Here is a 57,038-nt window from a genome sequence, read left to right on the forward strand (position 1 = left end):
CAGAAGCCGGAGACCGATCCGTACGGTCCGACGCAGTCGTACGGCCAGCAGGGGCAGCCGGAATACGGTCAGCCGCAGTACGGCCAGCAATATGGTCAGCCGCAGTACGGCCAGCAGGCGCCCTACGGCCAACAGCAGCAGCCCTATTACGGACAGTCCAGCCCGTACGGCTATCCGAAAACGCCCGCCGGTCCGCCGCCGAACAACTACTTGGTGTGGGCGATCTTGTCGACCGTGCTGTGTTGTTTGCCGTTGGGGATCGTCTCGGTGGTGTTCTCGACGCAGGTCAATTCGAAGTGGTCCCTGGGCGATGTGCAGGGCGCCCATGAATCCGCCCGTAAGGCGAAGTTGTGGGCCATCGCCTCGGCAATCGTTTCGCTGGTAGTGGGCGTGCTCTACGTCGGCATCCTGCTCATCATCGCCACCAACTCTTCCTCCAGCTCGACCTACTGAACCCGAAGGAATCGACAATGTCTCAGGACTACCCGCAGGACAACAACCAGGGCTACGACCCGAAGCAGGCCTACGACCAGCAGCAGGGTTACGACCAGCAGCAGGGTTACGACCAGCAGCAGGGTTACGACCCGATGCAGCAGCCGCAGGAGAACTACGGCTCCGGCCCGCAGAACGACAGCTTCTTCATCAACACGATGGGCACCGAGCAGGGCCCGGTCAGCTACGGCCAGTTGCAGCAGATGGCCTCCGCCGGTCAGCTCAAGCCGGAGACCCTGGTGCGTTCCGCCAGCGGCGGCAACCCGTTCCAGGCCAAGCAGGTTCCCGGCGTCTTCTCCGACAAGGAGTGGATGATGGCGCTGATCCTGTCGCTGGTGCTGGGTGGGCTCGGTGTCGACCGCTTCTACCTCGGCTACACCGGCCTCGGGGTGCTGAAGCTGATCACCCTCGGCGGCTGTGGCATCTGGTCGCTCATTGACCTCATTCTGATCGCCATGCGCAAGCTGCCCGACGCCGACGGTCGGGCCCTGAGCTGACCGTTACCGCGGCGCGCGCGCCCGCCCCGGCCCTCATGCAGGCTGCCGGGGCGGGCGTCCTGCTGTCCGCAGCACTCTGGTTGCGACCCGGCGCGGTGATGCACGGACCCACGACCTGCCCCTTCCTCCTGCTCACCGGTTTGCCCTGCCCGACCTGCGGAATGACTCGCGCCTGGACTTTGATCGGTCACGGCCGCTTCACCGAAGCGATGACGTTCAACCCGCTGACCCCGCTGGTGATGGCGCTCGCCGCCCTGTGGTGCGTCGCCGCCGGGGTCGCCTGGGCGCGCGGGGAGTCGCCGCCGCGATGGTTGCGGCGCGTGGCGTTCCCAGTGGCGGCCATCATTGTTGGCGTCTACGGCGTCATCCGGATCGTGCTGGTGGCGACCGGCCGCTGGCAGTGGGTGGGTTAGCCGCGAAAGTGGTTGCTATCGCGACCAAAAACGTTGACTACGGGTGTGGTTGGGCGCGGACCGGAAGTTCCTGAGTGTCGACGCCGACCACCGATTTCTCATCAGGTTTGGCGGGCAGCACGTGGTCGACGTAGTCCTTGGCAGCGACCTCGATGGTGACGTCGTGTTGGGCCCGTTCAGACATGTACCAACGGTGTTCGAGCACCTCGTGGAACAGCTCGGCCGGCTCGAGTTTGGCGCGCATCGCCGGGGGCACCGACCGGGTGATCGGCTCGTAGATCCGGGTCAGCCAGTCGTGGGCCACCACGTCTTCGTCATCGTTCTGCCGGTCCTGGCTGGCGCGGAAGGAGTCGAGGTCGTTCAGCAGGCGGCGCGCCTGATTGTCCTCGACCTCCAGACCGGTCAGGCGCAGCATGCGCCGACTGTGGTGGCCGGCGTCGACCACCTTCGGCTGAATCGAAACGCTGGTGCCGTCGAAGTCGGTGGTGATGTCGAGTTCGCCGACATCGAAACCGAGCTCGTTGAGGGTTCGGATGCGCTCCTCGACTCGCCACCGTTGGTCCATCTGGAAACTCTCGAGCTCCGTCAGCGCGCCCCACAGGTCGTCGTAGCGGCGCAGGATCTGCTCGGACAACTCGACAGGATCCAGTTCTTCGTCCAGGTAGCCGCCGGCCTGCAGGTCCATCAGTTCGCCGGCGATGTTCACTCGCGCAATATCGAGGTCGTGATCGCGTTGGCCGCGGCTGAGTTCGTTGCGAAGTTCACCGGTCTCGGCGTCGACCAGGTAGGCGGCGAACGAGCCCGCATTCCGTTTGAACAGGGTGTTCGACAACGACACATCACCCCACCAGAACCCCACGAGGTGCAGGCGTACGAGCAGGATCGCCAGCGCATCCACCAAGCGGGTGACCGACTCCTCGCTCAATGTCTGACTCAGCATCGCGCGATAGGGCAACGAGAATTGCAGGTGGCGGGTCAGCAGGCAGGCGTCCAGCGGGGTGCCGTCGGCGGCGGTCCGGCCGCTGACGACCCCGACGGCCTCGACGCAGGGCTGGTCGAGGCGGCGCAGCGCGCGCAGCATGTCGTATTCGCGGCGGGCGATGTCAGCCTTGATTTCCTTGACCGCGATGATCCGGCCCTCGAGGCGTACGAAGCGCACGACGTGGCGCGAAATGCCGCGCGGCAGCGCCGCGAGCAAGTCGTCCGGCCACTCTTCCAGTGGGGTCGACCACGGCAGATCCAACAGTGCCGGCCACGGGCGTCCCGCGGTGATGTCGAGTGCCATTCCTTCATCGTGGCAGAACTGCGGCGGTCTCCCAAGGTCTTCACACGACGACGCCGCCGCCCAGTTGGGCGACGGCGTCGTGGGCGGTGTTGCGTCAGTCGTTGATCCGGTCGCCCGAGGTGACGTCGAACAGGTGGATGTGTTCCTGCTTCGGGGTGAAGTGGATGGTCTCACCCTTCATCGGAACGTTGCGGCCGTCGACGCGTGCGACGATCGGCCGGTCGGTGGCCGACGGGTTGGTTCCGGCGAGGTGGCCGTAGATGTAGGCGTCAGCGCCGAGTTCCTCGACGACGTCGACCTCGACACCCAGACCCTCGTTGGTGCTCGACGGAACAAGATCCTCCGGGCGAACGCCGACGGTCACCTTGCTGCCCGAAGACTTGGCCAGCGTGTCGCGGTCGATCGGGTGGATCGCGCTACCGAACTTCACGCCGTCGTCAACGACGTCCATGTCGACCAGGTTCATCGACGGCGAGCCGATGAAGCCGGCGACGAACACGTTGTCCGGGTGGTCGTACATCCGCCGCGGGGTGTCGACCTGCTGCAAGAGACCGTCCTTGAGGACCGCAACGCGGTCACCCATCGTCATGGCCTCGACCTGGTCGTGGGTCACGTAGACGGTGGTGGTGCCCAGTCGGCGCTGCAACGAGGCGATCTGGGTGCGGGTCTGCACGCGCAGCTTCGCGTCCAGGTTCGACAACGGCTCATCCATCAAGAAGACCTGGGGGGAGCGGACGATCGCACGACCCATGGCGACGCGCTGCCGCTGACCACCCGAGAGTGCCTTCGGCTTGCGGTCGAGGTATTGCTCGAGGTCCAGGATCTTCGCGGCCTCGGCGACACGCTTCTTGATCTCGTCCTTGGAGATACCGGCGATCTTGAGGGCGAAGCCCATGTTGTCGCCGACGGTCATGTGCGGGTAGAGCGCGTAGTTCTGGAAGACCATGGCGACGTCGCGGTCCTTGGGGGACAGGTTCGTGACGTCTTTGTCACCGATCAGGATTCTGCCGGAGTTGACCTCTTCGAGCCCGGCGAGCATCCGCAGCGAGGTGGACTTTCCGCAGCCGGACGGGCCGACCAACACCAGGAACTCGCCGTCGGCGATGTCGATGTTCAGCGAGTCGACGCTGGGGGTAGTGGCGCCCGGGTAAACACGGGTTGCCTTGTCAAAAGTGACCGTAGCCATGGTGAATCTCCTCCACCGGCAGGAACGTGCCGGACGATCCGTTGTAAAGGGGGTGAACAGCAGGACGACAGCAGGTTGCTGTTGCCCACGTCACATCATGCCCCACCGCGCGCTCGGTTGAGAACGTCTCCCCAGCCCGTTAGATGACGTTCCTGTCACGGAGCTTGCAAGTTCTTGCATAATCTGTGGCGGGACTGTCATAGTGGCGAACATCACAGTTGGGGTCATCGTCGATCCCGAACCCAAGGAGACACTTTGATGAAGCGCACCCTCACCGTCGCCCTGGCCGGCTCGGCCCTGGTCCTGTCCGGTTGTGGTGGTGGCTCGAGCAACAGTTCGAGCTCGACCAACACGTCGTCCACCTCAGGTGCGACCGGCAGCAGCACCTCCGCGTCGACCTCGGCCGCTGCCGCAACGACCCTGAGCACCGACAAGCCGCAGCGCGACGCCAACGCCGACCTGGTCATCTGGGCCGACGGCACCACCGCTCCGGTCGTCCAGAAGCTGGCCGACCAGTTCGCCACCAAGAACGGCGTCAAGGTGTCGGTGCAGATCGCCACCGACGTGCGTGGGCAGTTCAACACCGCGTTCAAGGCCAACCAGGCGCCCGACGTCATCATCGGCGCCCACGACTGGATGGGTGAGCTCGTCGCCAACGGCTCGATCGCCCCGCTCCAGGTTCCCGCCGCCGTGAAGGCCGGCTTCAACAAGAACGCCGTCGCGGCCACCGAGTTCAACGGCCAGACCTACGCCGTTCCCTACGGCGTGGAGAACCTCGCGCTGGTGCGCAACACAGCGCTGGCGCCGACCGCGCCGAAGACCCTCGATGACCTGATCAAGGACGGCACCGCCTGTGTGACCGCCAAGAAGTGCTCGGTCATTCTGAGCAACCAGGTGGGCAAGAAGGGCAACGCCTACAACGCCTACCCGTTCCTCTCGGCGTTCGGTGGTGGCTACTTCGGCACCAAGGCCAACGGCGACTACGACCCGAACAAGCTGACCGTCGACTCGCCCCAGTCGCTCAAGGGCGCCGAGCTGCTCGCGAAGCTGGGCAAGGACAAGGTCCTGTCGACCAACATCGACGACACCAACTCCGACACCCTGTTCGCCTCGGGCAAGACCGCCTTCGAGATCACCGGCCCGTGGTCGATCCCGGCGTTCAAGAAGGCCGGCATCAAGTACTCCGTCGACCCGCTGCCCACCGTCACCGGTGGCGGCGCGATGGTGCCCTTCCTCGGTGTCCAGCAGTTCTACGTTTCGTCCAAGGCCAAGAACGCCACGGTCGCCCAGCAGTTCGTCACGAACTTCATGACGACCAAGGACGCTCAGGTTGCGATGTTCCAGGTTGGCCAGCGTCCGCCGGCACTGACCGCTGCGTACGACCAGGTCGTCGGCACCGATGCCGACGTCAAGGCGTGGGCCGCTGCGGGCAAGGACGGCAAGCTCATGCCGAACATCCCGGCGATGAACGCTGTATGGGGTCCGCTGGGCCAGGCCGAGGCCGACGTGGTCTCGGGCAAGTCCCAGCCGGGCGCTCGGTTCAAGCAGGCCGCGACCGAGATCGCGACCGCGATCAAATCCGGTTCCTGATCCGCAAAAGTTGATCGCGCACAAGCGCTGATCACCGATGGTGGGTCCCGAGACCGGGACCCACCATCGGCCGCCGGCGGCAGGATCGGCCGCGTCGTACCCCCGTTTCGTCCGCTCCCTCGGAGGCTGCCTTGCCGACAACGTCGTCGACCCCCGATCTGGATTCGACCGTCACTTCGAACCCGATCAGCCTGCAAACGTCCACCCCCTGGTGGGCCCACACGATCAAGTGGGGGCTGATCGCGGCCACCGTGCTGCTGTGTGTGTACGTCTCCACCAAGCTCGCCGACCAGGGCTACACCGCGTGGGTCGTTGTCGTCGCGTTCATGGCGCTGATCGTGCTGGCGGTCTACGGCACCAAACGTGCGGTTCCGCTGAAATACCTGCTGCCCGGTCTCGTACTGCTGCTCGGTCTGCAGGTCTGGCCGATCGTCTACACCGCGGCGACTGCGTTCACCAACTACGGGCAGGGTCACATCGCCTCCAAAGAGGACGCGACGGCGCAAGACATCGCCTACTCGGTCAAGCAGGTTGCCGGCTCCAAGCCGTACGGTCTGGCCGTCGCGGTCAAACAGGGCGAACCGCTGACCACCGGACCCCTGCTGTTCCTGCTGACCGACCCCCAGGGCAAGAACTTCGTCGGCGATGCCAACGGACTCAAGCCGCTGACCGGCGATGTCAAGGTCGAGCTGGGCTCGATCAGTTCTGCGCCGGGCTACACCATCTTGAATTTGAAGCAGGCAAACCAGCGCAGCAAGGAGCTGAACCAGCTCGCGGTGCCCACGGCCAACGGTGGCGGCATCAAGGCCAGCGGCATCTCGCTGGCATTCGAGGGCCGTCCCACCCTGGTGTGGGACAAGAAGGCCAACACGATGACCGATTCCGACACCAAGAAGGTCTACGTCGTCAAGAACGCCGAGTGGGTCCCGAAGGACGGCAAGGGTGACTCGCTGCCGGTGGGGTGGAAGGAAAACGTCGGTTTCAAGAACTTCCAGACCGTCATCAACGACCCGACCTATCGGACCGGCTTCCTGAAGACCTTCGTCTGGAACGTCTTGTTCGCCGCCGGTTCGGTGATCAGCACCTTCTTGATGGGCATGCTGCTCGCGCTCCTGCTCAACGATGCGCGGATCAAGGGGCGCAGCTTTTATCGATCGCTGTTGATCCTTCCCTACGCGATCCCGGTGTTCGTTTCTGCGCTGGTCTGGGCCTCGATGTTCAACCAGCAGTTCGGGCTGATCAACAACCTGACCGGGCTGAACATCGACTGGTTCGGAACCACCTGGGGCGCGCGCACGGCGGTATTGCTCACCAACCTCTGGCTTGGTTTCCCCTACATGTTCATCGTCTGCACCGGCGCGTTGCAGTCGATTCCGGGCGATGTACTGGAAGCGGCGAAGATCGACGGCGCGGGCCCGATCCGAACCCTGCGGTCGATCATCATGCCGCTGCTGCTGGTGGCCGTCGGGCCGCTGCTGATCGCATCGTTCGCGTTCAACTTCAACAACTTCGGACTGATCTATCTGCTCACCGGTGGTGGGCCGTTCAACTCCGGCAACGCGCAATTCGGGTCGACCGACTTGCTGATCAACCTCGCCTACCGGTTCGCGATCAACGGGTCGCGCCCCGACTACGGCCTCGCGTCGGCGCTGGCGATCATCATCTTCTTCATCGTCGCGCTCATCAACATTCCCGGATTCATGCGCTCAAAGGCCCTTGAGGAGGTCAACTGATGACTGCGATCCCCGGCTCCGGTGGAATCATCCCGCCGGCGGAAGGCGTTGAACCCGAAGCGTTCGCCGACGCCCCCAAGGCTCCGCGTCGCGCAGGCGGCTTCGGCAAAGTGTGGTGGCGTCACGCGCTGGCCTTGCTGGCGCTGTTCTTCGCGATCTTCCCGATCCTGTTCGTGCTGTCCGCCGCCTTGAACCCGTCAGGGTCGCTGTCGACCACCACGCTCATTCCGCGCGGAGCGACCTTCGACAACTTCCGTACGTTGTTGAACGACCCGTCGCGTCCGTTCGGCCACTGGTACAAGAACTCGCTGTTCATCGGCCTGGTGGCGGCCTTCGCCTCGACCTTCATCGGCGCGCTCGCGGCGTATGTCTTCTCCCGGATGCGGTTCCGCGGGCGCCGCGCAGGGCTGATGGCGTTGCTGCTGCTGCAGATGTTCCCGGCCCTGCTGGCCTTCGTCGGTCTCTACATCACCTTCGCCAAGGTCGGCGAGATCATGTCGCCGTTCGGGTTGAACACCGCCGGCGGCCTGATCCTGGTCTACCTGGGTGGCGCGATGGGCGGCAACGTGTGGCTCTTCAAGGGCTACTTCGACACCATCCCTAAGGAGCTCGACGAGGCGGCGCTGGTCGATGGCGCCTCGCACGCCCGCATCTTCTTCACGATGACGCTGCGTCTGGTCATGCCGATCCTCGTCACGGTCTTCATGACCGCGTTCGTGGGCGTCTTCGGCGAGTTCATGCTGGCCAGCATCTTCCTGACCGACGCCAACTCCCAGACCCTCGCCGTCGGGCTCTACCAAATGACCCAGGGCAACACGAAGAACGCGTTGTTCGGTGAGTTCGCGGCCGGCGCGTTGCTGTCGGCGTTGCCGGTTGCGGTGCTCTACCTGGTGTTCCAGCGTCAGCTGGTTGGTGGGTTGACGCAGGGCTCGGTCAAGTAGTGCGAGCTGGCTACGAGCCCATCGAACGGCAGGCGCGATGGCCAAACTGACCGAGATCGCGGCGCATGCCGGGGTCAGCGAGGCCACGGTCAGCCGAGTGTTGAACGACAAGGGCAATGTGTCGGAGACGACGCGTGCCTCTGTCCTGACCTCGGTCGACGTCCTCGGCTACGACCGGCCAGCCAAGCTGCGCCGGCGGACCGTGGGGATGATCGGGATCGTCGTCCCGGAACTGACCAACCCGGTGTTCCCTGTCATGGCGCAGGCGCTCCAATCCCGGTTCGCCGCCAACGGCTACGCCTCGGTGATCTGCACCCAAGCTCCCGGGGGAACCCAGGAGGAGGACTACGTCGAGCTGCTCCAGGAGCGCGGCGTCGCCGGCCTGGTGTTCGTCAGCGGTCGCCACGCCGACCTGAGCGCCGACACCGCGATGTATCAGGAACTGGTCGATCGCGGCCTTCCGCTCGTGACGATCAACGGGCCGCGCGACGAGCTCCTGGTGCCGTCGATCGCGACCAACGAACAGGCCGCCGTACGAATGGCGTTGGGTCATTTGCGTCAGCTCGGCCACGAACGCATCGGGTTGGCGACCGGCCAGTCCCGGTATGTCCCGAGTCGCTCCAAGCTCGCCGCATTCCGCGACCAGATCACCGAAGCCGGGCTGACGTCATACGTCGAGCAGACCTGGTTCTCTCTCGAGGGTGGCGAACTCGCCGGCCGCCGGCTGGTCGATCGTGGCGTGACGGCGGTGATCTGCGGGTCCGACCTGATGGCGTTGGGCGTCGTACGAGGCGCGGAGCAAGCTGGACTGGTGGTGCCGACCGACCTTTCGGTGATCGGCTACGACGGGTCGTTCCTGGCCCAATACGCCTCGCCGGCGCTGACGACTGTGCGGCAGAACATCGAAGGAATCACCGAAGCGACCGTTAACGCGCTCACCGAGCAGATCACCAGCCACCGCACCCCACCCGGTGAACTGCTGTTCGACCCGGAGCTGGTGGTGCGCGCGTCCACCGGGCCCGCAGCGACCGGTTCCTGATCCGCCACTGTGGCGCGGCTGTGCGATCGGTACAGCTTTCCCACTTAACGTGGGGGTATGAACGGCGACCCGCAGGACCCCACCCAGACGACGACCGGCACCCATCGGCTGCCTGTCGCGCGGGGGCGGCTGCCGCGGGCGGCCGACCCGACGGAGGTCGTTCCGCAGCAGGTCCGGCTCGGTCCGTACGTGTTGTTGGAGCAGTTGGGCGAGGGCGGCATGGGTGTCGTCCACCTCGCAAAGGCACCCAACGGTGACGATGTCGCGATCAAGGTGCTGCGCTCCCACGTCGCCTACGACTCCAAGGCCCGAGACCGGCTGCGCCGCGAGGTCGAGACCCTCTCCCGGGTGCGTGCGCCGGGGATCGCCCAGGTCGTCGACGCCGACGTCGACGGGGACCACCCCTATCTGGTCACCCAATATGTTCCGGGGCCGCCGCTCGACGAGGTCATCGACGGGCGCGGGCCGTTGGACCCTCGCCAACTTGCCGCGCTCGGTCGCGGACTGGCCGAGGCCCTGCGCGCCATCCACCGCTCCGGGGTCGTCCACCGCGATGTGAAGCCGGGCAATGTGTTGATGGTCGGTGACGAACCGGTGCTGATCGACTTCGGCATCGCCCACATCGCCGACGAATCCCGCCTGACCCAGACCGGCTTGGTGATGGGCACCCCCGGCTACTTGTCACCGGAAATCATCGACGGCGCCGACGTCGGGGCCGCCACTGACTGGTGGGGATGGGCGGCAACGCTGGCCTACGCGGCCTCAGGCCGAGCCCCGTTCGGGAAGGGCCCGATGCCGGTCGTGCTCGACCGCGTGGCTCGCGGACAGGCCGACCTCAGTGGGGTCGACTCACGGATCCGGCCGTTGCTCGGCGCCGCCCTCTCGCCCGAGCCTGGCGATCGGCCGACCTCGGCGGAGATCCTGCAGGAGCTCGACGTGTTTGCCCGCGGCGGCACCACCGGTGCCATCGTGCAGCGCCGGGTGCCCCACCCCGCCACCACACCCTTGCACCGCAAGGCCGTACCCGTACGCCCACAGCAGCCGCCGACCGACCACCTCGCCGCTCCGGCGCAGCCAGGATGGGATCAGGGTGTTGTCGGTCGTCCGCGCGACCCACGGATCGGGCAGCCGGCCCGCAGCTGGACGTTGCTCTGCCTCGCTTTGGCCGGCGCTGGATTGGCCACGATCCTGCCGATCGTGGCCTGGGTGATGGCGTTGGGTTGGGTCTTCGCCGCGCGGTGGAACGACAAGACGATTACCTCGATGGTGTTGCGGCAGTACGCCGCTGGCAAGCGCCGCTCGGACACCGCGATCGCGTGGGCGCTGTCGCCCTGGCACGCCGTCGTGGCGGCCTTCTCGACTCTGTTGGTCGTCATTGTTCCGGCGTTCCTGGGCGCAGTCGCGGGGGTACTGACCGCCATCGCCGAGGCCGTGGGCGGGCTGACCGCGTCGGTTTATGACCGGCCACTGGCCATCGGTGTCGGCACCCTCGTCGCGCTGTGGGCATCGTGGTGGGGTCCCGGAGGCACCGCCACCCGGCGCGGGTCGCGCACCCTCGTACGAGCTATTTCGCCGAACCGGCAGATTGCGACAGGACTGGTCATCGGGTTGGCAGCGGTCGCCGTGTTGACCGCGCTGTTGGCGTTCTCCCACCTGGACTCGCCGCTGAACTGGTGGCCGTATTCCAGCGGCAACCAGGTGCCCGGAAGTGATCTGATTCCGAGCATGCCGTCGGGCTGGTGACCAAATCTTTGTTGAACAGTTGTCCACAGGGGGTTGGCCGCCCCCTCGTTCACCGGTAACGTATCGGCAGCCTCACCGGAAGCCGACACACCGATTTCCGGATAACTTCACACATTCCGTCAAATCGTTTGTGTCCAGATGCCGAGCCTCAGGACACAACCCGCAACCGCGGGTGAGGGCGGGGGACCCACTACTGACCCACCGTGGTCTTGGGGTGAAGCCGGAACCAACCGGCCGGACACCTTTCCGTCCGAACCCGACAGCTAACCCCGCAGGCATCGTCTGGAAAGGACACCCCCTTGGCATACACCCCCCGACATTCAGCTGTCCGACAGTCCATTGCGGGCCGCCGCGTTGCCGGCGTGATGATGCTCTCCGCCGCAACCGTCGGCACCGGGGCCGCCACAGCGCACTCAAGCGCCGACGCGACCACCGTCATCAAGACCGCGACCCCGTGGAACGTCTGGGACCGCGTCGCCACCTGCGAGTCGACCAACAACTGGTCGATCAACACCGGCAACAGCTTCTACGGCGGTCTGCAGTTCACCCGCTCGACCTGGACCGAGTTCGGCGGCGGCCGCTACGCCGCCCGCGCCGACCTCGCCTCCCGTGAGCAGCAGATCCTCATCGCCCAGAACGTGCTGCGGGTGCAGGGTCCGGGCGCTTGGCCGGTCTGCTCCAAGCGTGCCGGTCTGACCGTGGCCAACGGCCTCGCGGTGCAGATCGGTGGCGGTGGCAGCAGCACCCCGCCGCCCACCACGACCCAGCCGCCGACCACCACCCAGCCGCCGTCGCGTAGCACCACCCGTGGTCTGGCCGTTGACGGTGTCTTCGGTCCGAACACCACCCGCGCGGTGCAGAAGTGGGTCGGCACAGCGCAGGATGGTGCTTTCGGTCCGATCACCACCCGTGCGCTGCAGCGCAAGGTCGGGGCCTACCAGGACGGTTGGATCGGTCGCTACGCCGTGGCCAAGATCCAGACCGTGGTCGGCGCTCCGCACAACAACGCGAGCTACCTCGACCCGACGACGGTGAAGTACCTCCAGCGTTACCTCAACGCTCACGTGATGTAAGTCCGGCAAATCTTTACCGGCTCTCGCGGCTGAAACCCCCGGCGCAATCGCCGGGGGTTTCACGCATTCCGGGTGGTCAACGTGGGAGGCGAACTCGGTGGCTGCGTCGCAGCCGGCGTTTGGTGAGCGTCTCCGGGCGGCGCAAGCGGCCAGGCAGAGAGCCGAGGGTGACCCCGGAAGCGATCGACAGACCCACCAGCACCGCGCCGAACAGCGTGGAACCGCCCCGGGTCGGGTCGCTCTTGTAGGCCACCAACTCAAAGACGCCGCGGTAGACCAGCAGACCCGGCAGCAGCGGCACGATCGCCGACGTCGCCAGGGCCAATGACGGCACCCGTTGGCGGATGCCGAACAGGGTCGCGAGCGCACCGATCACCAGGGCCGCGAACATTGCCGCCCACTGCGCCGAGATGTTGTGGTCGACCAGCGTGGAGTTCACTACCCAGGCGAGCATCGACACAATGGTGGCGATGACGACCGTACGAGGGCCTGCGTAGGCAGAGACCGCGAATGCGAAGGTGATCGCTCCCGCACAAAGGACGCCGACGGCCGGGTTGCTGGAGAACTGCAGGCTCGGGGTGATCTGCATGTCGACACCGAGTTGTTCGGCGAGCGCCAGGACCCCGAGAACCCCCGCCACGATGCCGCCGGACAGCAGCAACACTTCGAACGTTCGACCGGCAGCGGTGATGTAGAACCCGTCGATGGTGTCTTGCGCCGCACCCACCGCGGCGAGCCCGGCCAGCAGCGCGACCACCCCCGAGGCCACCACGACGGAGGGTTTCATCTCCTTGAACGCATCGATCCCCAAGTTGTTGGCGAGCAGGTTGATGATCACCGCCGCGAGGGTGGGCAGAGCGGCGCCCGCGGCCTGGGCGAAGAACGCCGGCACGTTAGCGCGAGTCAGTTGGCGCACCAGCAGGTGTACGCCGGTCGTGGTGAATGCGGACAGCAGGATGAGTGGCCATTCCCCGGCCAGCAGGGCGGCAATCGCCGCGCCCATCACCGCGGAGGCGAACAACAAGATGGCCCGCGAATAGGGGTGCGGCATGTCGATGATCGAGTCGAGCCGCTCGTGGGCGGAGCCGAGCTCAAGATCACCGGTCTCTGCCTCTCGTACGAGGCGCTGCAGCTGCTCGAGGCGGGTGAAGTCCTGCTGCATCACCGCCGCGATGCGCATCACCGTGATCGGGTCGCGCTGCACTCCGCGGTGGTGGGAGATGGTGATCGAGGAGTAGGTGATGTCGACGTGGATCGACCGGACGCCGTACGCGTGGGTAAGGCGGAGTACCGCGGCGGTGACGTCGGCGGCGGAGGCACCCGTCGAGAGCATGGCTTCACCGACGCGCAGTCCCAGGTCGATGACCAGACGGACCAGGTTGTCTTCCGGGCCGCCCTCCTGGCCGCGCAGGCCGATCGGCACGGTGGGCCGGCCACCAGCGATGGCTCGCCGCGCTCGGGCGGAGAACTGACGGGGCTGCTGAGGATTGATCGGGAGCGGGCGGCGACCACCGGGGTCGGGGAACTGCTGATCGGTCACCGGCCAACTCTCCCATCGCGAACTGTGTCGCGTTCACCGGGCACGCACAGCGCAGATACATTTCCAGCGTGATCGATGCTTACCTCACCGGCCTGCTGACCGGGCTCGGCCTGATCGTGGCGATCGGAGCCCAGAACGCGTTCGTATTGCGGCAAGGCGTCCATCGTGAACACGTAGGCGTTGTGGTGGTCATCTGCGCGGTCAGCGACGCGGTGTTGATTGCGCTCGGTGTCGCAGGCGTCGGCGCGGTGGTGGCCAGTCACCCGACCGTGTTGACTGTTCTGAAGTGGCTCGGCGCCGCGTACCTGGTCTGGTTCGCCATCGGCGCGTTCCGCTCGGCGCTGCACCCCAGCGGTCTGGAAACCGGTGTCGAGCGCAAGTCGCTCACGGTTCGCTCCGTCGCGCTCACGGCGCTCGCGTTGACCTATCTCAACCCACACGTCTACCTCGACACCGTGCTGATGCTCGGCAACTTGGCCAACCAGCACGGCCACAGCGGGCGATGGTGGTTCGCCGGCGGCGCCGCAACGGGGAGCGTTTTGTGGTTCAGCGGGCTTGGCTTCGGTGCGCGCGCTGTCGCGCCGTGGATGGCGCGGCCAGGGGTGTGGCGGGCGCTCGACGTGGTGATCGGCTGCGCGATGCTGCTGGTGGCGACCCTGCTGGTTCTCGGCTGAGTTCTCCACAAGCGCCCGCTCGCGCGGCCCACGGCGGGCGCCGAACTGGCACAGTCAGGGCGTGCCGTACGCCGTCGCCCTCGCCGCCCTGACCGGGCTGGTGGTGGGCGTGCTCGTGCGGCGCCACCTAGCGGGCGGGCTCCATCGCCGGCCGGCAGACCTTGCTGTCGTTCCTCGATTTCGTTGGGTGCCAGTGGCGTTCGCCGTTGCCCTACCGGTGGTGGTGTGGCGAGTCGCGACCCTGACCTGGTGGGCTGTTCCGGCGTACGCAGTTTTAACCGTCGTCGCGGTGGCGCTCGCGGCTGTCGACAGCGATGTCCATCGCTTGCCGGATCGGCTCACCCTCGGATCGATGCCGGTGGTTGCCGCGCTGCTCATGGTGGGCTCCGCGGCAACCGGGCAGTGGACGCGGCTGGCTGTCGCGGCGGTCAGCGGCCTGGCGGTCGGTGGCCTGTTCCTGTTGCTGGCACTGGCAGCGCCCTCGGGCCTGGGTCTCGGCGACGTGAAACTCGCTGCCCTGCTCGGGGGAGCGCTCGGCTGGTTGGGCGCGCTCACCGTGGTCGCCTGGCTCTTCCAAGGATTCCTGTTCGGCGGACTCTGGGCTCTGCTGCTGGTGGTGACCCGTCGGGCGACACGACACACGCACATCGCCTTTGGCCCACCGCTGTTGCTGGGCGCAGTCACGGGCATTCTGACCGGGTGAGCACTACGGGTAAGATCGTGCCTCGGCCCCAGGGCCACTGCCGGTGTAGCTCAGTTGGTAGAGCGCCTCATTTGTAATGAGGATGTCGCGGGTTCGACTCCTGTCTCCGGCTCCACAGCCTTACCCCTCATAGGGCTTCGGCTCGGCGAGCACCTGATTCAGCGCTTCGGTGCTTGAGGGATGGGTCCAGATGCCGTTCAGCAACTGCGGGGTCCGGTGAATCAGGCGTGGCCCTTGAATCAGGCGTGGCCCTCGAGCAGGGTCGCCTTGCCCCAACCGATCACGAGTAGGTCGACGGACAGCGGCGATTCAGGCATCGGATCTCCCAGGAGCCGGTGGTGACCAGCATGTCGTGTGGTTCTGGCAACGCCCTGCGCGGGACGCCGTCCGGCTATCGTGACCTGCGTGTCGTCGATGATTCGAGTTGGAGCTGCCGGCGCGGTCGTCACCGGCGCCGGCCGCGGTCTCGGCAAACAGATCGCCCGACTGCTGGTTGAGCGCGGCCACCTGGTGTTGGTCACCGACATCGATGCCGCCGCGGCCGCCACGACGGCTGCGGAACTGGGGGAGAACGCGTTTGCCCGGGCGCTCGACGTACGCGATGCAGCCGCGGTTGAGGCGGCGCGGGACGAGACTGTGCAGCGCGCCGGCCGCCTCGACGTTTGGGTGAACAACGCCGGTGTTCTGATCACCGGCCCCGCGTGGGAACAGACGGCCGAAGCGCGGCGAACGATGATCGAGATCAATGCGCTCGGCACGATCAACGGCACAGTCGCCGCGATCGAGGCGATGCGTGATCGCGGCGGTCACATCGTGAACATCGTGTCGCTGGCCGGCTTGAGCGCTGTGCCCGGCGAGGCGGTTTATGCGGCGTCGAAGCATGCGGCGATCGGCTTCAGCCTCAGCACTTTGTCGGATCTGCGCCTGGCCGGCATCCGCAACATCGACATCTCCTGTGTCTGCCCGGACGGCATCTGGACCCCGATGCTCCATGACAAGCTCGGCGACCCGGCCTCTGCCTTGTCGTTCTCCGGCAAGCTGCTGCAGCCCGAGGAGGTTGTGGCGGTCGTGGCGAAGGTCCTCGACAAGCCGCGTCCGGTGACCAGCGTTCCGCGCTGGCGAGGAGCCCAGGTTCGTTTTGGCGACACGTTTCCGCGCATCGCGTTGGCCGCCATCCCGTCGGTGGTTCGCCAGGGGCGGCGCGTGCAGCGCAAGATGTTGAAGCGAGGCGGGTCGACCGATGGCTCGAGCGCGGCGCCGACCGACGGCTCGAGCGCAGGAGAACTGCTCACCACAGACGGTAATTCCACTCACGCCTGATCGAGGCTGCGACGAAGCTCTGGGCGCTGGTCGCCGCAGCGGTCGCGCTGTTCGGTGCAGGGGCCGGTGAGCTGGCGCGCCCGCGCCGGCCGTTTGGTTGAGGGGTCAGTGCGTGACGAACTGGCCGGCGGGTGACTCGATCGTCGCTTCGACACCCCGCAGCCAGGTCCGGCGCGCGCGGCCGGTGAGCCGGAGCCCGTCGTACGCGGAGATTTTGTTGCGGTGTTCCAGTTCCGCGACCACGACAGTCCAGGCGTCGTCGGGGGCAAAGGTGACCAGGTCGGCGCTGTTGCCGGTCTCGATCAGGCCTTTCCCGCGCATCCCGACGATCTGAGCTGGGCGGGTGCACATCCAGCGCACGACGTCGGCGATCTCGAACCCGCGCTCCCGGGCCGCCGTCCAGACTGCGGTGAACGCCACTTGGATCGAGGAGATCCCACCCCACGCGGTGGCGAAATCGCCGACCTCCACCTGCTTGAGTTCGGCGGTGCTCGGCGAGTGGTCGCTGACAACACAGTCGATGGTTTCGTCACGCAGCGCCTCCCAAAGGAGGTCCTGGTTGGCCTGGGAGCGGATCGGTGGGCAGCACTTATGCGCCGTCGAACCGTCGTGGATCGTCTCGGCGGCGAACGACAGGTAATGCGGGCAGGTTTCGACGGTGAGCGGCAGTCCCTCGGCTTTGGCCGCGCGAATCTCGGGCAGCGCCTCGGCTGAGGAGAGGTGCAGGATGTGGGCGCGAGCGCCGGTGGCTCGGACCGCATCGATCACCGTCCGGATCGCGCTGACCTCCGATTCATCCGGGCGTGAGGCGAGGAAATTGCGGTAGGCCCGCCCGCCGATCTGTGGTGCTGACAACAACACAGAGGGGTCCTCGGCGTGGATGATCATCAGCGAGCCAAGCCGGGCGACCTCGGTGAGGTGTTCGGTCAACTGATCCGCGTCGAGCGGGGGAAACTCCGGAACACCCGAGTCGGCCAGGAAGCACTTGAAGCCGAAGACGCCGGCGTCATGCAGCGGCTGCAGTTCGGCCACGTTGCCCGGGATCGCGCCGCCCCAGAAGCCCATGTCGACGAAGCAGTTTCCTTGCGCGGCAGCCTTCTTCGCTTCGAGCGCGAGAAGATTTACGGTCGGCGGCAGGCTGTTCAGGGGCATGTCGACCAAGGTGGTGTAGCCCCCACGCAGCGCGGCCCTGGTCGCCGTTGCGAACCCCTCCCACTCAGCGCGACCAGGGTCGTTGATGTGCACGTGGGTATCGACCAGTCCGGGCAGCAGGATCTCGTCGCTGGGCACCTGCACCTGCGCGGTTCCGGTCCACAAGGCATCGCCGGCGACCTGCGCGATCAACCCATCGCGTACGCCGATCACCGCCGGTCGCAGCGCGCCGTCGACCAGCGCCCGCTCCGCGCGGATGACGAGGTCGAACTGGTTGTTGTTCAAGGCGATTCCTATCGGGTCAGGTCCACCAGGTGGTCCACGGTGATGCCGGCTGAAGCCTCAATCTCGGCCGGATCGATCGCGCCGCAGTGCGCACCGCGCAGCAACGCCGTCGCCAGCATCCGAGCCGTGGCCGGTTCATCCATCACATCACCCGCCGTGCGGTTCAGGTAGGCCGACAGGCGGGCGCAGGCGGTGGGCATCGCGCGCCGGAAGAACAGCATGTTCGCCAGGAAGCGGGTCGGCAGGTGACCAGGGTGCATGTCCCAGCCCTGGTAGATCCCGCGGACCAACGATCGCTCGACGAGTCCGGCATGGAGCCGCCAGGTTGCGTGGGCCTGGTCTCGGTCGCCGAACGCCACGACGTTGGTCGATCCGTCGCTCATGCGGACCCCGGTTTGGGCGGCGCTGACCTGCATCACGTTCTTCGCGTGGTCGGCTACCGGGTGGTCGAGCGCCTGAAAAGGCGCCGCGATGCCGAGGCCGGCGCTGTAGTCGAAGGTGCCGTAATGCAGCGAGGTCACCCGGCCGCGACCGGCGCGAATCATCGGGGCGAGCGGCGCCAACCCGGAGCCGGCCATGATCGCCTGCGCCGTCTCGACCTGGATCTCGAAGCCGAGTGATCCGTGGGGCAGGCCGAGCGCCTGTTCGATGGTGTCGCAGGCATGGACCATCGCGTCGACCTGGGCGACGGAGGTCACCTTGGGCAGGGTGAGGGTCAGTCCGTCGCCGATGTTGTTGCGTACGGAGTCGACGAATGACGCGAGCGTGCGCAGCCCTCGTTCGCGAGTCGGCGCCTCGAACGCCTTGAACCGGATACCCCACCAGGTAGGACGTTCGGGTCGGGTGAGCAACTGGCGGATCGCCTCGGTCGCCGCGGCGACGTGGGCATCCTCGGTCTCGTCGGGGCGGCGGCCGTAGCCGTCCTCGAAATCGATGCGCAGGTCTTGGATCGGGCCGTCCTGCAATACCTTTTGCAACCGCCCGTAGACCTGCTCGACCTCGGCGATCGGCGCGCCCACAGCATCGGCGAGGGTCGTGGTGTCAGGCGCAAAGTCCTCGAGCAGCTGCAGCGCCCGGTCGCCCCACTCGCGGGTGGTCTCGGCCGTGAAGACGTCGCCGGGAACGTAGACCGTGTGAATCGGCCCGCGGTCGGTCCGGTCGCCGGGGTAATGCTCCGCGAGATCGTGATCGGCGGCGGCGAGCTGCTCGTCGAGGCGCCGGGCGAGGTCGGGGACGAACGAGGGTGTGGTCATCCGGACTCCTGTGTCGTGACGTTCTGCTTCGTGGAGGATATGTTCCGTATGTCGGAATAGGAACCCCGATCTCAACAAGGAGCAACCATGGCGGAACCACGGGCAGGCGTGCAGTCGGTCGGCCGCGCGCTGGAGATTCTCGAACTGGTCGAAGCGGCCGGTGGAGACCTCGCCCTGGTGGAGTTGAGCGCGGCGTCGGGCCTTCCGGCACCCACCATTCACCGTCTCGTACGAACCCTGGTCGACCGTTCGTACCTTCGCCAGTTGCCCAACCGGCGCTATGCGCTCGGCGCGCGGTTGATTCCGCTGGGCAACACCGCCCGTACGGTGTTCGGGGCTTCGTCTGGCCCTCACCTCGCGGCCGTGGTCGAGGAACTTGGCGAGACCGTGAACCTCGCGACGCTCGACGGCGACATGGTCGTTTATGTCGCCCAGGTGCCGTCGCCACATGCGATGCGGATGTTCACCGAGCTCGGCCGCCACGTGCATCCGCACTGTCGTGCCGCCGGAAAAGTGTTGCTCTCCGGCCTGAGCGATCAGGAGGTGCGCGACCTGCTGGTCCGAACCGGGATGCCGGCCCGCACCTCTCGCACGATCACCGACCCGGAGGTGCTGATCGCGCAGTTGGCGCGGGTGCGCGCCGACGCCGTCGCCACCGAGATCGAGGAGATGGAGGTCGGCGTGCAGTGTGTCTCGGTTCCGGTTCCCACCACCGTCAGTCCACTGGCGATCTCGATCTCCGCGCCCACGGCGCGAATGAGCGACCACCTGCGGGACCGGGGAACCACCCTGCTGCGCGCCGCGGCCCGACGGATCGCCGACGACATCGCCGGAGCGCGGTCACCGAGCGAATCAGCGTGAAACCCTTGACCCTCGCGAGAGTGTGCGACAGAGTTCGCTATACGAAATAGCGATTCCGCATTGCGGAACACTGGCCAAGGAAGTGAGGGCCGGCCGATGACGACCGACCACGAGATCGAAACCAGGCACCCCGTCGACACCCCGATGCGGCCGGGCCCATCGCTGCTCTACGGCCTGCAACACGTTCTGTCGATGTACGCCGGCGTCGTCGCTGTTCCGCTGGTGATGGGTGGGGCCCTTCACCTGAGCGCGGGCGACCAGTTCTACCTCGTCTCCGCGGCGCTGTTCGCTGCCGGCATCGCCACGCTGTTGCAGACGATCGGCTTCTGGCGGATCGGCGCGCGTCAGCCGATCGTGCAGGGCACCTCGTTCGTCGCGGTGTCGAGCATGCTCGCGATCGCCGGAAAACATCAGGGTCACGACGGACTTCAGATCATTTATGGCGCCCTGATCGTCGCGGGTATTGCCGGATTCCTGCTCGCTCCGGTGTTCACCCAGCTGCTGCGCTTCTTCCCTGATGTCGTGACGGGCTCGTTGATCACGATGATCGGTTTGACCCTGGTTCCGGTCGGCGTCGACTGGGCAGCCGGCGGTGTCGGGTCGAAGACCTATGGCGACCCGAAGAACTGGCTGCTGGCATTCATCACCCTCGCGTTGGTGGTGTTGATCTACCGCTTCCTGCCCGGCTTCTTCGGCCGCATCGCGATCATCCTCGGGATGGTGCTCGGCACCCTGGTGGCGATCCCGCTGGGCATGACCGACTTCTCCGGCTTCGGCGACGCGCGCTGGGTGCAGGTGCCAACCCCGTTCCACTTCGGCGCCCCGCAGTTCGACATCGGCGCGATTCTGGCGCTGGTCATCTGCATGCTGGTGATCATGGTGGAGGCGACGGCCGACATCCTTGCCCTTGGTGAGGTGACGGAGAAGCCGGCAGATCGCCGTACGGTGACCAACGGCTTGCGCGCTGACACCGCCGGAACCGCGTTTGCCGGCGTGTTCAATGGCTTCTCGCTCAGCGCCTTCGCGCAGAACGTCGGGCTGGTGGCGGTCACCGGTATTCGCAGCCGGTGGGTGGTCGCCTATGGCGGCGGGATTCTGATCGTCCTGGGTCTGCTGCCCAAGCTCGGCGCGATCGTCGGTGCAGTGCCCTCGCCGGTTCTCGGTGGAGCCGGGATCGTGCTGTTCGGAACCGTGTCAGCCAGCGGGATCCGGACCCTGAAGACGGTCGACTTCAGCGGCAACGCGAACATCGTGATCGTCGCGGTCTCGCTGTCGGCCGGACTGCTGCCGGTCGTACGCCCGGCGGCTTACGCCAAGTTCCCCGAGTGGTTCCAGACCATCTTCGGTTCCGGCATCACCGCGGCCGCAGTCTTCGCGGTGTTGTTGAACGTCCTGTTCAACATCGTCGGTCGCCACGGTCAGGAAGGGCCCGTCTTCGCCCACTCACCGGGCATCGGAGCCATTTCTGACGAAGACGAGGAGCGCCTTTACCAGCGCCGCAGCAGCGTCGACTGAGTCAGTCTCAGTAGTACAACCGCAGCGCCAGCGGACTGATCCCGATCGTCACCGGAAGGGTGGCGATCGGGTCTCCGTCTGCGTAGACCGGCATCGGCCGGCTGCCATAACTGCGCGCGTCGACGGTGAGCGACGTGGCCTGCCACGAGTCGACCATCGGCAGCCTGACGTGGTTGCCGCCGCGCTCGAGCAGCGCCGATCCGGCCAGCCCGACGAACGATCGTCCGCGGGTGATGACGACCTCGAGCAGCCCATCGGACAGATCGGCGCCTGGGGTTGCAGTCAGCCCGCCGCCATGCCGCCCGGAATTGCCGATATTGAGGCTCCAACCGTCGGTCTCGAGTTGGCGGTGGCCGTCGGGTCCCTCGCTGGTGATCCGGAACGAGATCGGCTTCATCGTCAACGCCGTACGGATGCCGGCGGCGGTGTAGACCACCGCGCCGCGGAATCGGCGGATCGCGTTGGCTCGCTCATTGGCGACCGCGTTGAAGCCGACGGTGAGGGTGCCGATGAAGATCCGGTCATCCACGGTGCCGACATCGACGCGGTGTTCGGTGGCTGTCGACAGTGCCCGGGTCACCGCGAGGGTGTCGCGAGGTAGGCCAAGCCCGCGGACGAAGTCGTTGCCGCGGCCGGCCGGCAAGGGAGTCAGCAGAGCGCCGGAGTGTACGCAGCCCTCAGCCACCCGGGCGATCATCCCGTCGCCGCCCAGCGGCAGCAGCAGATCGGTCGGCCCGGCGGCCGCGCCGAGTTCGGTGGCGTGTTCGGCGCTCTGCGTGGCGACGCAGGTGGGGTCGAAGCCGAGGCTGCGCAAGATGGCCACGACGGTGTCGGCGCGGCTGCTGGCGCTGCCGCCACCGGCCGCCGGGTTCACCAAAACGGTTGCGCGGCCCGAGAGTTCGGTCATGGAGCTGACTCCGTGGAGGTTGGGATCAGAACACCGGGGTTCATCACGTTGTGCGGGTCGAGTTCATTCTTCACTGCCCGCAGGATGCGGACACCGGTCTGGCCGATCTCGGCTGCGAGATACCTGCGGTGGTCGCGACCGACCGCGTGGTGGTGGGTGATGGTGCCACCGGCGGTGACGATGGCCTGACTGGCGGCGGTTTTGGCGGCCATCCACTGGGCAAACGGGTCGGCCGCTTCGCGCGCCACGAAGGTGAAGTAGAGCGAGGCGCCCGACTCGTAGACGTGGGAGATGTGGCATTGCACGACCCCCGGGGTGCCCTGGGCTTCCAGTGCGCTTTCGATCGCGCCACCCACCGCGGCTTTGAGGGCGTTCAGGTTCGACCAGTGGGTCGCGGTCTCCAGCGTCTCTACGAAGACCCTGCGGCCGAGCAATTCGTCGCGCAAATAGGGCGACCCGAAGCGGCCGTGTTCCCACCCGCGGGCGATCTTGCCGGGCAAGGTGACTGCGCCGGCCGATTTGAGGATGCGCTTCGCCTGCTTCATCCGGGCTCGCGCGCTGTCTTCGTCCTGGTCGTCCCAGAGCAGGATCGCCAGACATGGCTCGGCCAGGTGGCGCGCCCGCAGGTAGCGCGAAAGTGTGGACCCCGCGCGTCCGGCGAGCGCGAGGGAGATCTCCGTCTCGGTGGCGTCGGAGACGCGGGTGACGTCGGGCTGCGCGTCATGACCGAGTTGCTGCACCATCGCGCGCAGCGCTCCCGCCGCAGTGGGGAAGTCAGGGAAGGCGACAGCGAGATGGTGAACCACCTTGCGAACAGGGCGGATTCGCAGCGTGGCCTCGGTGATGACGCCGAAGGCGCCTTCGCTGCCGACCATCACGTCGCGCAGCGCGGGACCGGCTGCCGATGCCGGTGACTGCGCGCCGAACGCGACATCGCCGATCGGGGTGGCGACGCGTACGCCTTCGACCATGTCGTCGATCCGGCCGTATCCGCTGGAAGACTGGCCGGCGCTGCGGGTGGCGACAAAGCCGCCGATCGTGGCCTGCTGGTAACTCTGCGGGAAGTGTCCGAGGGTGAATCCACGCTCGTGCAAGGCGTTCTCGGCGGCGGGCGCCATGGTTCCGGCGCGGAAGGTGGCCGTGTGGTCGGTCTCGTCGAGATCGATCAAACCTGCCAGCCGGCGCAGGTCGAGGCTGATGATCGGGCGATCGTCGGCCTCCGGCGTGAGGCCGCCGACGACGCTGGTTCCGCCGCCGAAGGGAACGACCGCCAGGCCGTGGTCAACAGCGAGGCGCAGCAGGGCGGCCACCTGGTCGTGGTCGGCAGGAAAAGCGACGGCATCGGGGGCGTAGCCGAGCCGGCCCGTCCGGGCGCGCAACAGATCGACATAGCTCTTGCCGCCGGCGTGTTCGACCCGAGCGAGACGCTCGGTGGAGAGGTGATCGTCGCCGAGCAGCGCGGTCAGGGCCGCGGTCGCGTCGCTGCCTAGGCGAGAGTCGGGCAGCGTGACGTCGATCAGGGCCACCGGCGGGCGGGTGGAATCCAGATCGGCGCCCAGCAGACCAGCCAGCATGCGGCGGGCACTGGCTGGCAACGGCTTCGCCTGAGCGGGGTCGCCCCAGCCCCACCAGACCGATCTGCTGACGTTCTGCAACGTGACATCCATGCGTGACAGTGTGACACAAGATGTAACATCGAACCATGAGTCAGCTGAATGAGTCGGTCGATGACGCGCTGTGGCGCGCGGTGCGGGCGGAGATCGTTGCCTACGGCGTTTCCCGGGCCACCGTGACCTCGATCGCCGAACGGGCAGGCGTCTCCCGGATGACCGTCTACCGGCGCGCGGGTGGCATCCAACAGCTTGTTCTTGACGCGTTGGCTCACGAACTCGGTTCTGTGGCAACGACGGTCGACGTCTCCGGAGTCGACGACCCGGCCGCTGCTGTCGCCGACGTTGCCTGCGAGGTGATCGAACGGTTGCGCGCATCGGAGTTGCTCGGCGCCCTTCGTCGCCACGATCCTGATCTGTTGTTGCCCTACCTGGGTGGCCACTTCGGACGCGGTCAGCGCAGCCTCACCGCCATGCTTGCCCTCGGGCTTGAGCAGGCGCGAAGCCGGGCGGTCGAGCTCGGCGAACCGCTACGTGATGTGGTGTCCACGCAGTTGCAGGCGCGCTTCCTGATGCAGTCGCTGCAGACGTTTGTTCTCGCTCCCGACGACGAGGCGCTCCCGCCCGCGGTTGTTCACACCGAGGTTCGCCACCTCCTAGAGTCCTACTTGCGCCGATGATCCAGCCAGGAATTCTGAACGCCGCCACGCGACGAACCGCGTTGCAGGAGTTGCGAACTGAGACCTTCGACCTGATCGTGATCGGCGGGGGAGTGACCGGCGCTGGGGTGGCGTTGGACGCTGCCTCGCGCGGGCTTCGTACGGCGTTGGTTGAGCAAGTCGACCTCGCGGCGGGAACCTCGCGCTGGAGTTCGAAGCTGGCCCATGGCGGGTTGCGCTACATCGCCCAGGGGCGGCTCGGCATCGCCGTCGAGAGCGCTCGCGAGCGGCAGCTGTTGATGACCACCATCGCCCCACACTTGGTGCGCCCAGCCAGCAATGTGCTGCCGCTCACCGCAGATGTTTCTGCGTTCGCCGGGGTGGCTGCTCAGGCCGGGATCGGGGTCGCGGACCTGCTGCGGCGCGCGGCGCACACCTCCGCGGGACAGTTGCCGCCGCCGCGTCGGGTCGGAGCCGAACGCGCTCACGCGCTGGCCCCCGCCGTACGAACTGATGGGCTGCGCGGCGCAATCACCTTCTGGGACGGGCAGTTCGAGGACGACGCGCGGTTTGTGGTCGCCCTCGCACGCACCGCGGCCGCGCAGGGTGCCCGCATCGCCACCCATGCCTCCGCCGAGATCGTTGACGATCACACGCTGCGGTTGACCGATCACCTCGGCGGCGAGGAGTTCGTTGCCCGCGCTCAGGTCGTCGTGAACGCCACCGGTGTCTGGGCCGATCAGCTCGACGACCGGATTCGGCTGCGGCCCAGCCGCGGCACCCACCTCGTTGTCGAGAGCGCGTGCTTGGCGAACCAGACCTCGATCGTGAATCTGCCCGTGCCCGGGAAATTCGGCCGCTATGTCTTCACCATCCCGGCGCCGGACGGGCTGACCTACATCGGCCTCACCGATGAGGATGCTCCTGGCGCTGATGGGCACGCGCCGGAGGTCCCCGAGAAGGACGTCGCGTTCCTGCTCGGCGTCGTCAATCGGCGACTCGCGCAACCACTCTCAGCGAGCGATGTGGTCGGCAGCTTTGCCGGGCTGCGCCCTTTGGTCGACGGCCACGGCGCGTCAAGCGACGTCTCGCGCGCGCACCTGCTGGTCGATGAGCCGGGCCGCCCGCTGGTCATCGTGGGCGGGAAGTTCACCACCTATCGGCTGATGGCCCAGCAGACCGTCGATGCCGCGGCTCGCCGCATGCCGAGCAACGTCCGTCCCGGGCTGACACACCTGCTGCCACTGATCGGCGCGGCATCGGCGACTGCCCTCGCTGGCCTTGCGGCCCCGGCGCGACTGGTCCGTCGTTATGGCAAGGAGGCGCTCGCCGTGACGGCGCTCGTCGCGCAGCGACCCGAGCTGGCCGATCGCGTCGTGCCCGAATCGGCGACCACCCGCGCGGAACTGGTCCACGCCATCCGCGCCGAGGGCGCGCTGACCGTCGAGGACCTGATCGAGCGCCGCAGCCGCCTCACCCTGCGTGCGGCCGCGCGAGGGCCGGCGGAGCAGGTGGCCGCCGAACTACTCGCGACCGAATCGGTCGAAGGGCCAACCCTGTTCGATCGAACCTGACCGGCCGGGTTCGATCAACCACTCGGTTCCGAACCACGCCGCGAACACCTCCGGTGGCAGGCCGAGCATCATCCCGATGTCGGAGGTCTGGCTGGAGTGAGCCTGCATCGCGGCCCGCTTCTGTGTCAGGAATTCCGACACATCGACCTGCCAATGGATTTCGCTTTGCGGGGTTCCGAACGGGTTGCCGTCGTCCATCCCCTGGTCGGGGTCGAAATCGAGTTCCTCACCGGCTGCCCGAGCCGCTGCGTTGAACTCGCGCATCTGGTCGCGGCTCATCGTCGATTCGAACAGCACGGGGCGACGCGAGGCAAGGTCGGCCGCGCGGTGGGCAACCTGGTGGGCCTTCACGTGATCGGGGTGGCCGTAGCCGCCATGCCAGTCGTAGGTGATGAGGGCGTCGGCGTCTTCTTCGTCAAGGAGGATCGCGAGGCGCCGAGCGGCCTCGTCGAGGTCAGCCTGGTGGAAATTGGCCGGGTCGTTGTTCTGCTCCCAGCCGGTCATTCCCGAATCGCTGTAGCCCAGCCAGCCGATCCGCGCGGTGCCGAGCGCTTGCGCGGAGCCCGCGGCCTCCGTACGCCGTCGGTCGACGACGCTCTCTCCGGGCGCGAGGTCTGCGGCCGCCTCGCCGTGGTCGCCGTTGGTGCCGTAGACCACGACCACCCGGTGGCCCTCTCGCGCAGCGCGCGCCATCATGCCGGCGGTCTGGGACGCCTCGTCATCGGGGTGGGCGTGGAAAAAGACGAAGTTGCTCACCGGCCCATCGTGGCAGGGCAGAAGTGCCCATGGTCAACGGGTCCGGACCAGAGCAGACTCGGAAGTGCAGGGGGCTTTATCCACAGCACATCTGTCATGTCGCGACGCGATTGTCGCGGCGGGCGACACTGAACCACCGGTCGGCCGGGGGCCGACCGTCTTATCTCTATCGGGGGAAACATCATGTCCGCAGACCTTTCACGTCGCGTTGTCCTGCTCGGCGGGGGCGCCGCCATGGCGGCCGCATCGATTCCGTTTGTCGCCAGCCGGGCCGAGGCCACCACGGTGCCCTTTCCAGGGCGCCTCCAACTTGGCTCTCGCGGCGCAGCCGTGACGACCTTGCAGGCCGCGCTTGGCGGTGCGGGTCTCTGGTTGGGAAGTTACGACGGCAGCTTCGGACCGATGACTCAGCAAGCCGTTCTTGCGATCCAGAAGGTGCACGGTCTCGCGCGCACCGGCGCGGTCGACGAAACCACTTGGAACTCAGCAATGCTGCGTGTTCGGCCGACACCGCGGTATCCCTCATCGGTCGGTCTCGAAGTCGATCTGAATCGGCAATTGCTGATGGTGGTCGGCGGCGGCCTCGCCCAGATGACGATCAACACCAGCACCGGCAGCGGCGCCTATTTCTATTCCGGCGGCCGGCGACTGCGCGCGATCACTCCGACCGGCACCTTCAAGATCTACCGTAAGTCGACCAATGAGGGTTCCAGCGGTTGGGTGAACGGCACCCTCGGCGCGATGTATCGGCCGCGCTTCTTCACCACGGTGGGCCACGCTATCCACGGTTCAACGAGCATCCCGGCCTACCCGGCCTCGCATGGTTGCTGTCGCGTCAGCGTGCAGGCGCAGGACAAGATGCTCTCGACGAACGAGGTGGGCATCGGTCGTTACGTGCGGATCTACTGACGCCGCGACAACCGTTAGCGCTCGCCGCGCAGGTGGCGTGAGATCACGAGTCGCTGGATTTGGTTGGTGCCCTCGAAGATCTGGGTGATCTTCGCCTCGCGGAAGTAGCGTTCCACGGGGAAGTCTTGGGTATAACCGGCCCCACCGAAGACCTGCACTGCGTCAGTCGTGACCCGCATCGCGGCGTCGGTGGCCACCAGTTTGGCTACCGCCGCCGCCTTGCTGAACGGGCGGCCGGCGTCTTTGAGGCGGGCGGCATGCAGATAGGTCGCCCGCGCTGAGCTGACCGCCGCTTCCATGTCGGCCAGTAGGAAGGCGAGGCCCTGGTTATCGGCGATCGGCCGTCCGAACTGCACCCGGCCCTGGGCGTACGAGATCGAGTCGTCGAGGGCGGCCTGAGCCAGTCCGGTAGCGGCAGCGGCGATTCCAAGTCGTCCGGCATCCAGCGCGCTGAGCGCAATGGTCATGCCTTGGCCCCGCTGGCCGAGCAGCGCGTCGGCCGGCAGGTCGACGTCGTAGATCACCTCGGCCACCGGGTCGCCATGCAGTCCCATCTTGCGTTCCGGGCTGCCGAAACTGAGCCCGTCGATGTCAGCAGGAACATGGAAGCAGGAGAGTCCGCGGCCGCCGGTGTCGTCCGTACGGGCGAATGTTGTGTAGTAGTCGGCATGCGCGGCGTGCGAGATCCACGCCTTGGTGCCGCGCAGCGACCAACCGTCATCGGTCGCGGTCGCGCGGGTGCGCATGCTGGCGATGTCGCTGCCGGCTTCCCGTTCGGACAGTCCGTAGGCGCCGAGTCGGCCGCCACCGAGCATGCCGGGCAGGAGGGCTTCACGCTGCGCGTCGCTGCCGAAGGTCGCGACCGGGTAGGCCGACAGGGAGTGCACGCTGACGCCGATGGCCACCGACATCCACGCCTGGGCGAGCTCCTCGACGACCTGGAGATAGACCTCGTAGGGCTGCCCGAACCCGCCGTACTGCTCGGGGTAAGGCAGCGCGAGCAAGCCAGCAGCACCGAGGGTGCGGAACACTTCGCGCGGCGGGGTGGCGCTCGCCTCTGCCTCAGCGGCGCGTGGTCGAAGCTCCTTGTCGGCGAGGTCTCGAGCCAGCGCGAGCAGATCGTGTGCGTCGTCGGAGGGCAGGAGGCGGTCGACGGGCATGGGAAAAGGATACTGAGCCGTTTGGCGGGTGTGACGCGGGCCACCCCCGGTTGGATTTCCGCAATATTTCCTGTCGATCATGGAGATCGCCGAAAAAACTTCACTCGGAGGTGAATCATGGGCGCATTCCCGAAGGTCCTGGTCGACCAAGCCCACAGCAGCGCCTGGTCATTGGACCGGGCCACCGCAGAGCGGATGAATCCCGCCAACCCGGCCGACGCGAGCCTGCAACTGGCCGCCGATGCGCTGCGCGCGCGCGGATTCGAGGTTGCTGCCCACCGCAAGGGCGAGTTCGACGCGGCGGCGCTTGTTGACGCCGACGTCCTGGTCATCGATCACCCGGCTGAAGCGCGCTCCGAGCGGGTCACCGGCGATCTGCCACCGGTGCTCACCGTCGCCGAGATCGACGCCGTCACCGAGTTCGTACGCGCCGGTGGTGGCCTGGTGGTTTTCGCCGAATGTGAGCAGGACACCTACGGCAACAACGTCAACGACCTGTTGGCCCGGTTCGGCCTCTCGGTCACCAGCACCCTGGTCCACGAGTCCGCCGACGGCGGCCGGCGCCACCATTCCAACGCCACCTGGGTCCTCGCGGAGATCGGCGACGGCCATGGCCAGGGCATCCTCGCGGGCGTCGACGAGCTGTGCTTCTACCGCGCTGGTGTCATCGACACCTCTGCCAACGCTGATGCGCAGGTCCTCGCCCGCACCAGCGCGAGCGCGGATCCGGCTGGGCAGCCGTTGGCGGTTGCCACGACGTACGGCGCCGGTCGTGTGGTCGTCTTCGCCGACTCCGACCTGGTCGGCGACGACTCGATCGACGAGTTGGACCACCGCCGCCTCTGGACCAACGTGGTCACCTGGGCGTCGGCTGGGTCACCAGCATCGCGCGCGGTTGCGCCGATCGCAGCCGGGTCGTCGACCGCGACCCTTCCGGAATGGCTGCGGCTGAAGGATGCGGTGCTGGAGCTGCGGGCGATGCAGGCCAAGGACGGTTCGATCGACGGCTCGACCCAGGACCACGCGCGCGCTCGCGAACTGGTCGAGACGATGATCGCGGCCATCGCCGATCTTGCGCCGCGCTTCTCGCACGACGCCGATTACCTCGCGGCACTCCCCACCGACCTTCGTCGCTGGGTCGAGGGTGGCTTCGAGGTTCCCGATTTCCTTGACTCCCTGCTGCTGTTCCGTCCCGACCAGCACAGGGTCGACGGGATCGAACACCTTGTCCTCTTCCCGATGTACACCCAGAACGGCAACCCCGATCGCGTCTTCGAAGCGTTGTTGATCAGCGTGCCGTGGCCGCAGTGGCTGGCCGAGGTCGAGCAGGCCTACGTCAACCCGGCGTTCGTGCCGGTCAACTTCGTGGACTTCACTCCCGGCTACGACACCAACTCGGCGGTGCTGTTCCCCGAGACCGTCGCCGTACGCGAGGTGCCGAAGTTCCACTGGGGCGCGATCTTCTGCGACCGCGAAGCCGCCCGTTTCCGCCGGGTGACCGAGTCGGCCGCTGACCTGTTGCGCCTGCAGTTGCCGCCGGACGCCGAGCGCCTGGTCGCCTCGCAGGACCTCGCGCAGTCGACGTTTGCGATGTGGGATCTCATCCACGACCGCACCCACAGTCACGGGGACCTGCCGTTCGACCCGTTCATGATCAAGCAGCGGATGCCCTTCTGGATGTACGCGCTCGAGGAGTTGCGCTGCGACCTGACCACCTTCCGTGAGGCGGTGAAGCTCGAGCAGGAGGGCCAGCCATATGCCCGCTCGGTGCAATTGGCGATCCTGTTCGATCGGCTGTTCCGCTTCCCGATCACCGGTGACCGGGTGCGCAACTATGACGGCCTCGGCGGTCAGCTGATGTTCGCCTACCTGCACAAGAACGACGCCTTGCGGTGGACCGACAACAAGCTGTCGTTCGATTGGCGGCGGGTGCCGGAAGTCGTGGTCGAGCTCTGCGAGAAGGTCGAGGTGCTCTATCGCAGCGGCATCGACCGCTCGCGCGTTGCCCACTGGCTGGCGGCGTACGAATTCGTCACCACCTACGTTCAACCGCACCCCGCGTCGACCTGGGCCAAGGGCGCGCAGGCGCTCCCGCTGGACGGGCCGGTCAAGGGGCTGACCGATCTGGTGCAGCCGGACGAGTTCCCGCTGAACGTCTTCTATGAGGCGCTGCGCAAGAAGCTCACCGGCGTCATCGAGTCGACCCGCGGCATGCAGGCAGCATGAGCGCGCGCCGGGTAGTCATTGTCACCGGTGCCGCTGGCGACCTCGGGCGGGCGGTGACCGATCTGCTGGTCGCGCGCGGCTCGACCGTGGTGGCCGTCGGTCGATCCCTGGACCGACTGGGTGAGGCAACCGATCGCTATCTGCCGGTCGAGCTCGACCTGCTGGATGAATCGGCAACCTTGGCCTTCGGTCACGAAGTTGCCGAGGAACACGGCCGCGTCGACGGACTGTTCCACCTGGTCGGTGGCTGGCGGGGCGGCAAGGGGATCGTCGAATCGGATCTGGCCGACTGGGACTTCCTGCACGACAACATCATCCGCACCCTGCAACACGCAACGCGAGCCTTGCACGATCCGCTGGTCGCCTCAGGGGGGCGACTAGCGATCGTCTCCTCGACCGGGGTGGCGAAGCCGACAGCGAAGAACGCGGCGTACGTCGCAGCCAAGGCAGCCGCGGAGGCCTGGACCCTCGCGGTGGCCGACTCGTTCAAGGGGTCCGACGCGGCGGCGGTGATCCTGCGGGTGATGGCGCTCGGCGACCGCAAGGGGTTCACCCCGTTGGCCACGGTGGCCACCGAGCTCGCCGGGCTCTGGGACGAACCGGTGGCGGAGTTGAACGGCCGGATAGTCGCACTTCCGACTGCAGTTCCCGCGTGACGCGGGTCGCGTAGCCCGGAAACTCGCGGAATGTTGCTGAAGGGCGAGGTGAACTGCAGTCCGAAATGCGGTGTTGAGAGGATGGCCCGGTGAGCGAACTTAACCCCCTGCACGACCCGACCGACCGCGGCTTCGCCAGCGACAACTACTCCGGCATCCACCCGGAGGTGCTCGCCGCGATCGTCCGCGCAAACGGGGGACACCAGACCTCCTACGGCGACGACGTCTACACCGAGCACCTCCAGCAGGTGTTCGCCGAACACTTCGGTGCGGGCGTCGAGGCCTACCCCGTCTTCAACGGAACTGGCGCGAATGTCGTTGCGCTGCAGTCGGTCACCGAGCGGTGGGAGTCGGTGGTCTGCACCGCGAGCGCCCACATCCACATCGACGAGTGCGCGGCCCCCGAGCGAATGGGTGGGTTGAAGCTGATGACGGTGCCGACTCCCGACGGCAAGCTCACCCCCGAGTTGCTCGACACCGTGTCGGTGCGCAAGGGCGACGAGCACCACGCGCAGCCCCGCGTCGTGTCGATCACCCAGACCACTGAGCTCGGCACCGCCTACACGGTCGAGGAGATCGGCGCCCTGGTGCAGTCGGCCCATGACAAGGATTGGGTGGTCCACGTCGACGGTTCCCGCCTCTCCAACGCGGCGGCCACCCTCGGAGTCAGCTTCAAGGAGATGATCACCGACACCGGTGTCGACATCGTCTCCTTCGGCGGCACCAAGAATGGGCTGATGGTTGGTGAAGCTGTGCTGGTCCTCAACAAGGACGCGGTGCGCGGGATGAAATACCTGCGCAAGCAGTCGATGCAACTGGCGTCCAAGATGCGCTTCGTCTCCACTCAGCTCGAGGCACTGCTGACCGACGAGCTTTACCTGCGCAACGCCGGCCATGCCAACCAGATGGCACAGCGCTTGGCTGATGCCGTACGAGACCTGCCGGGTCTGACCATCCCGCGTCCGGTGCAGGCGAACGCCGTTTTCGCGGTGCTGCCCAAGAACGTGTCGCTGAAGTTGATGGAGACCTTCCACTTCTACTTCTGGGACGAGGGCACCGGCGAGGTGCGCTGGATGTGCAGTTGGGACACCACCGAAGCCGACATCGACCGGTTCGCTGCGGCCATCAAGGCTGAACTGGGGTGACGACGGCGGCGAAGGCCTGGCGGGTGGGGGTCCTGCTCGCTTTCGTCGCCGCGCTGCTGGCTGGCACTTTTCGCGGCAATGACCGCTGGTGGCCGATTGGTCCGATGGTGATGTTCGCGTTCAGCGTGAATCCCGACGGCGAGGTGCACTCGCTCGGCTTGGAAGCTGACACGGTCGCGGGCGAGCATGTCGTGGTGCCTCTTGGCGCGGGCGGAATCGGCTTGGAACGAGCGGAGATTGAGGGTCAGGCGACCCGGATCATTGCTCAACCGCGGCGGCTGCAGGGCGTTGCCGTTGCCGCATCCCGTTCGTTGCCGAAGCCGCGCTATCGCACGATCTACCTCGTCGACACGGTCAGCCAACTGCGGAACGGTGAGGTCGTCGGATCAGCGCGCCGGGTCATCCAAGCCCGGTGGCAGGTCGTTGATCCCGACCACCCGAAGGACCTGTCATGAACTGGTTCTTCCCGTCGGTTCCCACCGAACGAGTGGTCTGGCTGCGCCGCTTCGTCTACTCCGTGGTGCTGCTCGACGTCTACCTGTTCACGGTCTTCCCGATCGGCCATGGCAACGTTCCCGCCGACCTCTACCAACCGTTGCCCTTCCGCGAGTTCTTGCCGCAGCCGAGCCCGGCGTACGTGCAGGTCCTGCGCATCGTCATCACGATGGCCGCGCTCGTCGCCATCAGCGGCCGACTCCCGCGCCTGTCGGGATGGGTGTGTGCGCTCGGGATGCTCGACTGGGTGAGCAACGCCTACTCGTACAGCAAGATCAACCACGACCACCTCGCGCTGTTGATCGCGCTCTGCGTGTTGCCGCTGGCCGCGAGCAGCGGACGAAACGCAGAACATGATCGCCGGCGCAACGGTTGGTCACTGCGGATGATTCAGATCGCGGTGGTGGCGACCTACTTCCTGGCAGCCGTCTCCAAGGTCCGCGAAGCCGGCTGGGGTTGGGCGAGCTCGGCGGTGCTGATCTGGGCGATCACCCGGCGCGGTTCGGTGCTGGGTGACCTCGTTGCCCATGTTCCGGCGCTGACCTACGTGTTCCAATGGATCGTGCTGGCGGCGGAGTTCTGCGCGCCGCTGATGCTTTGGTTGCGCGGCCGGGCCCTGAGCGCGTACGTCGTATTTTGGCTTCTCTTCCACCTCAGCACGGCGCTGCTGCTCGGGATTCACTTCATCCCAACAGCGGTGTGTCTGCTGGCTTTCCTGCCGCTGGAGCGGATCGCGGATAGGTGTCGATCTCGGTTGCTTTCACGGTGGCCCACACGCTCGACCCGACCTGTAGCCCCAGGTCGTTGAGAGCGCCGACGGTCACCTCGGCGACCATCGGAAAACCAGCGTCGAGGCCGATCCGCATGGTCTGACCGACCAGTTCCACTCGGGTGACGGTGCAGGCCCAGGTGTTGCGCGGCGACCCCGCGGGCTGCTGCGGCCACAGCGACACGGCCGCCGGGCGGATCGCCACCCACAGTGGCCCGCGATCGATGCTGGTGACGAAAATCGGCCGACCGTCGACGAGCACGCCGCGCTCTGACCCGACTCCGGGCAGCAGGTTCAGGCCCACCAGCCGGGCGGCGTACGACGACATCGGCCGCGCGACGATCTGCGCGGGCGTCTGTGGCGGGCTGAGGGTGCCGGCCTCCATCAACTGGATGTGATCGGCCAGAGTCAGGGCATCGAGCGGGTCGTGGGTCACCAGCAGTGTGTACCCCTCGAACTGCGACAGTCGCTGCGCCAGCCCGGCGCGTACGGTGGCCCGCGTCTCCGGGTCGATCGCGGCGAGTGGTTCGTCGAGCAACAACACGGACGGGTCGGTGGCGAGGGCTCGGGCCAGGGCGACCCGCGCGGCCTGCCCGCTGGACAGCGACGCGGGCCGGTCACCGGCGCGATCGGCCAACCCGACGGCATCCAGTTCGCTCAGGGCTCGCGAGCGCGCGGCGGTTGCAGAAACCCCGCGGGACCGGGGACCGTAGGCGATGTTGTCGGCGACGCTCATCCGCGGAAAGAGCGTGGGGGCCGCGAGCATCAGTCCCACCGAACGGCGGTGGGTTGGCAGCGAGGATCCGCCTGTCTGCCAACGGTTTCCGTCGACCTCGACCGATCCGGACGACAGCGGCGTGAGCCCAGCAATCGCGCGCAACAGGGTGGTTTTGCCCGTGCCATTGGGGCCGAGGACGGCCGCGGTGGTGCCGGGCGGGACCTCGAGGCGGAACTCTGCGTTGAACGATCCGCGGGTCACCGAGCCGTCGACCGACAGGCTCACCGCAGCCAACTTCCGCGCAGCAGTGCGAGAACGGCCACGCAGATCAGCAGCATCACCGCGGCGAGGGCCGTGGCGGCATCGATGGACACGTCGAGGGCTTGATAGACCGCCAGCGGACCCGTCTGGGTTGTTCCGGGAAACGACCCGGCGAAGGTGATGGTGGCGCCGAACTCGCCGAGCGAGCGGGCCCATGCCAGGGTCATTCCGCTCAGGATTCCGGGTAGTGCCAGCGGTAGGGCGATGGTTCGCAAGCGGCGCCCTGGGGTCGCGCCGAGCGTGGCCGCCAGTTCGTCGTACGACGGGTCGACGGTGCGCAGCGCGCCTTCGACCGCCAGAACGAAGAACGGTAGCGACACGAACGTCTCGGCGATGATCACCCGGACCGCGTTGTAGGGGAGGGTGAATCCGAACCAGTCGTGCAGCGGCCCGCCGACGACGCCCGTACGCCCCCAGGCCATCAGCAGCGCAACGCCGCCCACGACCGGCGGCAACACCAGCGGAACGGTCACGATTGCGCGCAAGACAGCGATCGCGCGGCCCTCGGACCGGGCCAGGAACCAGGCCAGCGGGGTGCCGAGCAGGGCGCAGATCAGGGTGCTGGACGTTGTGGTCATCAGCGACAGCCGTAGCGCCTGGCCGGCGCCAGCCGTCGTCAGGTCGCGGCCGAGGTGGGTCCACGAGACCCGGCTGAGCAAGGCGATCAGCGGGAAAACGAGGAGGGCGGCGGCAAGCGTCGCGACGGCCTTCAGGCCGAGCGCTTCACCGGCCCGCCCGCGGATCACGGGGTGCCGAAACCGGCGTCCTTCAGCACCTTCGCGAAGGCGGCCGAGCCGACCGCGGCGTAGAACTCCTTGGCCGCGTCGCTGCCGGACAGGTCGTAGATCGGCAGCTTGGTGATGGTGTTCTCGGCGACCGGGATGTCAACGCCGTGAACCTTGGAGCCGGCCGCCTTCACGTCGGTGACATAGACGATCGCCGCGTCCGCGTCGCCGAGCGACACCTTCGCCAGGGTCGCCTTCACGTTGGCTTCATAGGAGATGACGTGGGCCTTGACCCCGGCCTTCTTCAACACGGCGTCGGCGGCGCGGCCACAGGGCACCTGCACCGCACACAACACGGTGTCGACCGAGCCCGACGAAAGCGTCTTCAGCGACGTCACGTGGCCCGGGTTGGCTGCCGGGGTGGCGATCTGCAGTCGGTTGGTGGCGAACAGCCGGTGGGATATGCCGGTGGCCTTCAACGAGGTGGCGCTCTTCTCGTCAGCGAGCGCGACGATGTCGGCGTCGAAGCCGTTGTTGAGCTGGGTGACCAGCGTCGAGCTGGCGCCGAACGACAGCTTGACCTCCAGGCCCGGGTCGTTGGCTTCGAGCGTCTTCTTCAGCGCGGTGAAGGACTCCGTCAGCGACGACGCTGCGAGCACCGTGAGGGTGCGCTTCTGCTGCGGTTGGCTGCTGGAGGTCCCGGAGGTGGTGTCGCTCGATGAGGAGCAGCCGGCCAGCAGGACGGCGCCGGCCAGAGCGCCGGCGGCAAGGCGAGTCCCGGTCATGGTCACTCCAGTTCGTCATCGATCGGTGAGACCACCGGTCGTTTCGCTGTGATGCTATCGCCGGAGCTGGTGCCCCGCAGGCGTCGTTGCACCCACGGACCGACGTAGTCGCGCGCCCACAGCGCGTTCGCGGCCAAGGACTCGCGCCGACTCAGCGGATCGGCCGCGGGAAGCGGTTGGTCCCAGCTGCGCTCGCTGGCGCGGTCGCCGAGAGCCCAGAGCGCTTGAGCGGCGACTCGCTGGTGGCCCTGGGTCGACAAGTGAATGCGGTCAGAGCCGAACATGCGCGGGTCGCGCAGCGAGCGCATCGACCACAGATCGAGAACGTACGCACCCTGTCGTTGGGCGATGCCCCAGACGTTGGCGTTGTGCACCGCACAGCGCGGGCGTACGTGGCGCAGCAGGGCCGCGTCGCCGGGGTCAGCGCTGGTGGCGAGCAGAACGTCGATGCCGCGCTGGCGCAGCCGCGCGACGGCGGCTTCGAGCTGGTCGGCGACCGCGTCGAGATCGGCCTTCGGGCGCAGGATGTCGTTGCCGCCACCGACCATCGACACCAAGTCGGGGTCGAGCTCGAGCGCCGCCTCCAACTGCGGTCCGACGACATCGGCCAACAGTCGCCCGCGGATCGCCAGGTTGGCATAACCGAACGGCGCTTCCTCGTCACGATTGCGCGCGGCCAGCGCCGCCGCCAGCCGGTCGGCCCACCCGATGTAGGCGTCGTTCGTCGTGGGGTGCGGGTCGACCATCCCTTCGGTGAACGAGTCGCCGATCGCGACATAACGGGTCCAGAGCTTCATGGAAGCCTCCAATCGATGGGGTCTGCGCCCAGGTCCACGAGCAACTCGTTGACCCGACTGAACGGCCGCGATCCGAAGAAACCGCGGTGGGCGGACAGTGGAGAGGGGTGGGCGCTTTCGACGTACGGAGTGTCACCCAGGTGGGGCACGAGGTCGCGGGCATCGCGACCCCACAGGATCGCCACGAGCGGCCCGCCGCGGGCGACCAGAGCGCTGATGGCGGCGGCGGTGACGGCCTCCCACCCGCGGCCGCGATGGCTGGCAGGCGCGCCCGGGCGCACCGTCAAAACCCGGTTCAGCAGGAGGACCCCCCGTTCGCTCCACGGGCTCAGGTCGCCGGTCGTGGGGCGCGGGAGGCCGAGGTCGGACTCCAACTCGGTGAAGATGTTCGCCAGGCTGCGCGGGACAGGTTGGACCTGCGGCGCAACGGAAAACGACAGCCCGACCGCATGACCCGGCGTCGGGTAGGGGTCCTGCCCGACGACAAGCACTCGTACGGTGTCCATCGGCTGCGCGAAAGCGCGCAGCACGTTCTCGGGTGCGGGGAGGTAGGGGCGCCCCGCAGCCACCTCCGTACGGAGGAAGTTGCCGCACTCAGCGAGTGCGGCTGCCGCGGGCGTGAGGGCTTCGGCCCAACTGGGATGGACCAGTTCGGACAGCGGCGCGGGCATATGGCCAACCTAAACCCGGCCTCCGGAACACCGCGCGAGGGCCCGGCGTTCACCCACCGTGCACTCCCATTTCAACGGCCTGAAAACGGCCCTGCTGTTCGGCGCCATCTGGGCGCTGCTGCTCGGGGTGGGCTCACTGATCGGCGGCGGCCGGTTCATTTGGGTGTTCGCGCTGATCGGTTTGGCGACCACCTTCTACAGCTACTGGAACAGCGACAAGATCGCGCTGCGATCGATGCAGGCCTACCCGGTCAGCGAGATCCAGGCGCCGGCGATGTATCGCATCGTGCGAGAGCTGTCGACGGGTGCCGGCAAGCCGATGCCGCGCCTGTATATCTCGCCGACGCAGGCGCCGAACGCCTTCGCGACCGGGCGTAGTCCCAGTCACGCGGCGGTCTGTTGCACCGAGGGGATCCTCGGGTTGCTCGACGAGCGCGAGTTGCGCGGGGTGCTCGGCCACGAACTGATGCACGTCTACAACCGCGACATCCTGACCGCCTCGGTTGCGGCGGCGCTCGCCGGGATCATCACCTCGGTCGCCCAGATGATGATGTTCTTCGGCGGCGGGTTCGGCTCCCGCGACGAGAATCGCCCCAATCCGATCGCGATGCTGCTGATGGCTTTCCTTGCTCCGTTGGCTGCGGCGCTGATCCAGATGTCGATCAGCCGCACCCGCGAATACGACGCCGACGAAGATGGCTCGAAGCTCACCGGCGATCCGCTGGCGCTCGCGTCGGCGTTGGCCAAGCTGGAGAACGGCACAGCGCGCGCCCCGCTGGCGCCGACCCCTCGGGTGGTCAACGCGAGCCACATGATGATCGCGAATCCGTTTCGGGCGCAGGACATCTCGCGCATGATGTCGACCCATCCGCCGACCGCTGAGCGAATCGCGCGGCTGCAGGCGATGGCCGAAAGACCACGGCCGTAGGTATAGAGAACGTAAATTCTTCGCGCCGTTCAGGGGAACATAGCGGCGTTCATCGCCTGAGGGCGCGGTTGAGGCGGCAAGCTAGCCGGAGTCCGATGCACGGGGGTGTTTCGGGCCACCGTCACCCTTTCAAGGAGCCACCATGCTGCCCTCCCGCCTCCTCGGCGGTTCGGCGGTCTGCGCGCTCACGTTCGCCATCACTGCGCCCTCGGCGCAGGCGGCGACGAACGTCGGCACCGGACCGATCGATCCCGCGCTCACCACCGTGAGCCTGCTCAACACCAACGACTTCCACGGTCATTTCACCAAGGATTTCGCCTGCACGGTCACCACCGCGCAGAACCAACTCGGCGCCGCCTTCCTGTCCGCCGGCGACAACATCGGCGGATCGCCGTTCGCGTCAGCCGCACAGCAGGACAACCCGAGCATCGACTACCTCAACGCGCTCGGCCTGCAGGCTTCCGCCGTCGGCAACCACGAGTTCGACAAGGGTTTCGCCGACCTCACCGGTCGGGTTGCCTCGCGCGCCCAGTGGACCTACCTCGGCGCGAACGTCTACAAGGCCGGAACCACCACCCCGGCGCTGCCGGAATACAAGGTGATCACCGTCAACGGCGTCAAGGTCGGTGTCGTGGGTGCGGTCACCCAGGAGGTGCCGTCGCTGGTCGCGAAGAGCGGGATCGATGGTCTGGAGTTCGGTGATCCGGTCGCCGCTGTGAACAGGGTGGCCAAGCAGCTCAAGGATGGCAACGCCGCCAACGGGGAGGCCGACATCGTCATCGCCGAGTATCACGAGGGTGCCCCGGAGGGTGCGGGTGTGACGCTGGCGAAGGCCGAGTCTGATAGCCCGGTCTTCAAGCACATCGCGGCCGACACCACCCAAGACGTCTCCGCGATCTTTACCGGCCACACCCACCAGCTCTACTCCTGGGATGGCCCGGCGACGACCGGCACCCGCCCGGTGATTCAGACCGACTTCTATGCGGCGTACCTCGGCGTTTTGAAGTTGGGCTACGACCCGGCGACCAAGACCGTCAAGCAATATTCGTTGGAGAACCGGGCGGTCACCGCGCCGACCGCTGCCTGCGCGGCTGACAGCAAGTACCTCTCCGCCGCGAGCATCGTCGACACCGCGAACGCGCGGGCCGACGTGATTGGCGCCCAGCCGATCGGCAAGACCGCTGCCGACATCACCACGGCCTACTCCGCGGATGGCTCGCGCGACGACCGGACGCGTGAGTCGACGCTGTCGAACATGATCTCGCAGAGCTACGTCGACGCGATCAATGCGCCCGGCCGCTCCGGCGGGGTGCAGATCGGGGTGATGAACCCCGGCGGTGTACGCGCGGAGTTGCTGAAGGGTTCCGACGGCACCATCACGTACGCCGACGCGGCGGCGATCATGCCGTTCAACAACACCATCGTCACCAAAGACCTCACCGGTGCGCAGTTCCAGAAGGTGTTGGAGGAGCAGTGGCAGCCGGCAGCCGCTTCGCGACCGTTCCTGAAGCTGGGTCTCAGCAAGAACGTGACCTACACCTATGACCCGAACGCGGCGAATGGCTCCCACATCACCTCGGTGACGGTCGACGGCAAGCCGCTGGATCCGAAGGGGATCTACAAGATTGCCTCGAACTCGTTCCTGATGGACGGGGGCGACAACTTCGCCACCTTCGCTGAGGGCAGCAACAAGGCCGACTCGGGGCTGATCGACCAGTCCCAGTTCATGGAGTGGATCAAGGCGAACAGCCCGCTGGCGCCGAGTTTCGCCAAGAACGGCGTGGCCGTCGAGAACCAGCCGACCACGCTTGAGGCCGGCAAGGACTCGTCGTTCACCATCTCCGGGATCGATCTGACCAGCCTCGGCGCGCCGACCACCACCTCGGTCGAGGTCTTCCTGGACGGCAAGTCGTTGGGCAGTTTTCCGGTGACCAAGAGCCTGTCCGCGACCCCGCCGGTCCCGACCCGCAATGAGTCGGCGGCCATCACGATCAAGGTCCCGGCCGATGTCGCTTCGGGTGCTGGAGTGCTGACCGTCAAGGCTTCGCAGACCGGCACCGTCGTCACGATGCCGGTGCAGTTGGTCGGTTCCGGAGCGACGACAACCCCGACCGCGACCTCGACTTCGACCTCGACGGGCACCTCGACGGGCACGGCGACGGGCACCTCGACGGACGTGACCGGCCCGCCGGTCGTGACCGACGGTGACCAGGGCTCGACCGGCGCCAACGACCGCCTCGCCCTTGTCGGCGGCGCCGGTCTGCTGGCGCTCCTCGGCGGCGCATGGGTGCTGGGTCGTCGACTGAGCTGACCCCAACCCCGCAGCAGACGCTGCACTACGCGACGGACGCTGCAGGCACCCCTGCAGCGTCCGTCCGTACGTGCAGCGTGTGCGGGCCGGGCGACCACCGACCGCCCGGATGGCAGAGTGAGCGCATGCCCGTTCTTCTGCAGACTGAAGCCGTCACGCGTGCGGCCCTGGTGACCGTCAATTCCTACGAGGTCGATCTCGACCTGACCACCGGTGATGAACTGTTCGGTTCGAGATGCCAGGTGCAGTTCTCGGCTGCCACCGTCGGTGCCTCGACCTTCTTGGACCTGAAGGCCCATTCGGTCGAGTCGATCACCCTCAACGGTCGGCCGATCGATCCTGCCTCGGTCACCGACGGGCGAGTCGAACTGCCCGACCTGGCGCAGGACAACACGGTGATCGTGGCCTCGACGATGGCCTATTCACACGACGGGCAGGGGCTGCACCGCGCGGTGGACCCGGCCGACGGCGAGGCCTACGTCTATGGCATGAGCTTCCTGGACGCCGCACCGCAGGTGTTCGCCTGCTTCGACCAGCCCGACCTGAAGGCGCCCTACAACGTGTCGGTGAAGGCCCCTGATCACTGGCTGGTCATCGGCAATGGTGCTGAGCGGCAGGAAGGTTCGGTCTGGCATCTGGCAACGACCAAGCCGCTGTCGACCTACTTCTGGACAATCTGCGCGGGACCCTACGCGGTGGTCCGCGACGAATACGCGGGGGTGCCGCTGGGGGTCTTCGGTCGTGCGTCGCTGCGCACCGAGCTGGAGCGCCACGCGCCGCAGATGCTCGAAGTCACCAAGGCGGGCATCGACTTCTACAACGACCTGTTCGGCATCGACTACCCGTGGGGGAAGTACGACCAGGTGTTCGTTCCGGAGTTCAACGCCGGCGCGATGGAGAACCCCGGCTGCGTGACCTTCCGCGATCAGATGCTCTTTCGCGGAACGCCTTCTCGCGCCGAGTTGCTCAGCCGCACCAACACAATCCTGCACGAGATGGCCCACATGTGGTTCGGCGATCTGGTGAGCATGAAGTGGTGGGACGACCTGTGGCTCAACGAGTCATTCGCCGAATACATGGCGCACCGATCCTGCTCCGCAGCAACGGAGTTCGACAACGCGTGGGTCGACTTCGGCGCCCTGCGCAAGAACTGGGGATACCAAGCAGACCGCGCCCCGTCGACCCACCCGATCGCCGGCAACGCCGCGGCTGACAGTGACTCCGCCTTGGCCAACTTCGACGGGATCTCCTACGCGAAGGGTTGCTCGGCGCTGCGCCAACTGGCGGCGTACGTGGGGGATGAGGCGTTCGTCGCCGGGGTCCGTGACTACCTGACGAAGCATTCGTACGGCAACGCGACGCTGGCCGATTTCCTCGCCGCGATCGCGGGCCACACCGACCGGGACCTCGCCGCGTGGTCCGCGGTGTGGCTGGAGACTTCGGGCACCGATGTGTTCGCGGTCGAGGTGGCCGGCGACCCGATCCAGCGGGCCGAGGTCAGAGTGACTCCCGCCCACGATGGCGATGTTCGGCCACACGTCACCGACGTGGCCGGCTTCACCGATGGGGAACAGGTCTGGCGCACAGACCTTTTCGAGCTATCCGTGAACGCCCCGCAGATTCCGGTCACCGGGCGTCCGGCCGCCAAGCTGGTGGTCCCGAATGCCTCCGACCTCACGTGGGCGATCGCGTCCTTCGACGCCGACTCACTGGCGGCGATCCCGGAGCAGTTGCCGCAGATCGGCGACGCGGGGGTGCGCGGTGTTGTCTGGAGTGCCCTTCTGAACGGTGCCTTCCTGGCGACCGTCGACCCGCGACGCGTCATCGACACCTTCACCCGGGCGTGGCCGCGCGAGTCCGATGACTCCGTACGAAGTCTGATCCCGACCACGGTCGCCGGGCGGATCGTGCTGTTGCTGCCGCCGACCGAGCGAGCCGCCCAGCGCGCGCGGATCGCCGACACCGCTGAGGCTGTCTTGTCTGAGTCAACCGGAGCAGCACAGTTGGTTCCGGCCCGGTTGGTTGCCGGCACCACCACCGACGTCGACTTGTTGAGTTCCTGGGCCGACGGGTCGATGCTGCCGTCGATTCTCGACGGAGACTTGGAGTTCCGCTGGTTGGCGATGCAGCGGCTGGCCGAACTGGGTGCGGTGGACGACGCCGCCATCGACCAGTTCGGTCAGCAGGACCGGTCGATGGCCGGCGCGCGGAATGTGTTGACTGCCAAGGCATCTCGGCCCAACGCCGCGGCCAAGCAAGCGGCGTGGAAGCGGTTCGGCGAGGACGATTCGCTGTCGAACTATGAGGCAGCGGCTATTGCCCAAGGCTTGTTCGAGGCCGACGATCTCGACCTGGTCCGCCCCTACGTCGCGCGCTACTTCGAGGTGCTTCCCACGCTGGCGAAGCGCTTTGGTGAGTATGCCGCCCAGCGCGTCGCAACGGCGGCCTTCCCGCACGCCTTGACCGACGCCGACACACAGGCGCAGGCCCACGCGATGGTGCGAGGAACCAACGCCCTGTCGGCGAACGTACGCCGGTCGCTGGTGGATGAGACCGCCAAGCTCGACGAGGCGCTCCGCTCTCAAGAGGTGTTCGGCGGGTGATCCGCGGCGCGGTCCAGGTGGTCGATGGCTCGGGCGAGGAACTGTGGCGCGAGGGTGACGTCGACGAGGTTGGTCCCACCGCATCGGTCGGGAAGCTGCTCCTGCTCGCCGCAACGGCCGAGAAGCTCGATTCCGCCGAGATCGACGGGGCGCAGCCGCTGGCGAAGAACAGCGTTGCGCCCGTTGCGGATTCGGGTATCTGGTTCCACCTGGACCAACCGACGCTGAGCGTCCTGGATTGCTGCCGGCTGATCAGTGCGGTCAGCGACAACCACGCAACCAACGTGCTCCTGAACCGGATCGGACTGTCCGAGGTCGACCACTACACCGATCGGCTCGGGGTCGCCCCGATGCGCCTACTCGACCAAGTGCGCGATCACCGCGGACCGGGGATGCCGCAGACTTTGTCGTTGGCGAGCCCGCGATCGCTGGTCGGTTTCCTGCGGTTGCTCGACGACGGCACGGTGTCACCTCGGGTGCGCGACTGGATGCGGTTCAACACCGACCTGTCGATGGTGGCGTCGGCTTTCGGTCTCGACCCGCTCGCTCACATCGACGAGAAACCGTTGCTGCACAACAAGACTGGCTCGGACTCGGGCGTGCGAGTAGACGTCGGCACCCTCGCCGGCGACCGCCGTACGCTGCACTACGCCGCCGTCGCCCGCTGGTCGCCGGACGATCCGGACGCCCGCCCGGCGTTGGCCTGGATGCGGGGGATCGGCGAACGCATACGCGATCTGGTCTGAAACAACTGGTCCGGTCTCACCTACCTCCTGAAGGGGAGGCGGGTGAAACCGGACCAGTTAGTTCAAAGAGCGGGTCAGGGAACGATGACCGACAAGACCTCGGCCACGCAGGCCGGCTTGTCGTTGCCCTCGATCTCGATGACGGCCTTCGCCTTCACCGTGAAGCCCAGCGCCGACGGTTCGACGGAGAGCAACTCGAATCCACCGCGCACTCGGGAGCCGACCGGGACCGGGGTCGGGAACCGAACCTTGTCGGAGCCGTAGTTCACGCCCATCCGAACACCCTGGACGGTGTAGACCTGCCAGGCAAGCATCGGCAGGAGCGACAGGGTGAAGTAGCCGTGGGCGATGGTGCCGCCGAACGGGCCGCTCTTGGCCTTCTCGACGTCGACGTGGATCCACTGGTGGTCACCCGTGGCGTCGGCGAACTGGTTCACCGCTTCCTGGGTCACGGTCTGCCAGTCGCTGAAGCCGAGGTGTTCCCCGACGGCGGCCTGCAGTTCCTCGATGCCGTTGAAAGTCCGCACGATCAGTCCCGCGGCCCGCCGGCGACGTAAATGACCTGGCCGCTGACGAAGCCGGCACCTTCGCTGCAGAGGAACGACGCGGTGTGTGCGATGTCCTCCGGGCGACCCACTCGGGCCACCGGGATCTGCGAGGCGGCTGCCTTCTGGAACTCCTCGAAGTCCATGCCGACTCGCTCGGCGGTGGCGGCGGTCATGTCGGTGACGATGAAGCCGGGCGCGATCGCGTTCGCGGTGACACCGAACTTGCCGAGCTCGATCGCGAGGGTCTTGGTCAAGCCCTGCAGGCCCGCCTTGGCTGCGGCGTAGTTGGACTGGCCGCGGTTACCCAGCGCCGAAGTCGAGGAGAGGTTCACGATCCGGCCGTACTTCTCCTTGGTCATGTGCGCCTGAACCGCGCGCGACATCAGGAAGGACCCACGCAGGTGGACGTTCATGACGGTGTCCCAGTCGGAGACGCTCATCTTGAAGATCAGGTTGTCGCGCAGCACCCCGGCGTTGTTGACCAGTGCGGTCGGCGCGCCGAGTTCGGTCGCGACTCGCTCCACCGCTGCCGCCACGGCGTCCTCGTTCGACACATCGCAACCAACCGCGAGGGCCTTTCCGCCATCTGCAGTGATCTGGTCGGCGACCTGCTGGCAGGCGGCCTCATCGAGGTCGAGCACGGCCACCTGGAAGCCGTCTTTCGCCAAGCGCTGGGCGATCGCGGCTCCGATGCCGCGGGCGGCTCCGGTGACGATGGCGGTTCGGTTTTCGCTCACTGATTTCTCCTTCGTACGGGTCTTCGGAGCGTACGGGATGTGGTCGCTATTGCGACCACATCCCTTTACTACGGGTGTAGTTCAGAGGCCGAGGTCTCGGCCGATGAGCTCCTTCATAATCTCGTTGGTGCCGGCCCAGATCTTGTGGACGCGGGCATCGCGCCACGCGCGGGCGACGCGGTATTCGGCCATGAAGCCGTAGCCACCATGTAGTTGTACGCACTCGTCAAGCACAGCGCACTGGACCTCGGCGGCCCACCACTTCGCCTTCGCGGCATCGACCGCGGTGAGCTTGCCGTCGGCGTGTGCGGTGACGCAGTCGTCGACGTAGGCCTCGGTGACCTCGACCTTGGTGACCATCTCAGCGAGCTTGAACTTGTTGTGCTGGAAGGTGCCGATCGCGGCGCCGAACGCCTTGCGCTCCTTGGTGTATTCCAAGGTCTCCTCAAGGATCTGGCGCGCGTTGGCGATGTTCGCGATGGCGTTGCCGAGGCGCTCCTGCGGCAACTTCTGCATCATCGAGATGAAGCCCATGCCCTCGGGACCGAGCAGCCGGTCGGCGGGCAGCCGTACATCCTCGAAGAACAGCTCGGAGGTGTCGGACTCCAGCTGACCGATCTTGTCCAGCTTGTTGCCCTTGCTGAATCCCTTGTCATCCTTGTCCAGCACGAACAGGGAGATGCCCTTGGCGCCCTTGGCCGGGTCGGTGCGTACGGCGACAACCGCGAGGTCGCACTGGTGGCCGTTGGTGATGAATGTCTTGGAGCCGTTCAGGATCCAGTCATCGCCATCGCGTACGGCGGTGGTCTTCAGGGCGGCGAGGTCCGAACCGCCGGAGGGCTCGGTCATCCCGATCGCGAGGATCGACTCACCGGTGACGACGCCGGGCAGCCAACGTTCCTTCTGCTCCTGCGTTCCCAGCGCAACGATGTAGGGCGCGGTGATGTCGGAGTGGATCCCGAAACACGACGCGGTCGCTGCGTTGAACTTCGACAGTTCCTCAGCCAGCACCGCGTTGAAGCGGTAGTCCTCGACGCCGGCGCCACCGAACTCCTCCGGGACGGTCAGGCTGAAGAACCCCTGCTTTCCGGCCTCAAGCCAGATGTCGCGCGGGATTTCGTGCTTCTCCAGCATCTCCTCGGTGCGCGGCTTGAGCGAGCGCTCGACGAATTCGCGCACGGACGCGCGGAACGCCTCGTGGTCCTCGGTGTAGATGTTGCGGGGCATGGCTGCCTTCCGTCGGAGGGGGTTTCCTCCCATCGTAGGCGGCGACTTACCGGCCAGTAATAGAGCCCGTAGGTCGAAACAACTGGTCCGGTCCGAGGTCGCGCGAAAGTTCGCGTTCCCTCAGACCGGACCAGTTGTCTGCAATCTTTGCAGCGGTCAGGCCGACTGGGCCGCCTTCGCCTTCGCCTTGCGACGGTAAGCGTGCAGGATCGGTTCGGTGTAGCCGCTGGGCGACGTGGTGCCCTGCAGGATCAGATCGCGGGCTGCGCACCACGCCAGCGACTGCTCGAAGTCCGGCGCCATCGGCCGGTAGTTCGGGTCGCCGGCGTTCTGGCGGTCGACGACGGGCGCCATCCGCTGGAGCGCGTCGACCACGAAGGCCTCGTCAACCACGCCCTGCTCGATCCAGTTGGCGAGCAACTGGCTGGAGATTCGGCAGGTGGCGCGGTCTTCCATCAGGTCGACATCGTTGATGTCGGGCACCTTGGAGCAGCCGATTCCCTCATCGACCCAGCGCACCACGTAGCCCAGGATCGACTGGCAGGAGTTGTCGACCTCGGCCTTCTTGTCGGCGTCGGTCCAGTTCGGGTTCTCGGCCACCGGCACGGTCAGCAGCTGGTCGAGCGTCGCGCGACGACCGCCCTGGGCGATCTTCGCCTGCTCGGCCCGCGCGTCAACCCGGTGGTAGTGGGTGGCGTGCAGGGTCGCGCCGGTTGGCGACGGAACCCAGGCGGTGTTGGCGCCGGCCCTCGGGTGGCCGATCTTCTGCTCGAGCATCTCGGCCATGAGTTCGGTCATCGCCCACATGCCCTTGCCGATCTGAGCGTGGCCGGGCAGGCCGAGCGCAATGCCGGTGTCGACGTTCCAGTCTTCGTATGCCGTCATCCAGGTCGAGCCCTTCATCTCCGCCTTGCGGATCATCGGGCCGGCCTGCATCGAGGTGTGGATCTCGTCGCCGGTGCGGTCGAGGAAGCCGGTGTTGATGAAGATCACCCGGTCGAGTGTCTGGGCGATGCAGGCGCCGAGGTTGACCGTGGTGCGTCGCTCCTCGTCCATGATGCCGACCTTGAGGGTGAATTCCGGCAGTCCGAGCACCTTCTCGACCGCGCCGAACAGCTCGTTGGTGAAGGCGACCTCGTCGGGGCCGTGTTGCTTGGGCTTGACGATGTAGACCGAGCCGGTGCGCGAGTTGCGCTTCTCGTTCTTGGGGTCCATTCCCGGGATTGCGCCCAGGCCGGTGACCAGCGCGTCGAGGATGCCCTCGGGCAGTTCGTTGCCGTCGGCGTCGAGAACCGCTGGGGTCGTCATCAGGTGGCCGACGTTGCGGCAGAGCATCAGAACGCGGCCCGGCAGCCGCACCTCGTCGCCGCCCCGCCCGGTCCAGGTGCGGTCGGGGTTGAGGGTGCGGGTGACGGTCCTGCCGCCCTTGGTCAGCTCCTCGCTGGCGGTGCCGTCGTTGAGCAGCAGCCAGTTGCGGTAGCCGACGACCTTGTCGTCGCCGTCGACCGCGGCAACGGAGTCCTCGAAGTCCATGATCGCGGTGACCGCGGACTCCATGACGATGTCCTTGACGCCGGCTTTGTCTGTTTCGCCGATCGGCGAGGTCGGGTCGATCTGGATCTCGATGTGCAGACCGTTGTGTCCGAACAGAATTCCGGTGGGGGAGTTCGCGTCGCCGGAGTATCCGAGGTAGGCCGAGTCGTCGCGCAGGCCGACGGTCTCGCCGCTGGCGAGCGTGGCCGAGAAGCCTTCACCAGCGCCGTACGACGTCACATCGGCGTGGGAGCCGGAAGTGAGGGGCAGTGAGTCGTCCAGCAGTGCGCGACCCCAGGCGATCACCTGGTCGCCGCGGACGCGGTTGTACGACGAGCCCTTCTCGGCACCGTTCTCCTCGGAGATGGCGTTGGTGCCGTAGAGCGCGTCGTAGAGCGAACCCCAGCGCGCGTTGGCCGCGTTGATCGCGAAACGGCGGTTGAGGATCGGCACCACCAGCTGCGGCCCGGCGACCTCGCTGATCTCGGGGTCCACGTTCTGGGTGCGGGCCTGGGCGCCGGCGCCCGGCTCGTCGACCAGGTAGCCGATTTCCTTCAGGAAGGCGGTGTACGGCTCGATCTGCGGCGCCCCGGGGTGGTCGCGGTAGTAGCCGTCGAGTTGAGACTGCAGGTCATCGCGTCGGGTCAGCAGGTCGCGGTTGCGACCAGCGAAGTCGCCGAATACCTGAGCAAAGCCGGCCCAGAAGGTGTCGCGATCGACACCGGTCTTGGGGAGGGCTTCCTTGTCGATGAAGTCGACCAGGGTCTTGTCCACCTGGAGGCCGTTGAGCGTGACGTGCTCGGTCATGGGGACGTCCTTTCCGTACGCGATTGATCCGTGGTCCAGTGTTCCGCGAGTTCCGCAATGCGACAAACAGTTTCCAAACAACGGAAACAGTGATCAGTTGTTCAACTCGGAGCGACCTCAATGCTACTCACCGGTAGGGGTGGTGCGGGCGACTGGAGCACCGAACTTCTGCCCCGCCACTCGACCCCGGACGGCGGACGGATGCAGCGCGCAAGCACCGGAATCCGCTAGATTCCGGTGCGCTCACCGACCCGTCCGCGAAAGGTCCCGTGTGTCCCAAGTCGAGGCTCCCGCCAAGGAGCACCACAGCCCGCTGAACCGCGATCTCAAAGCCCGCCACCTGAACATGATCGCGATCGGTGGCGCGATCGGCACCGGCCTGTTTGTCGCCTCCGGCGGCACGATCAGTCAGGCCGGTCCGGGCGGTGCGCTGCTCGCGTACGGCCTCATCGGGATCATGGTCTTCCTGCTCATGCAGAGCCTGGGGGAGATGTCGACCTACCTGCCGTTGTCGGACTCGTTCCAGGCCTACGGCACCCGATTCGTCTCGAAATCCTTCGGGTTCGCGCAGGGGTGGAACTACTGGTTCAACTGGGCCATCACCGTGGCGGCGGAGCTGGTCGCGGCGGCCTTGGTCATGCAGTACTGGTGGCCCGACGTTCCGAGTTGGATCTGGTCGGCCAGCTTCCTGACGATCCTTTTCCTGCTGAACGCGATCACGGTGAAGGCGTTCGGCGAGGGCGAATTCTGGTTCTCCGCGGTCAAAGTCGTGACGGTCATCATCTTCCTGATCGTCGGACTGCTGATGATCCTGGGCGTGATGGGCGGCAAGTCGCCCGGCTTTTCCAACTGGACCAACGGCGACGCCCCGTTCGTCGGCGGACCCTCGGCGATCCTGGCGATCTTCATGATCGCCGGCTTCTCGTTCCAGGGCACCGAGATGGTCGCCGTCGCCTCCGGTGAAGCCGAGCATCCTGAGCGCACGATCCCGAAGGCGATCAAGGCCGTCTTCTGGCGGATCCTGCTGTTCTACATCGGCGCCATCGCGGTCATCGGTTTCCTGCTGCCCTACACCGACAAGCGACTGCTGTCCGCCTCGAACAATGGCGACATCACCGTCGCGCCGTTCACCCTCGTCTTCGAGCGGGCTGGCATCGCCGGCGCGGCCGCCGTGATGAATGCGGTGATCCTGACCGCGATCCTGTCGGCCGGAAACTCCGGGCTCTACGCCGCCACGCGGATGCTGCACAGCCTTGCTCGCCACGGCACCGCTCCCTCGTTCTTCGCCAAGATCACCTCCCGCGGGATCCCGCTGCCGGCCCTGCTGGCGACCACCGCCATTGGTGCGCTCTGCTTCTTGACGAGCCTGGCCGGCAACGGCACTGCGTACACCTGGCTGGTCAACGCCTCCGGTCTGGCCGGGTTCATCACCTGGTGTGGCATCGCGTGGAGCCACTACAAATTCCGCAGAGCGTATGTCGCGCAGGGCAACGACCTGGCGGATCTGCCGTTCCGCGCGCGCTGGTTCCCGCTCGGCCCGGTCGTCGCGTTGGTCATGTGTGCGGTGGTGATCGTCGGCCAGAACTACAACGCGTGGCTGACCTCGAACCCGGACATCAAGGGGCTGCTGTCGTCGTACATCGGACTGCCGCTGTTCCTTGGCCTCTGGTGGGGCCACAAGCTCGTCACCCGCGCCCCCTCGATCGAGCCGCGGGACGCCGACCTGCGGCGCGAGTGATCCAGTTTCATTGATGTGTCGTACGAAGGACTCCCGATGACCAACGAACGCTTCGTTCTCACGTTTTCCTGCCCCGACCAGCTGGGCATCGTCAGCGCTGTGTCCTCGGCCTTGTCACACCTCGGGTGCAACATCACTGATGCGCAGCAGTTCAACGACACGATCAGCGACGCCTTCTTCGCGCGGATCGAGTTCGAGCCCATCCGTCGCCCGTTGGCAAGGGAGGCAGTGGCGGCGGCGCTCGATCCGGTGCTGTCGACCTTCGGCGCGCAATTCACCGTGCGCTCGACCGCGCGCCGGCCCCGAGTGGTGATCCTGGTGTCGAAATTCGACCACTGCCTGGTCGACTTGCTCTACCGGCGGCGCACCGGTGAGCTCGACATGGACGTCGCCGCCGTCGTCTCGAATCATCCGCGCGAGGCGGTCGGTCCGGTCGACCTCGGTGACATCCCGTTCCACTATCTGCCGGTGACCGCAGCGACGAAGGCCGGTCAGGAACGGGCGTTGTTGGATCTGGTCGAGTCGCTCGACGTCGAGCTGGTCGTGTTGGCGCGCTACATGCAGATCCTCAGCGACGACCTGGCAAGGGCGCTGTCCGGCCGGTGCATCAACATCCACCACTCATTCCTGCCCGGGTTCAAGGGCGCCAAGCCCTATCACCAGGCTCATGCGCGTGGCGTGAAGCTGATCGGGGCGACGGCGCATTACGTCACCGGCGACCTCGACGAGGGGCCGATCATCGCGCAGGACGTAGAGCCGGCGACCCACCGCGACACCCCGGATGACCTGGTCCGCAAGGGCCGGGACATCGAACGCCGGGTGTTGGCGTCGGCCGTGGCCGACCACCTCGCCGGCCGGGTGTTGGTGAACGGCTCCACGACGGTGGTGTTCAGCGCGTAGCGTGTCGGGGGGGATCAGCGGTAGTTGGTGAACTGGACCGCGACGTCGAGGTCGGCGGCTTTCAGCAGGCGCTGGATCTCCTGCAGGTCGTCGCGCGACTTCGAGGTCACCCGCAGTTCGTCACCCTCGATCCGCGACTTCACCGTCTTGGGGCCCTCGTCGCGGATGATCTTGGAGATCTTCTTCGCGTTCTCCTGGGAGAGGCCCTCCTGCAGGTCGGCCTCCATCCGGTAGATCTTGCCGGACAGCCGGGGCACTCCCTCGTTGCTCAGATCGAGGGTCTTGAGGGACACATTCCGCTTGACCAACTTGGTCTGGAAAACGTCAAGGACGGCCAGGCAGCGCTCTTCGCTGTTGGCCTCCATCACGATCTGCTCGCCGCTCCACTCGATCTTCGCGTCGATGTTCTTGAAGTCGTAGCGCGTAGCGATCTCCTTCGCCGCCTGGTTCAGGGCGTTGCTGACCTCCTGCTTGTCGACCTTGCTGACAATGTCGAAGGAAGAATCGGCCATGGTGGGCTCCTTTGTCGGCGGGTGGGCTCGGCCAGCAGTATGCCCCAGACGGCGGCGCCACCAGCAGGTGTGGCACGTGCCACCCGGCTCGATTGGCGGGCCGCCCCCTGCACTTGCTAGCCTTGGCGGCGCACTCATGCCAGGTTGCCCGAGCGGCCAATGGGAGCGGACTGTAAATCCGTCGCGAAAGCTTCGAAGGTTCGAATCCTTCACCTGGCACCCCGTGTGGGGAAAGGCCCGCCCGTCCATCTGACGGGCGGGCCTTTCTCGTTACTCGGGCGCGAACCCGCTAGTAGCGATGCTGCGGGACAATGGTCACAGTTCCGTGACCAGGAGGAGTGAGCGATGAGCAAGAAGCCCACAGTGGTGGTTGTCGGTGGAGGGTTCGGCGGTCTTTCGGCAGTCCGCGCCCTGCGCAAGGCGGATGTCGACGTCGTCCTGATCGACCGACACACCTACAACACTTTCCAGCCACTGCTCTACCAGGTGGCGACCGCGACCCTGAACCCAGGTGATGTCACCTGGTTCCTGCGCGCCGTACGCGAACACAACCCGGCCGTGCGTTTCGTCAACGGCGATGTGGTCGGGATGGATCACGACCGTCGCGAGGTGCTGCTCGACGGCGGCGACACGATCGCCTACGACTACCTCGTCATCGCCACCGGCGTCACCGCGAACTACTTCGGCATTCCCGGCGCGGCCGAAAACAGTTTCCCGCTCTACACCCGCAGCCAGGCGCTGAAACTGCGCGACGCGATCTTCACGAACATCGAGTACGCAGCCGCTCGCCGGCCGAACGACGATCTGCGGATCGTCGTCGTCGGCGCCGGCCCGACCGGTGTCGAGACCGCCGGAGCGTTGGCCGAGATGCGCAACGTCGACATGGCGGTCACCTACCCGGAGCTGGACCCGAAGCGCGTTCACGTGACGCTGGTGGAGATGGCGCCGACCGTGCTCGGCGCGTTCCACGAGGACAGTCGCAACTACGTACGCAAATCGTTGGAGAAGCGCGGGGTCGACCTGCGGTTGTCGACCAAGGTCCACGAGGTCCGCAAGGACGGCGTCGTCATCGGCGACGACAAGGAGCTGCTGCCCGCCGGCATCGTCGTCTGGGGGAGCGGCGTCACCGCGCCCCAGATTGTCGGGAAGTGGGGCGTTCCGCAGGGCCGCGGCGGTCGTATCGAGATCGACGCACATCTGCGGGTCAAGGGCCTGGCGAACGTCTACGCCGTCGGCGATATTGCGGTCGGCGAGGGCGATCTCGCCCTGCCGCAGCTCGCGCAGCCGGCGCTGCAGGGCGGCAAGTACGTCGCCAAGGAGATCGCCGCGCTGGTCAAGGGCGAGGCCCAGGAGAAGCCGTTCAGCTATAAGGACAAGGGCATCCTGGCGACCGTCGGTCGCAGTTCGGCCGTGTCCGAGGCAACCCACATGCCGCGCCTGAGGGGCCTCCCGGCCTGGGCGATCTGGACCGGTGTCCACGTGTTCACCCTGCTCGGCAACCGCAACCGGGCAGCCGCGATGGTGAACCTCGGTTCCCGTTATCTGTTCTGGCGCAAGGGACACAACGCAATCGTCGGTGAGACCCCGATCGCCCGCTCGCAGCGCCGGCCGGAGAACCCTCGTCCGGAGGCTGTTGCTGCTGATGAGGTCGAGGGCCAGGCCCACCCGCAGGATTGACGCACCACCCCGCATCACCCCCAACGGCTGCACCTACCTGCAGACGCTGACGTTCTACTGCAGCATTTGCCGACTGGTGCGGCGGTTGGGCGTTCGGGGCCGCGTGGTTGCATGACCTGGTGGAAGCGGAGCGGATGACCAAGGGTCGGTTATGGGTGTTGCTGGTCGTGCTCGCCACGCTGTCGATGCTCGGTCCGTTCAGCATCGACACCCCCTTCCCGGCGTTTGGCCGGATGGGTCGGGAGTTCGCGGTCAGCACCGATCAGATGCAGTTGGTCGTGACGGCCTACATGCTCGCGTTCGCGGTGATGAGCCCCTTCCACGGACCACTGTCGGATTCGATCGGTCGCCGACCGGTGATGCTGGCCGGACTGTCCTGCTACGGCCTTGCCTCGATCGGGTGCGCGCTGTCGCAGTCGTTGCCGATGCTGCTGGTATTCCGTGTGCTGCAAGGCCTTTCGGCCGGCGGTGGGGTGATCGTCTCGCGTGCGGTGATCCGCGACCAGTTCGAGGGCGCGCAGGCGCAACAGCTGATGAGTCGGGTCACGATGATCTTCGGCATCGCTCCCGCGGTCGCCCCGGTGATCGGCGGCTGGCTGCTCAACGTCGGCTCATGGCGGGCAATTTTCTGGTTCCTGGTGGTGGTCTCAGTGGCGCTCACTGCGCTGGTGGTGTTCGTGCTGCCGGAGTCACACCCGGTCGAACGGCGCACTCCGTTCCGTCCGGCGTCCCTGCTGGCGGGCCTGATCCAAGCAGGGCGCTCGCCGGCTTTTCACCGGGTCTCCTGGGCAGCGTCGCTGAACTTCGCGGCCTATTTCCTTTATGTCGGGGCCGCCCCGATTTTCGTCGTTGACCTCCTCGGACGCGGGGAGGGCGATTTCTGGATGCTGTTCGTCCCCCTGATCGCCGGCATGGTCATCGGCTCGGGAATCTGTTCCTGGAGCAGCGGCCGCTTCTCGATCGACCGACTGGTCACGGCCGGCCTGATCTTCGCCTTCGGAGGGTCGCTGGTGAACCTCGCCCTGGCCTCCGTCGAGGCCACCGCACGACTGCCGTACGCCGTCGTCGGTCCCTTCCTGATCGGCATCGGAACCGGCGCCTGCTATCCGGCGCTGCAGCTGAAACTGCTCGACATGTTCCCGGGCAGCCGGGGCTCGACCGTCTCGCTGTTCACCTTCTTCACCCTCGTGATGAACGGACTGGTCGCCGGCTTCGTGGCGCCGCTGGTCACCGGTTCGCTGCGCACGATGGCGCTGTCGGCGCTCTGCGCCCAGATCGCCGGGCTGCTGATCTGGGGCAGCCACCTGCGCCATCGGACCAGCGGATGAGCTACCTGACGCTCGCGCCCGGCCCGGATCGGGTGGCCGAGATCGAGGTGAAGCGCTCGCGGTTCCGCGCGGTATTGCGGCGCGTCGACGACGAGCCCGCGGCGCGCGAACTGGTCGCCGAACTGCGTCGGACTCACCGCGACGCCCGTCACCATTGCACCGCGTTCATCCTCGGCCCGGAGCCACACATCGAGCGCTCCAACGATGACGGTGAACCGGCCGGCACTGCGGGTGGGCCGATGCTCGATGTGCTGCGCGGTCACGAGCTGTCCGACGTCAGTGCGGTGGTCGTACGGTGGTTCGGCGGAACGCTGCTCGGCGCCGGGGGCCTCGTCCGGGCCTACGGCGAGGCCGTCACGGCCGCGCTCGAGGGGGTCCCCCTCGTACGCCGGACGGAAGAGGAGCTCTTCGACCTGCCGGTTTCGCACACCGAAGCGGGGAAGGTTGAGGCGGATCTACGGGCGCGACAGGTGAATGTGCTCGGAGTGGACTACCTCGACCGAGCGGTGCTGCACCTCGCCGGGTCGCCCGCCGAACTCACCGCGCTCGTCGCCGACGTGACAGCCGGCCGCGGCTCGCTGGCGTCGGCGGGTTCGCAGTGGGTCGATCGCCCCGCCGCCTCGAGGTAACTCCTCCGGTCTCAAGCACCGCGAATTTCGGATGCCCTCGAACCGGACCGGTTATCGCAAGGTGAGGGGATCGGGGGTCGTACGGTGTGCCGGTGACCGACACCTTGCTGCGCCTGTCCGAACCCGCCGGCCGGCGGCTCCTGGCCACCGCGGTGACCGGATCGGGTTTGGTGTTTCTCGACGGCACCGTCGCCAACGTGGCCCTTCCGCGCATCGGTGCAGACCTCGGCGCGGAACTGGCCGGGCTGCAATGGGTGATCAACGCTTACACGCTGACCCTCGCGGCCCTGATCATCGTCGGTGGATCGCTGGGCGACCGCTTCGGTCGCAAACGGGTATTCGCCTGGGGGACAGCTGGCTTCGCCGTCGCTTCCGTTCTGGTGGCGCTGGCTCCGACGATCGGAACCCTGATCGGAGCCCGCGCGCTCCAGGGCATCGCCGCCGCGCTCTTGACGCCCGGCAGTCTGGCGATGCTGCAGGCCTCGTTCCACCCGGAGGACCGGATGAAGGCGATCGGCGCGTGGACCGGAACCCTCGGGATCGCGACCGCGGCCGGGCCCGTCCTGGGCGGATGGCTGGTCGGGATCGACTGGCGAATCGCCTTCTGGATCAACCTGCCGATCGCGCTGATCGTGT

Annotated in this window: 50 protein-coding genes, 2 tRNA genes, 1 pseudogene and 1 riboswitch (2 of these 54 only partly in view); of the genes and pseudogenes, 34 read left to right on the forward strand and 19 right to left on the reverse strand. The window is 66.8% G+C overall.

What is annotated here, in order from left to right; genetic code table 11:
- The 3 genes in view from ACYU98_RS05700 to ACYU98_RS05710 are tightly spaced (at most 35 nt apart) and all read left to right on the forward strand, a layout consistent with a single transcriptional unit that may run on beyond the window.
- Positions 1-453, forward strand: the 3' portion of a protein-coding gene (locus ACYU98_RS05700) for a CD225/dispanin family protein (RefSeq protein ID WP_460467223.1). 57 nt of this gene lie to the left of the window's left edge; the window shows 453 of its 510 coding nt (coding positions 58-510); its start codon lies off the left edge, out of view; its stop codon occupies positions 451-453.
- 17 nt (positions 454-470) lie between these two features.
- Positions 471-989, forward strand: coding sequence for an NINE protein (locus tag ACYU98_RS05705; protein ID WP_460467224.1), 519 nt, complete (start codon positions 471-473; stop codon positions 987-989).
- 35 nt (positions 990-1,024) lie between these two features.
- Positions 1,025-1,402 carry a DUF2752 domain-containing protein gene (locus ACYU98_RS05710; protein WP_460467225.1) on the forward strand — a complete coding sequence of 126 codons (378 nt, stop codon included), beginning with the start codon at positions 1,025-1,027 and terminating at the stop codon, positions 1,400-1,402.
- 37 nt (positions 1,403-1,439) lie between these two features.
- Here the strand turns inward: ACYU98_RS05710 and ACYU98_RS05715 are convergent, their stop codons facing one another.
- Complete coding sequence (locus ACYU98_RS05715; RefSeq protein WP_460467226.1) at positions 1,440-2,687, reverse strand: DUF4032 domain-containing protein; 1,248 nt, start codon at positions 2,685-2,687, stop codon at positions 1,440-1,442.
- A 94-nt stretch (positions 2,688-2,781) separates the two neighbouring features.
- Complete coding sequence (locus tag ACYU98_RS05720; RefSeq protein WP_460467227.1) at positions 2,782-3,873, reverse strand: ABC transporter ATP-binding protein; 1,092 nt, start codon at positions 3,871-3,873, stop codon at positions 2,782-2,784.
- 258 nt (positions 3,874-4,131) lie between these two features.
- Here ACYU98_RS05720 and ACYU98_RS05725 point away from each other — a divergent pair, with 258 nt between their 5' ends.
- The 6 genes from ACYU98_RS05725 (at position 4,132) to ACYU98_RS05750 (ending at position 11,992) form a co-directional block, all read left to right on the forward strand.
- The gene (locus tag ACYU98_RS05725; protein WP_460467228.1) at positions 4,132-5,463 is read left to right on the forward strand and encodes a sugar ABC transporter substrate-binding protein; all 1,332 of its coding nucleotides are present in this window, start codon (positions 4,132-4,134) and stop codon (positions 5,461-5,463) included.
- 131 nt (positions 5,464-5,594) lie between these two features.
- A complete protein-coding gene (locus ACYU98_RS05730; RefSeq protein ID WP_460467229.1) occupies positions 5,595-7,196 on the forward strand; it encodes an ABC transporter permease subunit in 1,602 nt (533 codons plus the stop codon).
- Positions 7,196-8,137 (forward strand): sugar ABC transporter permease, encoded by a 942-nt coding sequence (locus ACYU98_RS05735; protein WP_460467230.1) that lies wholly within the window; start codon positions 7,196-7,198, stop codon positions 8,135-8,137. The genes ACYU98_RS05730 and ACYU98_RS05735 overlap by 1 nt, the downstream gene beginning before the upstream one ends.
- A gap of 37 nt (positions 8,138-8,174) precedes the next feature.
- Positions 8,175-9,176 carry a LacI family DNA-binding transcriptional regulator gene (locus tag ACYU98_RS05740; protein ID WP_460467231.1) on the forward strand — a complete coding sequence of 334 codons (1,002 nt, stop codon included), beginning with the start codon at positions 8,175-8,177 and terminating at the stop codon, positions 9,174-9,176.
- A 57-nt stretch (positions 9,177-9,233) separates the two neighbouring features.
- Positions 9,234-10,919, forward strand: coding sequence for a serine/threonine-protein kinase (locus ACYU98_RS05745; protein ID WP_460467232.1), 1,686 nt, complete (start codon positions 9,234-9,236; stop codon positions 10,917-10,919).
- Between the two features lie 129 nt (positions 10,920-11,048).
- A riboswitch (cyclic di-AMP (ydaO/yuaA leader) is annotated at positions 11,049-11,212 on the forward strand.
- Between the two features lie 6 nt (positions 11,213-11,218).
- Positions 11,219-11,992, forward strand: coding sequence for a transglycosylase family protein (locus ACYU98_RS05750; RefSeq protein ID WP_460467233.1), 774 nt, complete (start codon positions 11,219-11,221; stop codon positions 11,990-11,992).
- Positions 11,993-12,068: 76 nt separating this feature from the next.
- Here ACYU98_RS05750 and ACYU98_RS05755 read toward each other — a convergent pair whose 3' ends face one another.
- The gene (locus ACYU98_RS05755) at positions 12,069-13,532 is read right to left on the reverse strand and encodes a threonine/serine exporter family protein (RefSeq protein ID WP_460467234.1); all 1,464 of its coding nucleotides are present in this window, start codon (positions 13,530-13,532) and stop codon (positions 12,069-12,071) included.
- Between the two features lie 71 nt (positions 13,533-13,603).
- Between ACYU98_RS05755 and ACYU98_RS05760 the strand changes: the two genes are divergently transcribed.
- From ACYU98_RS05760 to ACYU98_RS05775, 4 genes are all read left to right on the forward strand, one after another.
- Positions 13,604-14,206, forward strand: a complete 603-nt coding sequence (locus ACYU98_RS05760; protein ID WP_460467417.1) for a LysE/ArgO family amino acid transporter — start codon at positions 13,604-13,606, stop codon at positions 14,204-14,206.
- Between the two features lie 61 nt (positions 14,207-14,267).
- Positions 14,268-14,909, forward strand: coding sequence for a prepilin peptidase (locus ACYU98_RS05765; protein WP_460467235.1), 642 nt, complete (start codon positions 14,268-14,270; stop codon positions 14,907-14,909).
- Between the two features lie 39 nt (positions 14,910-14,948).
- Positions 14,949-15,024 (forward strand) — tRNA-Thr (locus tag ACYU98_RS05770).
- A 299-nt stretch (positions 15,025-15,323) separates the two neighbouring features.
- The gene (locus tag ACYU98_RS05775) at positions 15,324-16,229 is read left to right on the forward strand and encodes an SDR family oxidoreductase (RefSeq protein WP_460467418.1); all 906 of its coding nucleotides are present in this window, start codon (positions 15,324-15,326) and stop codon (positions 16,227-16,229) included.
- 105 nt (positions 16,230-16,334) lie between these two features.
- On the opposite strand, the gene allB is transcribed toward ACYU98_RS05775, so the two are convergent.
- Both allB and ACYU98_RS05785 read right to left on the reverse strand, forming a co-directional pair.
- Positions 16,335-17,666 carry an allantoinase AllB gene (gene allB, locus ACYU98_RS05780; RefSeq protein WP_460467236.1) on the reverse strand — a complete coding sequence of 444 codons (1,332 nt, stop codon included), beginning with the start codon at positions 17,664-17,666 and terminating at the stop codon, positions 16,335-16,337.
- An 8-nt stretch (positions 17,667-17,674) separates the two neighbouring features.
- Complete coding sequence (locus tag ACYU98_RS05785; RefSeq protein WP_460467237.1) at positions 17,675-18,919, reverse strand: DUF6986 family protein; 1,245 nt, start codon at positions 18,917-18,919, stop codon at positions 17,675-17,677.
- Positions 18,920-19,006: 87 nt separating this feature from the next.
- On the opposite strand from ACYU98_RS05785, the gene ACYU98_RS05790 reads away from it, so the two are divergent.
- On the forward strand, positions 19,007-19,780 hold the full coding sequence (locus ACYU98_RS05790; protein WP_460467238.1) for an IclR family transcriptional regulator: 774 nt from the start codon (positions 19,007-19,009) through the stop codon (positions 19,778-19,780).
- Positions 19,781-19,876: 96 nt separating this feature from the next.
- Positions 19,877-21,295: a nucleobase:cation symporter-2 family protein gene (locus tag ACYU98_RS05795; RefSeq protein WP_460467239.1), complete on the forward strand. Its 1,419-nt coding sequence runs from the start codon at positions 19,877-19,879 to the stop codon at positions 21,293-21,295.
- Positions 21,296-21,302: 7 nt separating this feature from the next.
- Here the strand turns inward: ACYU98_RS05795 and ACYU98_RS05800 are convergent, their stop codons facing one another.
- Together ACYU98_RS05800 and ACYU98_RS05805 are read right to left on the reverse strand one after the other, a co-directional pair.
- Positions 21,303-22,202 carry a diacylglycerol/lipid kinase family protein gene (locus ACYU98_RS05800; RefSeq protein WP_460467240.1) on the reverse strand — a complete coding sequence of 300 codons (900 nt, stop codon included), beginning with the start codon at positions 22,200-22,202 and terminating at the stop codon, positions 21,303-21,305.
- Positions 22,199-23,869: an FAD-binding oxidoreductase gene (locus ACYU98_RS05805; RefSeq protein ID WP_460467241.1), complete on the reverse strand. Its 1,671-nt coding sequence runs from the start codon at positions 23,867-23,869 to the stop codon at positions 22,199-22,201. The genes ACYU98_RS05800 and ACYU98_RS05805 overlap by 4 nt, the downstream gene beginning before the upstream one ends.
- Positions 23,870-23,904: 35 nt before the next feature.
- Here ACYU98_RS05805 and ACYU98_RS05810 point away from each other — a divergent pair, with 35 nt between their 5' ends.
- Together ACYU98_RS05810 and ACYU98_RS05815 are read left to right on the forward strand one after the other, a co-directional pair.
- Positions 23,905-24,492: a TetR/AcrR family transcriptional regulator gene (locus ACYU98_RS05810; RefSeq protein WP_460467242.1), complete on the forward strand. Its 588-nt coding sequence runs from the start codon at positions 23,905-23,907 to the stop codon at positions 24,490-24,492.
- Positions 24,489-26,045: a glycerol-3-phosphate dehydrogenase/oxidase gene (locus ACYU98_RS05815; protein WP_460467243.1), complete on the forward strand. Its 1,557-nt coding sequence runs from the start codon at positions 24,489-24,491 to the stop codon at positions 26,043-26,045. The genes ACYU98_RS05810 and ACYU98_RS05815 overlap by 4 nt, the downstream gene beginning before the upstream one ends.
- On the opposite strand, the gene ACYU98_RS05820 is transcribed toward ACYU98_RS05815, so the two are convergent.
- On the reverse strand, positions 25,995-26,801 hold the full coding sequence (locus ACYU98_RS05820) for a PIG-L deacetylase family protein (RefSeq protein ID WP_460467244.1): 807 nt from the start codon (positions 26,799-26,801) through the stop codon (positions 25,995-25,997). The two genes, ACYU98_RS05815 and ACYU98_RS05820, sit on opposite strands and share 51 nt — an antisense overlap.
- Before the next feature lie 183 nt (positions 26,802-26,984).
- On the opposite strand from ACYU98_RS05820, the gene ACYU98_RS05825 reads away from it, so the two are divergent.
- Positions 26,985-27,710 (forward strand): L,D-transpeptidase family protein, encoded by a 726-nt coding sequence (locus ACYU98_RS05825; RefSeq protein ID WP_460467245.1) that lies wholly within the window; start codon positions 26,985-26,987, stop codon positions 27,708-27,710.
- A gap of 14 nt (positions 27,711-27,724) precedes the next feature.
- On the opposite strand, the gene ACYU98_RS05830 is transcribed toward ACYU98_RS05825, so the two are convergent.
- Positions 27,725-28,870: an acyl-CoA dehydrogenase family protein gene (locus ACYU98_RS05830; RefSeq protein ID WP_460467246.1), complete on the reverse strand. Its 1,146-nt coding sequence runs from the start codon at positions 28,868-28,870 to the stop codon at positions 27,725-27,727.
- 117 nt (positions 28,871-28,987) lie between these two features.
- Here ACYU98_RS05830 and ACYU98_RS05835 point away from each other — a divergent pair, with 117 nt between their 5' ends.
- The 5 genes and pseudogenes from ACYU98_RS05835 to ACYU98_RS05855 all read left to right on the forward strand — a co-directional run.
- On the forward strand, positions 28,988-31,096 hold the full coding sequence (locus ACYU98_RS05835) for a DUF6421 family protein (RefSeq protein WP_460467247.1): 2,109 nt from the start codon (positions 28,988-28,990) through the stop codon (positions 31,094-31,096).
- Entirely contained in the window at positions 31,093-31,752 is a 660-nt protein-coding gene (locus ACYU98_RS05840; RefSeq protein WP_460467248.1) for an SDR family oxidoreductase, read from the forward strand. The genes ACYU98_RS05835 and ACYU98_RS05840 overlap by 4 nt, the downstream gene beginning before the upstream one ends.
- Before the next feature lie 89 nt (positions 31,753-31,841).
- On the forward strand, positions 31,842-32,897 hold the full coding sequence (locus ACYU98_RS05845; protein WP_460467249.1) for a threonine aldolase family protein: 1,056 nt from the start codon (positions 31,842-31,844) through the stop codon (positions 32,895-32,897).
- Positions 32,894-33,352, forward strand: coding sequence for a hypothetical protein (locus ACYU98_RS05850; protein WP_460467250.1), 459 nt, complete (start codon positions 32,894-32,896; stop codon positions 33,350-33,352). The genes ACYU98_RS05845 and ACYU98_RS05850 overlap by 4 nt, the downstream gene beginning before the upstream one ends.
- Positions 33,353-33,561: 209 nt before the next feature.
- Positions 33,562-34,035: pseudogene (locus ACYU98_RS05855) on the forward strand (hypothetical protein); the annotation flags it as partial.
- A gap of 40 nt (positions 34,036-34,075) precedes the next feature.
- Here ACYU98_RS05855 and ACYU98_RS05860 read toward each other — a convergent pair.
- Genes ACYU98_RS05860 through ACYU98_RS05880 form a run of 5 tightly spaced genes read right to left on the reverse strand, consistent with a single transcriptional unit; the run spans position 34,076 to position 38,178 of the window.
- Complete coding sequence (locus ACYU98_RS05860; RefSeq protein ID WP_460467251.1) at positions 34,076-35,164, reverse strand: ABC transporter ATP-binding protein; 1,089 nt, start codon at positions 35,162-35,164, stop codon at positions 34,076-34,078.
- Positions 35,161-35,946, reverse strand: a complete 786-nt coding sequence (modB, locus tag ACYU98_RS05865; RefSeq protein ID WP_460467252.1) for a molybdate ABC transporter permease subunit — start codon at positions 35,944-35,946, stop codon at positions 35,161-35,163. Before modB ends, ACYU98_RS05860 begins: the two co-directional genes overlap by 4 nt.
- On the reverse strand, positions 35,943-36,710 hold the full coding sequence (gene modA / locus ACYU98_RS05870) for a molybdate ABC transporter substrate-binding protein (RefSeq protein ID WP_460467253.1): 768 nt from the start codon (positions 36,708-36,710) through the stop codon (positions 35,943-35,945). Before modA ends, modB begins: the two co-directional genes overlap by 4 nt.
- A gap of 2 nt (positions 36,711-36,712) precedes the next feature.
- Complete coding sequence (locus ACYU98_RS05875) at positions 36,713-37,507, reverse strand: SGNH/GDSL hydrolase family protein (RefSeq protein WP_460467254.1); 795 nt, start codon at positions 37,505-37,507, stop codon at positions 36,713-36,715.
- Positions 37,504-38,178: a uracil-DNA glycosylase gene (locus tag ACYU98_RS05880; RefSeq protein WP_460467255.1), complete on the reverse strand. Its 675-nt coding sequence runs from the start codon at positions 38,176-38,178 to the stop codon at positions 37,504-37,506. The genes ACYU98_RS05875 and ACYU98_RS05880 overlap by 4 nt, the downstream gene beginning before the upstream one ends.
- Before the next feature lie 58 nt (positions 38,179-38,236).
- Between ACYU98_RS05880 and htpX the strand changes: the two genes are divergently transcribed.
- The 4 genes from htpX to ACYU98_RS05900 all read left to right on the forward strand — a co-directional run bounded on the left by htpX (position 38,237) and on the right by ACYU98_RS05900 (position 44,766).
- Positions 38,237-39,106 (forward strand): zinc metalloprotease HtpX, encoded by an 870-nt coding sequence (htpX, locus tag ACYU98_RS05885; protein WP_460467256.1) that lies wholly within the window; start codon positions 38,237-38,239, stop codon positions 39,104-39,106.
- Between the two features lie 142 nt (positions 39,107-39,248).
- Positions 39,249-41,417 carry a bifunctional metallophosphatase/5'-nucleotidase gene (locus ACYU98_RS05890; protein WP_460467257.1) on the forward strand — a complete coding sequence of 723 codons (2,169 nt, stop codon included), beginning with the start codon at positions 39,249-39,251 and terminating at the stop codon, positions 41,415-41,417.
- 125 nt (positions 41,418-41,542) lie between these two features.
- Complete coding sequence (gene pepN, locus ACYU98_RS05895; RefSeq protein ID WP_460467258.1) at positions 41,543-44,020, forward strand: aminopeptidase N; 2,478 nt, start codon at positions 41,543-41,545, stop codon at positions 44,018-44,020.
- Positions 44,017-44,766: a serine hydrolase gene (locus tag ACYU98_RS05900; protein WP_460467259.1), complete on the forward strand. Its 750-nt coding sequence runs from the start codon at positions 44,017-44,019 to the stop codon at positions 44,764-44,766. The genes pepN and ACYU98_RS05900 overlap by 4 nt, the downstream gene beginning before the upstream one ends.
- 74 nt (positions 44,767-44,840) lie before the next feature.
- Here ACYU98_RS05900 and ACYU98_RS05905 read toward each other — a convergent pair whose 3' ends face one another.
- From ACYU98_RS05905 to ACYU98_RS05920, 4 genes are all read right to left on the reverse strand, one after another.
- Positions 44,841-45,293, reverse strand: coding sequence for a MaoC family dehydratase (locus ACYU98_RS05905; protein WP_460467260.1), 453 nt, complete (start codon positions 45,291-45,293; stop codon positions 44,841-44,843).
- 2 nt (positions 45,294-45,295) lie between these two features.
- Positions 45,296-46,051 carry a 3-oxoacyl-ACP reductase FabG gene (gene fabG, locus ACYU98_RS05910; protein WP_460467261.1) on the reverse strand — a complete coding sequence of 252 codons (756 nt, stop codon included), beginning with the start codon at positions 46,049-46,051 and terminating at the stop codon, positions 45,296-45,298.
- Between the two features lie 81 nt (positions 46,052-46,132).
- Complete coding sequence (locus ACYU98_RS05915) at positions 46,133-47,278, reverse strand: acyl-CoA dehydrogenase family protein (protein WP_460467262.1); 1,146 nt, start codon at positions 47,276-47,278, stop codon at positions 46,133-46,135.
- A gap of 156 nt (positions 47,279-47,434) precedes the next feature.
- A complete protein-coding gene (locus ACYU98_RS05920; RefSeq protein ID WP_460467263.1) occupies positions 47,435-49,618 on the reverse strand; it encodes a malate synthase G in 2,184 nt (727 codons plus the stop codon).
- A 271-nt stretch (positions 49,619-49,889) separates the two neighbouring features.
- On the opposite strand from ACYU98_RS05920, the gene ACYU98_RS05925 reads away from it, so the two are divergent.
- Positions 49,890-51,356 (forward strand): amino acid permease, encoded by a 1,467-nt coding sequence (locus ACYU98_RS05925; RefSeq protein WP_460467264.1) that lies wholly within the window; start codon positions 49,890-49,892, stop codon positions 51,354-51,356.
- Positions 51,357-51,392: 36 nt separating this feature from the next.
- Positions 51,393-52,256, forward strand: a complete 864-nt coding sequence (gene purU, locus ACYU98_RS05930; RefSeq protein WP_460467265.1) for a formyltetrahydrofolate deformylase — start codon at positions 51,393-51,395, stop codon at positions 52,254-52,256.
- Positions 52,257-52,270: 14 nt separating this feature from the next.
- On the opposite strand, the gene ACYU98_RS05935 is transcribed toward purU, so the two are convergent.
- Complete coding sequence (locus ACYU98_RS05935) at positions 52,271-52,768, reverse strand: YajQ family cyclic di-GMP-binding protein (RefSeq protein WP_460467266.1); 498 nt, start codon at positions 52,766-52,768, stop codon at positions 52,271-52,273.
- 138 nt (positions 52,769-52,906) lie between these two features.
- Between ACYU98_RS05935 and ACYU98_RS05940 the strand changes: the two genes are divergently transcribed.
- From ACYU98_RS05940 to ACYU98_RS05960, 5 genes are all read left to right on the forward strand, one after another.
- Positions 52,907-52,987, forward strand: a tRNA-Tyr gene (locus tag ACYU98_RS05940).
- 126 nt (positions 52,988-53,113) lie between these two features.
- Positions 53,114-54,445 carry an NAD(P)/FAD-dependent oxidoreductase gene (locus tag ACYU98_RS05945; RefSeq protein ID WP_460467267.1) on the forward strand — a complete coding sequence of 444 codons (1,332 nt, stop codon included), beginning with the start codon at positions 53,114-53,116 and terminating at the stop codon, positions 54,443-54,445.
- A gap of 134 nt (positions 54,446-54,579) precedes the next feature.
- The gene (locus tag ACYU98_RS05950; protein WP_460467268.1) at positions 54,580-55,773 is read left to right on the forward strand and encodes a multidrug effflux MFS transporter; all 1,194 of its coding nucleotides are present in this window, start codon (positions 54,580-54,582) and stop codon (positions 55,771-55,773) included.
- Positions 55,770-56,402, forward strand: a complete 633-nt coding sequence (locus ACYU98_RS05955; protein ID WP_460467269.1) for an IMPACT family protein — start codon at positions 55,770-55,772, stop codon at positions 56,400-56,402. Before ACYU98_RS05950 ends, ACYU98_RS05955 begins: the two co-directional genes overlap by 4 nt.
- 92 nt (positions 56,403-56,494) lie before the next feature.
- Positions 56,495-57,038: the 5' portion of an MFS transporter gene (locus tag ACYU98_RS05960; protein WP_460467270.1), read on the forward strand. The gene runs 836 nt beyond the window's last position; 544 of the gene's 1,380 nt are visible here — the first part of the coding sequence; its start codon is at positions 56,495-56,497; the stop codon falls past the right edge of the window.

This window comes from Calidifontibacter terrae (assembly GCF_054778835.1).

What these genes read in the sequence shown, in the direction of transcription:
- ACYU98_RS05915 (WP_460467262.1), bottom strand. Translation starts at nt 47,278, where the DNA reads ATGCCCCGCAACATCTACACCGAGGACCACGAGGCGTTCCGCGCGTCC.
- ACYU98_RS05705 (WP_460467224.1), top strand. Translation starts at nt 471, where the DNA reads ATGTCTCAGGACTACCCGCAGGACAACAACCAGGGCTACGACCCGAAG.
- ACYU98_RS05875 (WP_460467254.1), bottom strand. Translation starts at nt 37,507, where the DNA reads ATGAAGCTCTGGACCCGTTATGTCGCGATCGGCGACTCGTTCACCGAA.
- ACYU98_RS05825 (WP_460467245.1), top strand. Translation starts at nt 26,985, where the DNA reads ATGTCCGCAGACCTTTCACGTCGCGTTGTCCTGCTCGGCGGGGGCGCC.
- ACYU98_RS05890 (WP_460467257.1), top strand. Translation starts at nt 39,249, where the DNA reads ATGCTGCCCTCCCGCCTCCTCGGCGGTTCGGCGGTCTGCGCGCTCACG.
- ACYU98_RS05795 (WP_460467239.1), top strand. Translation starts at nt 19,877, where the DNA reads ATGACGACCGACCACGAGATCGAAACCAGGCACCCCGTCGACACCCCG.
- ACYU98_RS05830 (WP_460467246.1), bottom strand. Translation starts at nt 28,870, where the DNA reads ATGCCCGTCGACCGCCTCCTGCCCTCCGACGACGCACACGATCTGCTC.
- ACYU98_RS05840 (WP_460467248.1), top strand. Translation starts at nt 31,093, where the DNA reads ATGAGCGCGCGCCGGGTAGTCATTGTCACCGGTGCCGCTGGCGACCTC.
- ACYU98_RS05920 (WP_460467263.1), bottom strand. Translation starts at nt 49,618, where the DNA reads ATGACCGAGCACGTCACGCTCAACGGCCTCCAGGTGGACAAGACCCTG.
- pepN (WP_460467258.1), top strand. Translation starts at nt 41,543, where the DNA reads ATGCCCGTTCTTCTGCAGACTGAAGCCGTCACGCGTGCGGCCCTGGTG.
- ACYU98_RS05735 (WP_460467230.1), top strand. Translation starts at nt 7,196, where the DNA reads ATGACTGCGATCCCCGGCTCCGGTGGAATCATCCCGCCGGCGGAAGGC.
- modA (WP_460467253.1), bottom strand. Translation starts at nt 36,710, where the DNA reads ATGACCGGGACTCGCCTTGCCGCCGGCGCTCTGGCCGGCGCCGTCCTG.
- ACYU98_RS05815 (WP_460467243.1), top strand. Translation starts at nt 24,489, where the DNA reads ATGATCCAGCCAGGAATTCTGAACGCCGCCACGCGACGAACCGCGTTG.
- ACYU98_RS05790 (WP_460467238.1), top strand. Translation starts at nt 19,007, where the DNA reads ATGGCGGAACCACGGGCAGGCGTGCAGTCGGTCGGCCGCGCGCTGGAG.
- ACYU98_RS05740 (WP_460467231.1), top strand. Translation starts at nt 8,175, where the DNA reads ATGGCCAAACTGACCGAGATCGCGGCGCATGCCGGGGTCAGCGAGGCC.
- ACYU98_RS05805 (WP_460467241.1), bottom strand. Translation starts at nt 23,869, where the DNA reads ATGGATGTCACGTTGCAGAACGTCAGCAGATCGGTCTGGTGGGGCTGG.
- ACYU98_RS05720 (WP_460467227.1), bottom strand. Translation starts at nt 3,873, where the DNA reads ATGGCTACGGTCACTTTTGACAAGGCAACCCGTGTTTACCCGGGCGCC.
- ACYU98_RS05745 (WP_460467232.1), top strand. Translation starts at nt 9,234, where the DNA reads ATGAACGGCGACCCGCAGGACCCCACCCAGACGACGACCGGCACCCAT.
- ACYU98_RS05880 (WP_460467255.1), bottom strand. Translation starts at nt 38,178, where the DNA reads ATGCCCGCGCCGCTGTCCGAACTGGTCCATCCCAGTTGGGCCGAAGCC.
- ACYU98_RS05800 (WP_460467240.1), bottom strand. Translation starts at nt 22,202, where the DNA reads ATGACCGAACTCTCGGGCCGCGCAACCGTTTTGGTGAACCCGGCGGCC.
- ACYU98_RS05715 (WP_460467226.1), bottom strand. Translation starts at nt 2,687, where the DNA reads ATGGCACTCGACATCACCGCGGGACGCCCGTGGCCGGCACTGTTGGAT.
- ACYU98_RS05935 (WP_460467266.1), bottom strand. Translation starts at nt 52,768, where the DNA reads ATGGCCGATTCTTCCTTCGACATTGTCAGCAAGGTCGACAAGCAGGAG.
- ACYU98_RS05950 (WP_460467268.1), top strand. Translation starts at nt 54,580, where the DNA reads ATGACCAAGGGTCGGTTATGGGTGTTGCTGGTCGTGCTCGCCACGCTG.
- ACYU98_RS05775 (WP_460467418.1), top strand. Translation starts at nt 15,324, where the DNA reads ATGATTCGAGTTGGAGCTGCCGGCGCGGTCGTCACCGGCGCCGGCCGC.
- ACYU98_RS05710 (WP_460467225.1), top strand. Translation starts at nt 1,025, where the DNA reads ATGCAGGCTGCCGGGGCGGGCGTCCTGCTGTCCGCAGCACTCTGGTTG.
- ACYU98_RS05785 (WP_460467237.1), bottom strand. Translation starts at nt 18,919, where the DNA reads ATGACCACACCCTCGTTCGTCCCCGACCTCGCCCGGCGCCTCGACGAG.
- ACYU98_RS05810 (WP_460467242.1), top strand. Translation starts at nt 23,905, where the DNA reads ATGAGTCAGCTGAATGAGTCGGTCGATGACGCGCTGTGGCGCGCGGTG.
- ACYU98_RS05945 (WP_460467267.1), top strand. Translation starts at nt 53,114, where the DNA reads ATGAGCAAGAAGCCCACAGTGGTGGTTGTCGGTGGAGGGTTCGGCGGT.
- purU (WP_460467265.1), top strand. Translation starts at nt 51,393, where the DNA reads ATGACCAACGAACGCTTCGTTCTCACGTTTTCCTGCCCCGACCAGCTG.
- ACYU98_RS05725 (WP_460467228.1), top strand. Translation starts at nt 4,132, where the DNA reads ATGAAGCGCACCCTCACCGTCGCCCTGGCCGGCTCGGCCCTGGTCCTG.
- ACYU98_RS05835 (WP_460467247.1), top strand. Translation starts at nt 28,988, where the DNA reads ATGGGCGCATTCCCGAAGGTCCTGGTCGACCAAGCCCACAGCAGCGCC.
- ACYU98_RS05955 (WP_460467269.1), top strand. Translation starts at nt 55,770, where the DNA reads ATGAGCTACCTGACGCTCGCGCCCGGCCCGGATCGGGTGGCCGAGATC.